The sequence below is a fragment of the Enorma burkinafasonensis genome, from assembly GCF_902150035.1.
In the GTDB taxonomy this organism is placed as follows: Bacteria; Actinomycetota; Coriobacteriia; order Coriobacteriales; family Coriobacteriaceae; genus Enorma; species Enorma burkinafasonensis.
In genome coordinates this window covers 1-40,491 of sequence record NZ_LR597513.1, presented here as the reverse complement: position 1 = coordinate 40,491, position 40,491 = coordinate 1, and the positions used below count along the sequence as shown (strand labels likewise).

Genomic DNA, 40,491 nt, shown 5'->3' with positions numbered 1-40,491 from the left:
CGCGCGGGCGCGCCAAACCTCCCGCCCGCCCCCGGGCGCATCCCCTCAGTACAGCGAGATGTCCACCACGCCGGTCCCGTCGAGCGCGTGCGAGGCGGCATCCTCGATGAGCGCGGTGAGCGTCCCGGCCTCCGCCGCGCGCCAGACGAGCGCGAGCCCGGTGACCACCGCGAGCAGCGCCAAGACGGTGAGCGCGTACTCGAGCGTCGCCTGCGCGGCGCCCTCGCGCGCGAGCCGGCGGACCCAGCGCCCGCAAACGGCATCCTCCATGTCACGATCCCTCCCCTCCGCGCGGAAGCATCCGGATGACGCGCGCCGTCGAGCTCGCCCCGTCCGGCGCCTCCGTCACGGTCACGACGTCGACCCAACCGCGCCCGTCCTCGATCACGGCGCCCCACACGTTGCCCTTGATGTCGATAAAGCCGCTGGTGGCGAGCCGCGCCGTCCCGCATGCCGCGTAGCGGTCGAGGATGTCTCCCGCGACCGGCGCGAGACCGCGCGGCTCCTCCCATGCGATGCCCACCTGGGGGTCGTCCGTGCGCGCCGCCGCCTCCTCGAGCTCCCCCATGAAGGTCGCGGAGGAGGCACCTCCCGCGGATGGGGTCTCCGGTGCGCCCTCCGGCGTCGAGCCGGAGCCCGCCTCCTGCGCGGCAGGCGGATCTCCTGGCGACTCCCCTTCCCGCGGCGGGCTCCCCTCCGGCTCCGGCCCGGCATCCGCATCGGCGGAGCCCGCCTGAGCCGCGAGCGACGAGCCTGCCGCGCTGCCTACAGAGCCGGCGCCTCCCGTCTGCGCCATGGGCACGAGCGAGCAGGCGGCGACCACGGTCGCGAGGCAGAGCGCGGGTGCCAGCAGCCTGAGCGCGCGCGTGGACAGGCGCTCGGGCTCCCCGCAGCCGTCCTGCACCCCCATGCGATGCCCTAGAGGCTGTTGATGCCGTCTGAGATCGCGGTCCACAGCTCGCTCACCCGGTCGCGGAAGGCTATGATCGCGATAATCGCGATCACAACCAGGACCCCGACCAGGATGGCGTACTCCGTCGTGCCCTGGGCGCGCTCCTCCTCGAGAAAGCTCGACACCTTGCCGATCGCGCGTGTGTTCCAGACCATAAGAACCTCCTTAGATCATGCCGCTCGCAGCGAGCAGCGGTCCCACGATGGAAAGCAGCAGGGCGGGCAGGATAAGCGTGCCCGTGGGGATGAGCAGCTTGACGGGAACCCGTTCGATCTCGCGCTCCACCTCGGCCCGGTGCGCCGAGCGGATCTCGCGCGTCTGCCCCTCGAGGGTCTCGGCGAGCGGGGCACCCAGGGCGAGCGCCTGCGCGACGGCGATGGCGAACGACTCGAGCGCCCGCACGCCCGTCGCGCGCGCCACCTCGGAAAGCGCCTCCTCGCGCGAGCAGACCCCCATCTGCCAGCAGAGCCGCGCGCGGCGCATGTGCCCGGCGAGCGCGCAGGCGCGCTGCTCGCTGTAGAGCTCGAGCGCCGCGTCGAACGAGAGCCCCGCGGTGAGACCCAGGCGCACCACGTCGATCATCTCGGAGACGTCGGCGAGACCCACCGCGCGTGCGGCCCCCTGCCGGGGCATGCGCTTTGCCAGGGACTCGGCGCATGCCCGCACGGCTGCCTCCGCACGGCGCCATCCCGCCGCGCAGAGGTCCCGGACCCACCTGCGGTCCGCCGCGGACGCCCCCAGGGCGAGCCATGCCGCGAGCGTGCCCGAGCACCCCAGGGCCCCGAGCAGCGGAAGATGCGCGCCCATCACACCTCGACCTCCATGATCCGCCTGATGATGAGCCAGGCGCAGACGTTGAGCGCGAGCGCCACGGCCACGCTCCCCATCCCCACCGGCTCGCCGAGCCCCGCGCGGAAGTCCGGCGACAGCAGCGTGAGCGCGCCGATCATCGCGATGGGCATGAGCGCGACCAACCGGGCCGACATGCGCGCCTGGGACGTCTTCACGTCGAGCTTGCGCACGAGCTCCATGCGCTCCGAGACCATGGCGGCCGCATCGGCCAGCAGGTCGCGCAGCGGCGCCCCGGTGCGCTGGGAGACCTTGAGGGCGAGCGATACCAGGCCGAGCCCCGGCGCGGGCAGGCGCGCGAGCAGGTCGTCGAGGGCGGATGCCGCCGGCACCCCGCAGTCGATGGAGCAGGCGACGCGCAGGAACTCGGTCCGTATGGGCTCCTCGGCATGCCCGCCCACGAAGCGCATGCCCTGGGCGAGCGTATGGCCCGACCCGAGCGAGATCGCCAGCGCCGAGAAGGCCTCGGGCATCGCCGCCTCGACGCGTCTTCTCTCGGCACGCTTGCGGCGCGCCCCGCGTGCCGCGAGCACGGCGGTGGGAAGGGCCGCCCCGACGGGCGCGCCCCAGGGCGAGGACGCGACGGCGGCCCCCGCGGCGGCTGCCGCGACCGTGATGCAGAGCCAGAGGCCCTGGATAAGCTCGCGGGCGGTGGCACCCGCCGCTGACCCGGGCCCGGCGCGCCGGCATGCGGCCGCCACGACGCGCTCGAGCTCGGAGAGGCAACCCCTCGACGCGAGGATCGACGAGAGGCGGCGCGGGAGCCGCGCCCCCAGGGCACGCACCCAACCCGATGCTGCCCTGAGCGCATCCCGCGACGCCGCATGCCACGCGCCCCCGGCGCAATCCGCCGATGGCTGCGGCCCGGCCGCGGCCGTGAGGGCCCATGCGCCCGCCGCCGCGGCGATGCCCGCCCCTAGGGGCAAGAACGCCTCCATTGCTCCACCTCCTCCTCAGTCAACCTGCCCGACGCGAGGCCCTCGTCGATGAACGGCGGCTCGCGCTCCAGGACCCAGGTCGCCGACGCGCTGTCGAACGACACGTAGCGCTCGAGCTCGACGCCGCCCGTCGCGGCGCGCCGCACGCCCGCGTAGCTCGAGACGAAGCGGCGCCCGTCGGCTCGGCGCTCGGACATCACGATCCCGTCGAGCGCCATGGCGATCTGCTCCTCGATGAGCTCCGACGGCAGGTTGATGCCGTAGCGGGCCAGAAGCGTCAGGCGCACGATCGCCTCCTCCTCGGTCCCGGCGTGCAGCGTCGTGAGCGATCCGTCGTGGCCCGTGTTCATGGCCTGCAGCATGTCGATGCACTCCGCGCCGCGCACCTCGCCCACCACGATGCGGTCGGGCCGCATGCGCAGGGCGTTCGTGACGAGGTCGCGGATGGTGACGGCGCCCTCCCCCTCGATGGAGGCCGGCCGCGCCTCGAGGCGCACCACGTGGGGGTGCCACGAGAACTTGAGCTCCGCGGAATCCTCGATGGTCACGATGCGCTCGCCCTCGGGGATCTCGCACGAGAGCGCGTTCAGAAGGGTCGTCTTGCCCGAGCCCGTGCCCCCGGCCACCGCCAAATCCTGCCTGAGCGACACCGCGCACGAGAGCAGGCCGGCGTACCAACCGGGCAGCGAGCCCAGATCGACCAGCTCCTTGAGGGAGCTGATGCGGTCCGAGAACTTGCGGATGGTGAGCACGGGGCCGTCCAGGGCGACCGGCGGGATCACGGCGTTCACGCGGTAGCCGAGGCTGAGCCGCGCGTTCACGATCGGGCTCCGCTCGTCGATGCGCCGGCCCAGAGGCGAGATGATGCGGTCGATGAGGATGCGGATCTGCTCGTCGTTCTCGAAGAGCGCGCCGAGCGGATGGAGCGTGCCCGCGCGCTCGAAGAACGCCGAGCCGCTCCCGTTCACCATGATCTCGCTCACCGTGTCATCCTCGATGAGCGCCTGGAGCGGGCCGAGCCCCACGATGTCGTCGAGCACCTCGGCGACGACCGCCTCGCGCTCCGCCGCCCCCAGCTCCTCGGTCTCGCGCGCGTTGAGGACCGCCTCGACCGCCGGGCGCAGCTCCTCGCGCGAGCGCGCCGCATCCGGCTCGGCGGCGATGCGCGCGACCTCGGAGAAGCCCACGCGGTCCATGACGTCGCGTTTCGCCGCGCGCGCCACCTCGCGGCGCTCGCGCGAAGGCGCACGGCGCGGCCCCGGGGCCGTCCCCGTCCGGCTGCGCGTCCTGCCCGCCCGCTCGACGCGGGCGAACACGCCCATCATGCACCGCCCGTCTTGGCCCACGGCAGGCGCAGCCGGGGCCGGGGCTCATCGCCCTCATCTGCGTCCAGGCGCGAGCGGTCGACCGGGCAGCCCAGCTCGAGGAGGAGCTTTCCGGTCGCCGCGCGCACGGAGCGCGGGAAGGGGCGGGGCGCCGCCATGAGCTGGTCCATGCGACCCGCGCGCAGGAGCTCGACCGTGTCGGGCCCGCCCTCGGCGATGCGCAGCGCCGAGCTCAACGACGCGGCGATCTCGAGCGCCGAGGCGCGCTCCTCGCTGAGGGCGCGGGCGCCCACGCGGTTCGCGACGCAGGTCATGCGCGTGCGCGGCACGCCGATCCGCTCCGCCAGCTTGATGACGCGCCGCAGAGCCTCGCGCGCTCCCACCGCCCCGTCGCAGACCATGAGGCACCGCTCGCTCAGCTCGACCGCCGCCGCCACGGCATCGCCCCATTGGGTCGCGGTGTCCACGAAGACCACGTCGGACTCCGCCCGCAGCGTGGCGAGCAGGAGCTCGACCGCAGGGCCCATGAGCTCCGCCTGCTCGGGCACGGCGAGCGGGCCCCACAGGGTGAAGCCCGGGGCGACGCGCATCGAGGCGCCCACGATGGCCTCCTCGTCGAGCGTGCCCGTGCGCGCGGGGGCGAGCAGGGCCCCGAGGTCACGCGGCGCGGTGACGCCCACAAGGCGGTAGAGGTTGCCGAACATGAGGTCCAGATCGACGGCGGCCGTGCGCAGGCCCAGCTGCGACGAGCACCAGGCCATCGCCGCGGCGAGCGTGGTCTTGCCGGCTCCCCCCTGGCCGGAGATAAGGCACACGACCGGGGCATGGCCCGGCGCGGGCTCCCGCCACCCTGCTGGCCGCCGGGCGGCTCCGCCTTGCACGCGCACACCGTCCGGCTCGTCCAGGCCGTCGGCGAGTTCCGCCGGAGCCTGGGCCCGGGCGGCAGCTCCGGGAAGCCGGGCGCCTTGTCCATCGGGTTGATCCTGGGGCGCGCGGACGTGTGCGGCTTCCGCTGCGTTCAAGGCAAGCCCGTCGGTCTCACGCGGCGCCCCAGGTTCAACGGCCATGTCCAGCGGAGAGCTCAGGAGATGCTCGGGATTTCCCTCTCCCGTGCCATGCCTACAAGTGCCCTCCGCGGTATGGGCGGCATGCGCATCGCGCGCGCCGTCGGCGGCGACCACCTCGGTCGCCCCGGCACGGAACAGCTGCGCGATGTGCGCGACATCGAGCTCGTCGAGGATGACCACGATGCGCATGCCGCCATGCGCGCCCTTCAGGCGGCCTACGGTGCCCTCAAGCTCCTCGCGGGTCGCGTGTCTGCTGTAGAGCACCGCTCCGCACGGGGGCTCGGCGAACGCCTGCGCGACGCGCTCGAGCGTCCCGGGGTCGTCGAGCCGCAGCACCTGGATCTCGGCGGCATCCATATCGATCTCGCGCTGGGCGCGGGGGTAGTCCCCGCTCGAGCAGCATACGAGCCATAGCGGCTTCATGACGTCTCCTCCCCTGCGTTGTCATCGGGCGTCGCGCCGACACCCGGTACGGTCAGGCTCACCGTGCCCTTCGCCGTCGCGGCGAGGAGCTCCTCGACGCGCTCCGGCTCGACCGCGAGCGTGACCCAGCTCAAATCGGCCCCGTCGGTCTCGCTCGCGCGCGCGCTCGTCTCCAAGATGCGCGCCCGGCAGAGCAGGTCGGCGACGCCCGCGTTCGAGACGTAGACGTCCACCTCGTCGCCCGGCGCGACCGACCCGCCGACGGCATGCGACGCGTCAGCCGTGACGGAGACCGCGACCATCCCCTCGGGGACCTCGAGCGCGCCACCGCGCTCCTCGAGGTAGGCGGGGCAGATCACGGCGCGCTCGGGAACCGTCGAGGTCGCCCGGCGGCCCACCAACTCCTCGAGGGAGGTCTCCGCCCCGGGCGGCAGCAGGCTCGCGACCCACTCCTCCGCCTGCACGTTCGACTCGTCGAGCTCCTCGCCGGGCTCGATAGCGCGCGAGGCCACGCAGACCGTGACAAGCTCTCCCCCATATGCCGCAAGCATCTCCTGTCTGGCCTGCTCGGCCTCGGCGCGAACGGAGGAGCCGTACGCGAAGACGAGCCCCATGGCGAGACATCCCGCAGCGACGCTCAGCACCAGTCTCGTCGTTCGTTTCATGCGTCGCCTCCCGTCTCGAGAGCCATCGCCGGCATCGGCTTCCTCCCTGATTCAATTGTGCGAGCGCATGGTGTCGCGGCAGGTAACAGACTGAATTCCTTGAACGCGACCTTACGAGACCCTTCCCCGAACCTTTCCGCCCGGACAGATTGGGGGAAGCTCCCCGTTAGATTCCCGTTTGATGCCGCACTGCCCCGGCACCGGGGAAACGGGCCGGTACGGCATGTGGTTCGCCTGGCTATTCATCTTGTGGTCAGCTGATGCCGCCCGCTATGCACAAACGGTGTGGCGCACGCATGCGCCGCGGGCACGCCGCCTGCCCCTACAGGTGAATGTCCGGGTCCAGGCTCTGGGCGCTCACGCGCATCTCGGACGCGAGGGCGCCGAACACCTCGAGGCGCATGGGGTCGATCTCGCCGGCCTCGACCGCCTCCCGCACGGCGCAGCCCGGCTCGTGCGTATGCGTGCAGTCGTTGAAGCGGCAGCCGCGCGCCGCCTCCACCACCTCGGGGAACGTGCGCGCGAGCCCGCGCTCGTGCCCCACGAGCGGCAGGCTCCGCAGCCCGGGCGCGTCGGCGATCACGCCGCAGTCGCCGGGCAGCTTCACCATGACGCGGGCGACCGTGGTGTGCCGCCCCATGTCGTCGCGCTCGCGGACCGCGCCCGTCTCGAGCGCCTCGTGGCCGAGCAGCATGTTGAGCAGCGTCGACTTGCCGGCGCCCGACTCGCCCAGAATCATCGCGCACGTACGCGGCGCCACGCAGGCGCGCACGCCGTCCATGCCGACCCCCGTCGCGGAGGACGTGACGACGACCTCGACCGCGGGCCCCACGAGCCGGCGCACGCGCTCGAGCTCGCGGGAGAGCTCCTCGTCATCGCAGCGGTCTGCCTTGGTGAGCACCACCACGGGCTCGGCGCCGCAATCCGCCGCCAGCACGAGCGAGCGCGCGATGCGGCCGAGCAGCACCTCGCCGGCGCCGAGCGCCTGGACGATCAAGATCGTGTCGACGTTGGCGCAAAGCACCTGGCGCTCGCCGCGGTTCTTGCCGCGCCAGCGCTCGAACGCCGTGCGCCGCGGCAGCACGCGCTCGATCACGCCCATGTCGTGCCCCGGCGCGATGCGGATCGCCACCCAGTCGCCCACCGCCGGGAAGAGCACCTGCCCGAGGTCCTTGTCCTGCTTGGCGAAGCCCACCGCGTGCTCGGCACGAAGCGTCGCCTGCTCGGTCACGACCAGCGGGAACCCGCGGTCGAGGCGGACGACGCAGCCCAGGTGCATCTCGTCTGGGCTCTCAGCCGCCCGGCAGAAGCCATCGAACGCGGCGCGCTGCGCGTCATCGCAGCTGAGGTCGCCGAACGCCGGCAGGTCGTGGAGGGCGTCGATCTTGGGCAGGGACGCCATCGCCTCGGCGGCATCGAGCTGCCTGGATGCGGCAGCGTCCTCCCGCGCCCGGCGCGTACCGCGCTTGCCCTTGGTCTTGGCCCGTTTCGCCATGCCCGCCCTCCGCTGCGGCCACGCCGCATCCGCTCGTCATCTTGCCGTTAGCTATGGTACCGCAAGGGCGCCCGGTCGCGGCGCTATCGCCGAGCCGCGGCCGCGGCATCGGACACGCCGCGAACCGCAGCGCCGTTCACGCCGCCGCGATTCGCAAGCAGAAAATCGACTGAAAAAGAGCCTCTGGAGGCACGAACAATCGATTTTCTGCTTGTGATTCTCACAGCGAGCCGGGCGGTGCGATGTTGCAGAGAACCACCCGGTACCCGAAGCGCCGCCGCGATCTGTGGGCACGATTTAGCAAGACGAGGGCTTAGCGAAGGGCACTTCCTGCTAAATCGTGCCCGCAGATTCAAAACGCGCGCATGGAAAGAGCCCGGCACACGTAGTGCCGGGCTCTTCTGGGACTGCCCAGGGCCGGTTTAGCGGCGGCGGCGCATGGCGCCCACGGCCAGCGCGGTTGCGCCCGCGGCGGCGAGGACACCCGCGATGGCGGCGGGGTCACCTGTGCTGGGGATGCCACCCTGGGCATCGCCTGAGGCCCCGCCGAGGGACCCGATGATTCCCGCGAGCGCGGACGCCGCGTCGACGCGGACCGTCACGGCCTCGGAGGGCTCGTGGTTGGCGTCGCCCTTCATGCGGACCTCGTAGGCTCCGGGCGCGAGCCCCTCTACCGTGCCGCCCTCGGGGGCGTCCGCCCACGTGCCGCCCTCGGGGCGCCACTCGGAGCCCGCGGGCAGGCCGGAGATCGTGCCGTCACCGGCATCCGGAGAGGTCTCCCCCGTCGACGTCACGCCCGAGGGGGCATCCTGGGGTGCCTTGGCGATCGTGAAGAGCGCGACGCCCGGCTCGGCGCTCGCGTTGTGGTTGTCGTCAGCCGCGACCGTTGCCTCGACCTTGTAGTCGCCGGCGTCCGCGGGCGCGCCCTCGATCTCGTTCCAGCCGCCCTGGCCGTTGGAGGCGAACCAGGTCACCGTGACCTCGCCCGTGCTGACCGTCCCAGCCTCGGCGGTGACAGCGACCTCGGGCTCGCCGACGGGCTCGCCGTCGTAGACCTTGCCCTCAAGCTCGACCGTCACGTCGACGTCGGCCGCGCGGATGGCAGCGCGGTTTAAGGGCCTCTCTCTTCGATGCCATCTGCCTCGACGCCATCGTCCAAGTCATACCACGCGCCATAGTCATCGCCGAGCGCTATACCCGACACCCGCACGGTATCCGTCCCCGGGTCGGCCGCGATCCACGCGGCGTCATCCCAGATGACGTAGGGCTCATCGTCGCCCACGACGCCCCTGAAGCTGAACTCGACGCCGGTGACCTCGGTCGTCCCGTCATAGGGCTTCTCATAGGCGGCCTCGAGCGAGATACCCAACGGGGCCCTCTCGAGCGTCAGAGAATCGGTTTCCTCAGCCGCCGGCATGCTGTCATCGCCTGCAAAGCTGAAGGTGATTTCGTTCACATCGACCGGCATCTGGCGCGAGGCGGTATCGTAGGTAAAGCGCATCGTGAACGACCCGTCGGTGCCCACGCTCACCTCCGAGCGCTCCCCTTCCAGCTCTTCTCCGTCCACGGTGAACGTGAATGTCGAAGCATCGGGTGCGTCCGGCGCATCGGAGTCCCCGGTCCGGGCCCCAGGCGCCCCAGCGGTCCCCGGCGTGACCACCGCTTCGAGCACGACGACGTCTCCGTAGACCGCGCTGTCGATCTCCTGCGTCCCCTCCTCGTTTAGGACACGGGGGGTAAGCGTCGACGATGCCGCCTGCAAGATCTCGTACTCGACCGTCGGGTTCGTGACTACGAAGTCGTCGGCATGGCCGCCTGCAAGCTCCACGGTTGCCGTATGTCTCCCGCCGAGCACAGCGTTACCACCGGTGACCGGGGAGATTACGTCGCCGTATAGTTGGTCTCCCCGGAAAATGTAATCATCGAAGTCCGCCCACACCGCCGAGGCGGTCCCGTCGTAGACACGGTCCTCCGTGCCTGACCATTCTGCAGTGATGCTCCTCTTCGCGACCTCGACGCTCGCGATGTCCCAGCCTGAGCTCTCGGGACAGATCGCTATCACGATCGCCGTTCCCGCACCGGCGCACTTGAGCGTGCCCTCGCCGGTCAGCGGGTCGTACGCGCGGATCTCCCCGTCGCCCGCCGCCACGACCTGATCGATGTGCATACCATCGGGTCCCGTGACGGTGAACGGGATCAGGTCGCCGTAGCAGGCGTCGCCGTCATCGTCGAGGGTAATCTCAACCGGATCCGAACCGACCTGCACCTCGAGCTCCAGCGTCGTCTCATAGTGCACGAAATCGTTCATGTCCAGGTCGGAGCCGCCCTCATAGAGGATGGCTGCCCGGATGACGACCTTGCCTGAGGCATACGGCGTGAACGTGGTCTGGAGGCTCCCATCGGAGGAGAACTCCCCGTAGGAGACCCCCTCGGCGCTCCAGAAGACCGTGGGGGCGCCGACCGTTCCATCCGCATCGAGCCAGAGCTCGGAGAGGCTCCCCTCGACATCCTCGCCATCGGCGCCCTTGAACACATAGCTATCGAGCGAGAGCGTGATGGGCTCGCCGACGCGCGGCACGTCCCCCTCGGTGCTCCAGCTGATGGGCGCCTCGGTGAACGTCGCCTTGTTGATGGGGAACCGCCAGGTGATCTGGGAGCCCACGATGATAGGCTCGGTGTCGCTGGGGTCCAGCAGCCGTCTGAGCACGTCCGCGCGGTCGGTCAGGCCGGTTGCATCGAAGGTGACCGTGCCCTCGGGGCAGTGGATGTTCTCGCCGTAGACGGGATCGCCCGTCGTGGAGACCGAGAGCTCCTCCTCGACGGCACCCGGCACGAGCTGCCCGTCGCGATCCGACTCTGCCGTGTACCTCGCGCTTGTGCCGAACTCTCCTTCCGGGCGAATCTGCCCGCCAGTGTAGGTGTAGGAGCCCTCCGCCCCGGATAGCGGCTCGTATGCGAGGTCCTCGGCCTCGTACACGAGACGAGGTTCGGTGGCTACACGGGCATCGGCACCGCTGCCGCCGCCCGATCCACACGCATAGCCGAGGCTCCCCTCATTCGAAAGCGTGTAGAGACCCGCCGTGCTCATCACGAGTGCCGGCTTGCCATCGCTGGATCCCCACTCCCGTGCGGCGACCGGACCGCCGCCGTACCCGCCGGACCCGCTCCAGATATCCGGATCGTGGATGGTATAGCCGGGAGCGTAAACTCTAATGCCCCCGAGCGCCTGATCAGTCGAGTCGATGCCACCTGCGCCAGCTCCACCTCTTCCAGGGTACCGATCCCAGCGTTCGCCTCTTTCAGAGATGATATATCCGCCGGCTCCGATGATGCCGTTGTCTTCACCGCCGGGACCACCATCGCCACCATAGCTGTCGGCATCAACTGCATATGCGTAAAAGTCGGCAGGGCCGCCACCGCCGCCGCCACCGCCGTTCGGCCAGCCGCCGCCACCGCCGCCACCACCCGGCGCCGTGTCCGGATGGTCTTGCGTCGTAGACATATTGTAGGCATCGTCTGAGGGTCCCGTTCCCCCGCCGCCGCCGCCGCTGCCGCCGGCGCCTCCGGCACCGATCGCGGCCGCGGCCGTACCGCCGCCACCGCCGCCGCCACCGCCGGCGCCGCCGTACAGCTCCCACGTCTTTCCGTCGCCGATTCCAATGCCGTCATCGTTGTCGTTGCCTCCGCCGTCACCGCTGCCACCGTGGCCGCCCGTCGCGTTCTCGCCGGAAGTCGACGCCGTGATGTTCAGGCGACCCAGCAGATACACAGAACCGCATCCTGCGCCCTGCTCGCCCGCCTCTGCGGTCTCACCATCGCGACCCATGGTCCCGTCGTTTCCCGAGCCTTCGATGGACGCGAGCTCGTCGTTCTTCCAACGCGCCCACCATTCGACACGCGGCTCGCCATCGCGGTTCATGCTTCCGGCAGTCCCGGCACCGCCCGCACCGCCGTCGCCGCCTCTACCGCCGATGGCTGCCGCGCCACCTCCGCCGCCAGCTCCCCCGTTGCCCGAAGTGGGAAGAAAATCTACGTTACCTTCTCCGTACCCGGCACTCCGCGCATCCTGGCCGTCCTCGCCAACAGCCGGGTCGCCGCCGGTGACGATGAGCGAGTCCTCGGGCGCCTCGTAGGTGCCGGCGAGCTCCTCGTCGTGCGCGCCGTACACGACGAGCGTCGCGGTCTCGGGGACCTCGATGGCGGGCGTGGCGCCCGTGCGGCCCTCGGCGTCGGCGCCGTTGAGCTCGACCGTGCCCTCGACGATGATGGTCGCCGTCGCGTTATCGGCGAGCGCGATGGGGCTCACGCCGGTCTCGGCGCTGTAGGTCACGTTCCTGATGGGGAGGACGTCGCCGTCATCCAGCGTGATCGGCAGCCCCGATGCGTCCTCGATCGTAATCGTGGGATCGGGGAGCCACTCCTCGCCGGCGCGCGCCGGGGACGGCTGCGCGCTCGCGAGGACGGGCGCCGTCGCGAGCAGGAGCGCGGCGACGGCCGGCAGGACGCCGAGCCACCTGAAACGGGATGAGCGATAGCCGCGGTGCGAAGCCATGCGGGACCACCTTACGTGCAAGCGGTGTACAGATTCCGCTTATGGTATCCCCCCGCCCCCGCGAGACGCCCCCTGATTACCCAATGGTCGTATATACGACCGAATGGTAGGTTGACTGACCGTTTGCCGGCAATTTCGACACATTTTCTCTGTGCATTCGCAAGCAGAAAATCTACCGTGAAGGGCTCCAGAAGGGTACCCTCCGTCGTTTTTCTGCTTGCGAATCCCAAAGCGGGACCGCGCCGCCGCGACGCCGGCACCGCTCCGCTCCCGAAGCGCCAACGCGATCTGCGGGCGCGATGTAGCAAGACGAGGGCCCTGCGAAAGCCGCTTCCTGCTAAAATCCGCCCAGAGATCCCAAACGCGCATCACAGCACCGCAGCGGCAGCTCCTGCGGCGGCGGGGCGGCCCCGCTGTAAGGCCGCGCCGCCGCCGGGACGCCGCCCGCGACCCGCTCGCTCGGCCCCGCACGCGAAACGGGCGCGCCCTGCGACCGCGAAGCGGCGAGGACGCGCCCGTCATCTCAGGGCACTATGTGCTGCGTGAAAGAAGCCTTACTGCTCCTTCTCCACGGCGCGCATGATGGCCTTGTAGATCTCCACGATCGGGATGATCAGGAAGCCGAGCGCGAGCGCGGTGACCATGCCCTTGGGCTCGAGGTGCTCCACGCCGAAGAAGATCATCGAGAGCGCGTCGACCTCGACCACGACGAGCGTGAGGATGAGCGCGAGGAACGCGGCGCCCCACAGCCACTTGTTCTGCTTCTTCATGTGGAAGATGGAGGCACGGCGGCTGCGCATGTTGAAGCAATGGAAGATCTCGACCATGTTGAGCGTGATGAACGCCATCATGACGCCCTCCTCGTCCGCCATGGAGGTGGCGAGCTGCGAGAGGTCAATCTCGCCCAGGTCGAAGTACACACCGCAGAAGAAGCTGATGAGCACGAGGATAGCGATGACGACACCCTGGACCACGGTGTCGAGGCCCATGTTGCCGGCGAACACGCCGTCGGTGGCGTTACGCGGCTTGCGCTTCATGACGTCGCCCTCGGCCTCCTCCATGCCCAGCGCGAGCGCGGGGAAGCAGTCGGTGACGAGGTTCACCCACAGCAGCTGGATGGGCTGGAACAGCGTGAAGCCCATGAGCGTGGCCGCGAAGACCGAGAACACCTCGGCGAGGTTCGCGGAGAGCAGGAACTGGATGACCTTGCGGATGTTGTCGTAGATGCGACGGCCCTCTTCGCACGCGTTGATGATCGTGGCGAAGTTGTCGTCGGCAAGCACCATGTCGGCGACGTTCTTGGTGACGTCGGTGCCGGTGATGCCCATGCCCACGCCGATGTTGGCGTGCTTGATGGACGGGGCGTCGTTCACGCCGTCGCCGGTCATGGCGACGACCTTGTCCTTGGACTTCCACGCCTCGACGATGCGGGTCTTGTGCTCGGGCTGGACGCGCGCGTAGACGCCGTACTTCTCGATCTGGGCGTCGAGCTCGTCGTCGGACATCTTGTCGATCTCGGCGCCGGTAATGGCCTCGTCGCGGCCCTCGACGATGCCGAGGTTCTTGGCGATGGCGACGCCGGTGTCGATGTGGTCGCCCGTGATCATGACGGTGCGGATGCCGGCGCCGTGCGCCTCGGCGATGGCCGGGGCCACCTCGGGGCGCTCGGGGTCGATCATGCCGGAGAGGCCGCAGAACACGAGGTCGTGCTCGAGCGTCTCGGCGCTGAAGTCGGCCGGCTTCTCGGCATAGCTGCGGGACGCGAGCGCGAGCACGCGGAGCGCCTCGTCGGCCATGGCCTTGTTGGCGGCGAGCAGCTGCTCGCGGCGCTCGTCGGTCATGGGGACGATCTCACCGTCCTGCCAGACCTGGGTGCACAGGCCCAGGATGACGTCGGGGGCGCCCTTGGTGTACTGCTCGAAGGAGCCGTCGGCCTCCTCGACCACGACGGACATCATCTTGCGGCCGGAGTCGAACGGCGCCTCGCCCACGCGCGGGTGCTCGACGTCGAGCCCGGTCATGCCGGCCTTGCCGGCGTCGTTCACGAGCGCGCACTCGGTGGGCTCGCCCACGGCCTGGCCGGCCTCATCGTCCCACTTGGCGTCGGAGCACAGCGCCATGCCGGCGAGGAGCTTCTCCTCGGAGGAGGCGAGCTCGTGCTTGACGACCGTCATCTTGTTCTGGGTGAGGGTGCCGGTCTTATCGGAGCAGATGACCTGCGTGCAGCCGAGCGTCTCGACCGCGGAGAGGTTGCGGATAATCGCCTGGCGCTTGGCCATCTTGGTCACGCCGATGGAGAGCACGATCGTCACGACGGCCACGAGGCCCTCGGGGATGGCGGCCACGGCGAGCGACACGGCGACCATGAAGGTGTCGAGCAGCATGTGCGGCTCGGCGGCGACGGTGCCGAGGCCCGTGCGCAGGATGTCGACCGCGAAGATGACCACGCAGATCACGATGACCATGATGGTCAGGATCTTCGAGAGCTCGGCGAGCTTCATCTGGAGCGGGGTGAGCTCCTCCTTGGCGTCGTTCAGGGCGCCGGCGATCTTGCCCATCTCGGTGTCCATGCCGGTGCCGCACACGACGGCGCGACCGCGGCCGTACACCACGGTGGAGCCCATGTAGCACATGTTCTTGCGGTCGCCGAGCGGCACGTCGTCGGTGCCCTCGGCGAGCTCGATGGCGTCCGTGTGCTTCTCGACGGGCACGGACTCGCCGGTGAGGGCGGCCTCCTCGATCTTCATCGAGGCGCTCTCGAGCACGCGGCAGTCCGCGGGCACGGCGTCGCCGGCCTCGAGCAGCACGATGTCGCCGGGGACGAGCTCAGAGGAGTGCAGCGCGATCTGCTTGCCGTCGCGGATGACCTTGGACTGGGCGGCGCTCATCTCCTGCAGCGCGGCGAGCGCCTCCTCGCTCTTGGCCTCCTGGATGACGCCGAGCGCGGAGTTGATGATGACGACCGTCATGATGATGATGACGTCGGCCCACTCAGACTCGCCCTGGATCATGCCGGTCACGGCCGAGATGACCGCAGCGACGATGAGCATGATGACCATGGGGTCGGCCATCTGCTGGAAGAAGCGGATCCACAGCGGGGTCTTCTCCTCCTCCTTGAGCTTGTTCGGGCCGAACTTCGCCGCGCGCGCCTGCGCCTCGGCGGAAGTCAGACCGGACTCCTCGCTCGTGGATTGCTCCGCGAGCACGTCCTCAGCGGAAGCTAGGTACTCCTTCAAATGTATCCCTCCCGATACATCGAAACGACGGGCGCTCTCGCGCCCCGGTACAACCATGGCCCCGTTAGTAATTCCAAGAAGGCAAGGGCTTGCCACGTAAACGTACATTTTAGCCGATTGGCGTTGGTCGAAACCTGTGATGCGGAACATTTCGCGCCGTCAATTTCGCACTGAGGCGACATGGTCGGTCGCTCACGGCGTGTTCCGGACCATCCGGATGCCGGGCCCCATCTCCCGTGATCCGGTCCCGGTGCTCCAGCCGATGCCGCGGCCGCGCCGCTCCGCACTACGTGCGCGCACCACGCAGCGAGCGATGGACGCAATGTCCCGAGCATGTAAAGAACTGTTTGCATTTCGTAAATTGTTCACCACAGTTTCTACATATGTTATCGGTAATCGGTATTTCTGGTCGGATAAATGGTTTCTTAACGGCGGCAATCACCCTATAATCTCTCACGACGAACCCTGTCGTATCGGCAGAACACTACCTTTGGAGGTCTGCATGTATAAACGCACCAAGATCGTCTGCACGATGGGTCCGGCCTGCGACAACGACGATACGCTCCGCGAGATGATGAAGGCGGGCATGAACGTCGCCCGCTTCAACTTCTCGCACGGCTCCTACGAGGAGCACCATGAGCGCATCGAGCGCGTGCGCCGCATCGCCGACGAGCTCGACATGACCATCGGCATCCTGCTCGACACCAAGGGCCCCGAGGTCCGCACCGGCCTGCTCAAGGACCACCAGAAGATCGCCGTCAAGACCGGTGACAAGATCGTGGTCACCGCCCAGCCCACCAGCGAGGACTGGCTCGGCGACAGCGGCCACATCAGCCTCGACTACGTCAACCTGCCCGCCGAGGTCGAGGAGGGCTCCCGCATCCTCATCGACGACGGCATCGTCGAGCTCGTGGTCGAGCGCGTCGACGGCCAGGACATGCACTGCGTCGTCAAGAACGACGGCGAGATCGGCGAGCGCAAGGGCGTGAACCTGCCCAACGTCGAGATCGGCCTGCCCGCCATCACCGAGCGCGACCGCGAGGACATCCTCTTCGGCCTCTCCGAGGGCATCGACTACATCGCCGCCTCCTTCATCCGCAGCGGCTCCGCCGTGCGCGAGATCCGTGAGCTGTGCAACGCCAATGGCGGCGAGCACGTGGGCGTCTTCTCCAAGATCGAGAGCGCGCAGGGCGTCAAGAACTTCGACGAGATCCTGAAGGCCTCCACCGGCATCATGATCGCCCGCGGCGACCTGGGCATCGAGATCGCGCCCGAGCTCGTGCCGCACCTGCAGAAGGAAATGATCAAGAAGTGCAACGCCGCCTATAAGCCGGTCATCACCGCCACGCAGATGCTCGACTCGATGATCCGCAACCCGCGCCCCACGCGCGCCGAGGTCGCCGACGTCGCGAACGCCATCTACGACGGCACCGACGCCGTGATGCTCTCCGGCGAGACCGCGGCGGGCAGCTACCCCGTCGAGGCCGTGCGCATGCAGGCCCAGATCGCCCATGAGACCGAGCAGCACCTCGCGCCGCATGCCGAGCTCAAGGTGCCCGAGGGCAGCCAGGGCGTGCGCGTGGTCAACAACGTCGTGGGCCTCTCGGCCGTGAACATGGCCACCACCGTGGGCGCCAAGTGCATCATCGCCCCCACCACCACCGGCCGCACCGCGCGCCTGATCTCGCACTTCCGCTCCAACACGCCGGTCGTCGCGTTCTCGCGCCACCAGTGGGCCGTGCAGAAGATGATCATGTACTGGGGCGTCGAGCCGCATCTGGCCGCCATCACCCAGGGCAGCGTCGACGACACCGTGGCCAAGGCCATCGACTCGGCCAAGGAGCGCGGCTACGTCGAGGCCGGCGACGTCACCGTCGTGACCGTCGGCGACCCCAAGACCTCCGTCAACTCCACGCTTGGCGACGGCAAGGTCAGCTCCACCAACGTTGTCTACGTCGCCGAGGTGCGCTAACCCGCGCGCTTCGCAGAGAACCCGAACCGCAAAACCCGGCATGCTCCATGGCATGCCGGGTTTTTCTTGCGCAACGGGCGACAACCGGCCGGCCTCCCCCAAACCCGAGCACTCACGACCGTTCTGCCAGATCTAGGGACGGCATCAAGGGGGCACGAGACCGGCGCGGGGACCTTCGGGCATCTTGGCGGTGGTCGATCGACCGTCCGCCAGGTAGACCTCAGAGACGCAAGCCGTGTACCTGCACATTCACGATAATCAACGCCCTCTGTACCCGGCGGTCCCTAACGCGACCACCGCCAAGAGCGATGAACTGCCGTGGAGAGCGCGTTGCCCTAGCCCAGCCGCTCGGCGAGCAGCCGGTCGGGCAGCTCGACCGACTCGGCGAAGACGTGCTCGAAGAAGTCTTCCGTGAGCAGGCGGTACGTCGGGTTCTCGTCCCCGTGGTTCGTGCGCACGATCTCGTGGGCCACGCCCACGGTGGAGCGCACCTCGCCCTCGGCGATGGGATACTGGGGAAAGGCCGCGGCGGCGGCAATGAGCCGGGGCGTCACCCGCGGCAGGGCATCGATGGGAAGCGCCTTCCCGAAGAGGTCGAAGTCCCCCTGCTTCTTGATGCGGAACTCCTCGCTCGGCTTGCCGCCGATCGCGTCCAGGAACTCGTTCACCCGCGTGTTCCAGATGTTGTCGGCCACGAGGTGCACCCACGCACCCAGCACGAGGTCGAAGACGGAGCGCTCGACCGCCTCCGCGTCCACGAGGGCGTCGGCGGCGCAGCCGGGCGCCGGCGGCTCGGGCGTGCCCTCATAGCGCTGCGGGTAGTGGACGCGGCTCACGCGGTCGGCCTCCGCACGCAGGGACGCGTACGGGATCGCGCCTCCGGGCGCGGGGCCTGCACCGGAGCCGTCGCTGCGGGCGCTGCCGGAGGCGCCGCCCGAAGCCGCGACGCGCTTCGCCGCGGGCGCCACGTACATGTCCCAGAACTCGTCCTCGCGCGGCTTGGGGATGTGCGCCGGCGCCGCGAAGTGCGTGATGCGATACGCGATGGGATGCTCGACGGCGGGCACCATGTAGCCCACGTAGATGTCGGGCACGAGGCAGCCGAACAGGAACGCGTTGCGGTCGCGCACGGCGCGCTCGAGGGGCCCTCGCCGCTCGAGGATCCGCTCCGCCTGCGCGATATGTATGTTCCAGCTGGGCATCGAGGCCTCCGCGTAACGAACGGTACCGAAAGAAGCGTAACAGACTCACGGGTACGTTACCCGTGAGCCTGTTATCGCTCAAGAGCATTGAAGTGTGGCGCCAACCGGTCGCCGGCAGGCCGGCGATAGCCGGCGGCAGCCCGCTACCGGCAGACGACAGCAGGCCGCGCTCCGGCGGCCGCCAGCGGCTCGTGCGCTACGAGCGGACCTCGCCGGCGACGGCCTTGCAGACCTTGGTCACCAGCTTGCCATGGACCTTCTCCACCTCGTCCGAGGTGAGCGTGTGGTCGTCGGCCCGGTAGGTGAGCGAGAACGCCATCGACTTCTTGCCCGCGCCGAGGCGCTCCTCGTCGCGGTAGACGTCGAACAGGCGCACGTCGCGCAGCAGCTTGCCGCCGGCGGAGGTGAGGCGCTGGACGAGCGTCTCGACCGTGACGTCCTCGTCGACCACGATGGCGAGGTCGACCTCGACCGCGGGATAGGTCGAGTAGCTGCGGTAGGCGGCCTGGTCGTGCGCCTCGCGCAGGACGGCGTCAAGGTTGAGCTCGAAGGCGGTCACCGGTGTCGAGATGTCGTAGGCGTCGCGCACCTCGGGGTGGATCTCGCCGACCCAGCCGAGCACCACGCCGCCCGCGAGCACCTCGGCGGCGCGGCCGGGCTGCAGGTGCCCGTAGCCGTCGCCCTCGGCCGGGCGGAAGCGCACCTTCTCGACGCGCAGCTGGGCGAGGAGCTCCTCCACGATGCCCTTGCCGTCGAAGAAGCGCAGTGGCTCGAAGCGGCGCGCCCAGGTGTCGTCGCCCCATGCACCCGTGAGCACCGCGGCGAGCGAGGTGCGCTCCTTGGGCAGGCTCGCGTTCTCGCGGCCGTGGAAGAGCGTGCCCACCTCGTAGAGGTGCACGTTCGCGGTGCCGTGCGCCTCGTTGTAGGCGACCGACTGCAGAAGGCCCGACAGAAGCGAGCGGCGCATCTCGGTCTGCTCGGCGACGAGCGGGTTCATGAGGACCACCGGCACGCCGCGGCCCTCGGCGCTCATGCGCGTCTTCTCAAGGTCGCCCGGCGCGGCGAAGGAGTAGGTCGTGGTCTCGTTCAAGCCGCAGGAGCGCAGGATGGCGCCCACGCGGCGCATCTGGCGCTGATCGTGCGTGAGGCCGCCGATGTGGTTCCTGGCGGCGGGGATGGTCGCCTCGACGCGGTCCATGCCCCACAGGCGCAGGACCTCCTCAATGAGGTCGATCTCGCGCTCGAGGTCGGGGCGGAACGTGGGCGGCACGACCTTGAAGACCGGCTCGCCGCCCTCGGCCGCGCGCTCGACCGTGCAGCCCAGGCGCGTGAGCGCGCGCTCCGTGAACGCGGGCTCGATCGCCGCGCCGCTGATGAGCTCGACGCGCTTCTGGCGCAGCTCGATATCCGCGCGCTCCTTGGGCGCGGGGTACAGGTCCACGTAGCCCGGGGCCACCTCGCCGCCCGCGAGCTCCTCGATGAGCGCGCAGGTGATGTTCGCGACGTCGATGCAGCCGGCCTCGTCGACCTGGCGCTCGAAGCGGATGGAGGCCTCGGAGATGAGCTGCAGGTCGCGGCTCGTGTGGGAGGTGCGGCCGGCGTCGAAGCAGGCGCTCTCGACGAGCACGTCGCGCGTCGTGTCCTCGATCTCGGAGTCCATGCCGCCCATCACGCCCGCGAGCGCGACGGGGCGCTCGCCGTCGGTGATGAGGCCCATGCCGGCGTCGAGCGTGCGCTCCTGGCCGTCGAGGGTCTGGAACACCTCGCCCTCGCGCGCGGCGCGCACGACCACGCGGCGTCGTCCGTCGCGCTCGGCGAAGGTGTCGAGGTCGAAGGCGTGCAGCGGCTGGCCGGTGAGCATCATCACGTAGTTCGTGATGTCGACGATGTTGTTGATGGAGCGCACGCCCGCAGCGGCGAGGCGCTCGACCATCCAGTCGGGCGAGGGGCCCACCTGGACGTTGCGCACGATGCGCGCGACGTAGCGGTCGCACAGGCCCGCGTCGGCGATCTCGAGCGAGACCTCGTCGGCGGTGGGGCGCCCCACCTCGCGCTTGATGGCGGGCAGCTCGATATGCGTGTCGCGGTCGAAAATGGCGCCGACCTCGCGCGCGATGCCCACCATCGAGAGGCAGTCGGGGCGGTTGGGCGTGATCTCGCAGTCGAGCACCACGTCGGAGGTGCCCAGGTAGTCGGCGAACGGAACGCCCACCGGCGCGTCCTCGGGCAGGATCATGATGCCCGAGTGGTCGCCCGAGAGCCCCAGCTCGCGCGCGGAGCAGTTCATGCCCCACGACACGACGCCGCGCAGCTTGCTCTTCTTGATCTTGATGTCGCCCGGGAGCTCGGCGCCCACGAGCGCGGTCACGATGTGGTCGCCCGCGTTGAAGTTCTGGGCGCCGCAGACGATCTGCAGCGGCTCGGGCTCGCCGTCCTCGCCGAGGTTGAAGCGGCCCACGTCGACCTTCGTGACCCACATGTGGTCCGAGTCGGGGTGGGGCTCCTTCTCGAGCACCTGGGCGGTCACGATGTTATCGAACGACTGCCCCACCTGATCGATTGCCTCGACCTCGGTGCCGGTGCGGATGAATTCACGGCTGAGCTCATCGGGCGTCTCGGGGACGTCGATCAGGTCCTTCAGCCAGCTATAGGAAACGCGCATGTCTCTCCCCCTTTAGAATTGAGCCAGGAAGCGCATGTCGCCCGTCATGAGCGTGCGCAGGTCGGGCAGGTCGTAGCGGAGCGCGGCGACGCGCTCGACGCCGATGCCGAAGGCGAAGCCCGTGTAGCGCTCGGGGTCGACACCGCAGTTGATGAGCACGTTGGGGTCGATCATGCCGCAGCCCAGGATCTCGATCCAGCCGCTGTGCTTGCAGAAGCTGCAGCCCTTGCCGCCGCAGACGTTGCACGACACGTCGAGCTCGCAGGAGGGCTCGGTGAAGGGGAAGAAGTGCGGGCGGTAGCGCGTCTTGCGGTCGGCGCCGAACATGCACTTGGCGAAGTAGTCGAGCGTGCCCTTGAGGTCGCCGAAGGTGATGCCCTCGTCCACCACGAGGCCCTCGACCTGGTTGAACTGCGGCAGGTGGCAGGCGTCGGCCGTGTCGGGGCGGTAGACCGTGCCCGGGACGATCGCGTAGATGGGCGGCTTCTGGTGCTCCATGATGTGGATCTGCACGCCCGAGGTCTGGGTGCGCAGCAGCACGTCGGACTCGCCGTGGGCGTGCGCCTCGGGATGGGGCACGGAGCCGGGGGCGTTGTCGACCACGTAGAACGTGTCGCGCGCCGAGCGGCTCGGGTGGTCCATCGGTGCGTTCAGCGCGGTGAAGTTGTACCAGCTCGTCTCGACCTGGGGACCCGACTCGACCGTGTAGCCGATCGCGCAGAAGACGTCCTCGATCTCCTCCTTGATCTGGTTGATGAGGTGCTGGTGGCCGATGGTGGGACGCACGCCGGGCAGCGTGATGTCCACGGCCTCGGCGGCCATGCGCCCGCTCATCTCGTGCCGCTTGATGTCGTCGGTCCGCTCGCGCAGGAGCTCCTCGGCCATGCGGCGCAGCTCGTTGGCGCGCTTGCCGAGCACCGGGCGCTCCTCGGGGGCGACCTTGCCCATCATGTGCATGAGGGCCGTGATCTCGCCCTTCTTGCCGAGCAGCGCCACGCGCGCGGCCTCGAGCCGCTCGGCGGAGTCGGCCTCGCCGATAAGCTCGCGGGCCTTGCGCTCGAGCGCATCCAGTTCGTCGATCAACGCCATGTGTCCATCCTCTCTAACAAAAAACCGTCCTCGGGCATCATTTGCCCAAGGACGGATTCGATCCGCGGTACCACCTTGCTTGGCTGCGGGCTGTCCGCCCCGCATGCCCCCTTTGGCCCGATGTCGCCCGGGCGGGCGGCTCTCCTACTGGCATCGGCGCGCGGCGCGAGCGGCGCAGGCGACCGACCGTTCAGGTCGCTGCTCGGGAGTGAACTCGGCGCCTCGTCGCAGCGGGTGGGCTCTCAGCCGGTGACCCTCCCTCTCTTCGCCGCGACATCCGAGGTGTCGACCTCTCCGTCAACGCGTTGGTCGAAATGATAGCACACGCAGCTGCAGGGTGCGACCCGCACGGCGCGGTGGTGGAGAAGCGAGCCGACGCAAGCCCTCCCGACCGTCTACCTCGCCGACGCCGCCTGGCGCAGGCGGTAGCCGTGCACCAGGTCGCTCACCGCGCTCCAGGGGAGCTGGCGGTCGACCCAGAACATGAGCTGCACGATGTAGCGCTCCAGCCCGCGCGCCAGGTCGCAGAAGGTCTCGGCGTCATCGACCTCGGCGAACAGCTCGGCGCACCGCGCGAGGACCGCCTCGGTGTCGACCATCTTGCCCGTGGTCTCGTACTGCCCGGCGTACCAGGTGCACAGGCGCTCCATGGTGCGGGCGAGCGTGGCGATGTCGCCCGGCTCCTCGCCGCGCGCGGCGCAGCCCGCCTGGTCGCGCAGGACGCTCGCGACGTCCGAGAGGTTCATGCAGTAGCCGATCGTGTACTCCCAGACGGAGAACTCGCGCCCGGTGTCGAGCTTGCGCTCGCGCAGGCGCGCGATGTCAGCGGGCTCGTGGGCGATCATGTGGTCCGCGCAGGCGCGCAGGGCGGCGGCCAACTCGCGGGCGGACAGGGTGGAAAGCGACTCGATCGCGGCCATGGTTACTCCCCCTCTTCCTCGACGTCGACGATCTCGTTGAAGACGACGGCGTCCGGCACGTCCCAGACGGCGCGGCAGGCGCGCGCGAAGCGCTCCCGATCGGGCTCGCAGACGCGCGCGAACATGTTGCACGTGCCGTAGGGCTCGCACTCGTCGAAGAAGATGCAGATGCACGACCACGCCCCGTACCACACGATGGCGCCCGCCGGCTCCTCGAACTTGGGGTTCTCCATGAGGTCGAGGTCGGCGATGTCACCGGGGACGGGATAGGTGACCTCGGCGTCACAGACGCGCGCAGAGAACACGCGCGACTCGAACGGGCACGACGCGACGAACGCCTCGCAGGTTCGCAGCGCCTCGTCCCAGAGCAGGTCGGCAAGGTAGGCCTCGCCTCCGAGGGTGATCTTGAGCTTTGCGGTCATGCTGCCTCCTCGATGGTCGCCCGACAGGACTCAGCGACCATGGTAGCGCTACTCCGCGAGGCTCACCTCGAAAACGTCCTCGTAATCCATGCCGACGGCGATGGTCGCGCCCGGCTCGTCGAGGTTGTACACCACCGACCACTGCGTCGCGCTCTCCTCGCCGCGGCTGTTGAGGTGCGGCTCCTGCGCGCAGGCGGCGAGCAGGTCCATGGCGGCCTCCTCGGTGAGCACGCCGTCCGCGGCGGTGAGCCCCTCCATCACGATAGCGTAGCGGTCCTGGCCGCCGCCGAAATCGTAGTCGCCGGGCGTGAGCAGGAAGTTCGTCGCCGCCATGTAGGTCCGGCCCTCGGCGGGCGCACCGGCGGTCGTCACGTCGTCGGCCTCGAGCACCGAGATCTCGTCGTCGATGTACTCGACCACGACCGAGGCGCCGCTCGCGTCGGCGATCTGGAAGTGGTAGCAGCTGTTGGCACTCGAGTGCATGTCGTAGCGGCCGAGCAGCTCGATTGCCTCGTCCACCGTGGCGCACTTGTCGAGCATGAGGCGGATGGCGGTCGTGGTGGTGATGTCCACGCGGTCGGTCTGCTGGTTCGTGGGGTCGGTATCGATGAGCAGCACGCCCACGGCGAGGCCGGCCTCGTTCACGCCGTCGAGCGGGGCGTACGGGGCGGCGAGCGCCGTGATGCTCGAGGTGGGCGAATCGGGCAGCTTGTCCTCTCCGTAGCCGAGGAAGCCCAGGTTCACCATGCTGATGCTCGCGTAGCCGTCATCGGGGTCGGTGCGCACGAGCATGCTCGGCGAGTAGGACAGATCGAAGTTGCGCCCGAAGATCGCCTCGCCCTCCGGCGTGGTGGCGTTGAAGGTCGAGCACGCGAGGTCGGGCAGCTCGATGGTGATCGGCAGGCCCTTCATGAGGTGCTGGACCACGAACTCGATGAGTTCGGCGTCGTTGGAGGCGCCTCCCTGCTCCAGGAACTCGTCGATACCGTAGTCGCCGTCGTAGTCCATGGTGTACATCGGGTAGTCGTTGACCTTCCGGATGGACGCGACGGTCGCGATCTCGTGCCGGAACATGAACGCCACGGCGCCCACGGCCACGATGACAAGCACCACGAGCGCGATCAGGACGCGCGCGACGATGCGCTTCGCGCCGCCGGGCTTCTTTACCGCCGACGCGGCCTCCGTCTTTGTCGTCTCCTCCACAGCTCCCCCTTTCTCAGACAACACAACGGCGCATCATGCTAGCAAAGATGAGGTGTTTTGTTGACGTTCTTTATATAAACGTCAAATCGAGCGGGTCGGGATCCATGGCAGGCTGGGCGATTCGTGGAGCGCGCCGCCCGTCGCGGCGCCATCCTGCCCGCGCGGAGCCCTCGAGTCCTCGAATTGAATCGATTGGAGCGGTTTTATGGCCGCCCAGTTCAGATATGAACGATTGCGCTGTCGGGATGGCGGGACCCCCATGGTCTCAGGCGAGTGAATCCTGGGCTTTTGTCGCGCGCGCCCGCGCGCCGCCGACCCGGAGCAGCGATATGGGGGGGCGACAGGCGCTCATGCGCCCGGCAAATCGTTCATATCTGAACTGGACTGCCAAAATTGGGCGGGCGAGCCGAAAAACCGGCCGCGAAGCCATGGGACACCTCCCTTCAGGCATAATCAACGGAGTAGGGCGCGCAACCGGTACGGCCACCGGGCGGAAGGAGACACCTATGAAGATCGAGGACTTCGGCGTCGAGCAGTGGATGAACGCCTGGGAGACCAAGTGCACGTACAACGTCGCCGAGACCTGCGTCTACTCGCTGAGCCTCAACGAGCTTTTCGAGCTCTGCGGCACCGACCCGCAGGAGTTCTACGGCGCGATCTCGAGCCGGCGCTTCACCTACGGCGACATCGAGGGCAGCCCCGCGTTCCTCGAGGGCGTGGCGAAGCTCTACCGCACGGTCGAGCCCGGGCACATCATCCCCACCCACGGCGCCACGGGCGCCAACTCGCTCGTGCTGACCACGCTCATCGCACCCGGCGACCACGTGGTCTCGATCATGCCCACCTACCAGCAGCTCTACTCCATCCCCGAGATGTGCGGCGCGAAGGTCGACATCATGCACCTCGACCCGGCGAAGCACTACCACGTGGACCCCGCCGAGCTCGAGGCGCTCGTGACCGACGACACCAAGGCCATCTGCATCAACAACCCCGACAACCCCACCGGCGCGCTGCTCACGGCCGAGGAGCTCGAGACCATCGTCGAGATCGCCCGCAAGCATGACGCCTGGCTCGTGTGCGACGAGGTCTACCGCCTGCTCACGCAGGACGACGTCTACCCCGAGTCCGCCATCGACCTCTACGACAAGGCCGTCGTGACCTCGTCGATGTCCAAGGTCTGGTCGCTCGCGGGCATCCGCCTGGGCTGGTGCATCACCAAGAGCGCCGAGCTCCGGCACGACCTGCTGTCGCACCGCGACTACAACCTCATCTCCTGCGGCATGTTCGACGAAGCGGTCGCGGCGCTCGCGCTCGCCAACGCCGACAAGATCCTCGAGCGCAGCCGCCGCATCGTGCGCCAGAACCTCGCCGCCCTCGAGGAGTGGGTGGCAAGCGAGCCGCACCTCTCGTTCGTGAAGCCCGAGGCCGGCACCACGGCGCTCGTCTACTACGACTACGACATCGACTCCTACACGTTCTGCATCGACATGATCAAGCGCTCCGGCGCGCTCGTCACCCCGGGTGACTGCTTCGAGGAGCCGAAGAGCATGCGCATCGGGTACGCCTACTCCGACAACGTCGAGGACCTCAAGCGCGGGCTCGCCGCAATCTCGAGCTACCTGCGCACGTTGGAATAGCGGGCCATCCGGCCGGGCCCGCCGCTGCGGCGGAACAGACAGCGAGCGGGGAGGCGGCATGCCGTCTCCCCGCTTTTCCATCGCGCATCGTAGACGGGAGCCGCCCCGGCGCCCCTACATCTCGGGCAGGTCCTGCACGGGGAACGTCACCGTGATGCAGGTCCCCATGCCGAGCTCGCTCGCCATGTCGATGGTCGCGCCGTGGAACACCGCGGCGTGCTTCACGATGGCGAGCCCCAGGCCCGTGCCTCCGCGCGCCTTGCTGCGGCTCTTGTCCACGCGGTAGAACCGCTCGAAGACCTTGCCCTGCTCCTCCGGCGCGATGCCGATGCCCGTGTCGATCACCTGGATGTAGGGGTGGTCCTCGGCATCCACGCCGCACTTGAGCGTGACCGTGCCCTGGGGCAGGTTGTAGCGGATGCCGTTGCTCGCCAGGTTGTAGGCCAGCTCGTCGAGCAGGCGCGGCACGCCGAGCACCATCGCGGGCTCGGCCTCGACCACAAGGGTCACCTCGCTGCGCGCGGCCATCTGCTCCAGGCGCTGCTGGATCGACTCGAGCATGCGCGGCAGGTCCACCGGCTCGACCGAGCCCAGGACCGACGCGGTGGCGTCGGCGCCGTCGATGTCCGAGCGCTCCGCCTCGTCGAGGTTGGAGAGCGTCAGGATGTCGTTCACGAGCGCGGTGAGCCGGCCGGCCTCCCGGTGGATGCGGCCGCCGAAATCGCGCAGGTCCGCCTCGTCGGCCACCATCCCGCCGGCGATGAGCTCGGCGTAGCCCGAGATCGTGGTGAGCGGCGTCTTGAGCTCGTGCGTGATGTTGGCGGTGAACTCGCGGCGCATGCGGTCGTTGTCGGCGAGCGCGCGCATCTGCTGCTTGAGCTCCTGGCGCTGGCTCTCGATGCGGTCGAGCATGGGCATCATCTCCGCGTAGACGGTGTCGTTGTTGCGACGCGGGTGGTCGAGGTCGACGTCGAGCAGGGGCGCGATGATGGCGCGCGCCGCGCGGCGGGCCGTGGCGAACGAGATCGCGAGCAGCACCGCGGCGAGCAGCACCAGCGGCACGGCGAGCGACACGAGCACGCTCAAAAAGCCGTCCTGCTCCTGCGCGAGGCGCACCACCATGCCGTCGTCGAGGCGGACCGCCTGGTAGAGCATCACTTCGCCCAAAGTCGAGCTCGCACGCTCGGAGGCGCCCTGGCCCTGCGCGAGGGCGGCGGCGACCTCGGGGCGGCCGGCGTGGTTCTCCATCTGGGCGGCGGGTTCCTCGCTGTCGTAGACGACGGTCCCGTCGGGGGCGATGAGCGTCACGCGCTTGCCCTGGAGCGAGAGGCTCTCGATCGTGGCGACGTCGTCCTCGGTCCGGTTCAGGGCGGAGGCCATGAACGCGGCCTCGTCGTGGAGCTCGGCGCGCGTCACGTCGGCGAGGTTGCGCTGCAGGTAGGCGGTGCCCGCCGCCGTGAGGACGACGACCACGACCACCGCCACGACGAAGATGGTCCCGAAAACGCGCCTGAAGAGCGAGCGTTTGCTGCCGATGGGGCTCATGGGGCCGGTCCGCCGCTACGCGCCCTGGTCGGCGGCGCGGTCCGCGAAGCGGTACCCCACGCCGCGCACCGTCTCGATGCAGCCCGAGCGGTCGCCGAGCTTCTGGCGCAGCGTCTGCACGTGCACGTCCACCGTGCGCGAGCCGCCGTCGAAGTCCCAGCCCCACACGCTCTGCAGCAGCGCCTCGCGGCTGAACACCACGCCGGGCTTGCGCATGAGGTACTCCAGGAGGTCGAACTCGCGCAGGGTGAGCTTGACGGGCTGGCCGTCGACGGTCACCTCGCGGTGGCTCGGCGAGAGCACGATGCCGCAGAAGGAGAGGATGTCGGTCGTCTTCTTGATCATGCCGCCGCGGCGCAGAAGCGCCCGGCAGCGGCTCGTGAGCTCCATCAGGCTGAACGGCTTGGTGAGGTAGTCGTCGGCGCCGCCGTCGAGCGCGACCACCTTGTCGAGCTCGGTGTCCTTGGCGGTAAGCATCATGATAGGCACCGTCGCGGTCTCCTGGTCGGTGCGCAGGCGGCGCAAGATCTCGAGGCCGTCGGTGTCGGGCAGCATGATGTCCAGCAGCACGGCATCGGGCACGCGGCGCGCCACGGCGGCCTTGAACTCGCTGTCGCACGAGAAGCCCTCGGCCTCGATACCCTGCTGGTGCAGGGCGTACAGCGTGAGGCCGCGGATGTTGTCGTCATCTTCGACGTAGTAGATCACAGCTCGCGTCACTCCAACCCGATGGCGGTGCCTTTGGGGGGCGCCCGTCGCGCGCGGGGCCGGATGCCCGGTCCCACGGGGCGGTGCGTGCCCTCTGGTTCCAATATGCCGAGTCTATACTACGCGTCAAGGTTCAATAAGGCGAAAGGGCAATGTCAAGAAACGGTAAAGTCGCTGGTCACCGGGTCACGTGGCACCCGGGCGCCGCATGGCCGCGGGCATGCTCTCACGCAGGCACCACGATGGTGAACACCGTGCGCTCCGGCGTCGAGTCGCACTCGATGGTGCCGCCGTGCGCGGTCACGATCTCCTTGGCGATGGCGAGCCCCAGCCCCGCCCCGCCGCGGTCCGTCGCGCGCGCCGCGTCGAGCCGGTAGAACTTCTCGAAGATCACCTGCAGCTTGGGCTTGGGGATGGGGTCGCCCTGGTTCTCGAACCTGATCTCGACCGTCTGGTCGCGCCGCTCGGCTGACACGCGGATGGTCGAGCCCTCGTAGCTGTAGGCGATGGCGTTCTTCATCACGTTGTTGAACACGCGCGCCATCTTGTCGCCGTCGATGAGCGCGGTGAGGCCCTCGGGCGCGTCGACGACCGCCCGCTTGCGCTGCTCCTCGAGCGCGGGGTAGAACTCGTCCACCACCTGCCCGAGCATGAAGCTCAAGTCGACGTAGCCGCGGGTGAGCACGATGTCGTGGAAGTCGAAGCGCGTGATGTCGAAGAACTCCTCGATGAGCGCGTCCAGACGGTGCGCCTTGTCGAGCGTGATGCCCACGAAGCGGGCGCGCTGCTCGGTCGGCAGGTCGGGAGCCTCGTCGAGCAGCGACAGGTAGCCCACCACGCTCGCGAGCGGGGTCTTGAGGTCGTGCGCGAGGTAGGTCACCAGGTCGTCCTTGCGGCGGGCCTCGTCGCGCAGGGCCTGCTCGGCCAGGCGCTGGCGCTCGCGCACGCGGTTGATGGCGCTCTCGACCTCGAGGTAGTCGCCGTCCAGGCCCTCCCAGTCGTCCGGGTGGTCGATGAGCCTGCCCACGATGTGCGCCGCGATGGCCCCGTCGGCCTCCTCCTGGCCGGCGGCGTAGCCGTGCCAGTACATCGCGCGCCCCGCGAAGAACGACGCGCAGATCGCGACCCCGAAGAGGAAGCCGCAGAACATGAAGAGGTAGTCGAGCTCCACGAACATGCGGCCGGGAACGCTGCGTTCGATGAACCTGCCCAGAAGGACGACGGCGAGCCACGAGACGCCGCCGAGCACCACGCAGCGGCGCACGGTCTCGAAGCGGTCGATGAGCAGAAAGCCGCCGAGGAGGAGCGCCAGGAACACCAGCAGGTTGCCCGTGCCCACGATGACGAGGAGCGCGAGCGCCAAGGCGACCATCGAGCACGTGCGGCTGCCGGCGATGGCGTCCAGGCGCTCGAGGAACTCTCCGCCTCCGGACCCATCGTCCCCAGGGGGCATGGGGCCGGGCGCACCCTGCGGCATGCCGGCGGGCGTCGCAGGCTGGCCGGGCACGCCGTCCGCACGCGGCTGCCCGCCTTGGGCGTCCTGCCCGCCTGCATGCGGCCGGCGGCCCGGATCGCTCGACATGCCCGCATACGGGTTCACCGGCGCATGCGGCTCGCGGTCCCCTACGATATCCCCGATCTTCACGTTCCGTCGTCTCCCCAGCGGTGGAACGGCGGGTTCGCGCAAACGGCCCTGCCCGCCTCAGTGAATGTCATCCTTACCGTTAATTAAGTATAGGTAACGATTCGCCGAGGGCAGTAGGGAAGAAACGCTTAAGATGCGATGAACGGCCTGCGTGCTCCGCGCGCCGCGGTGCCGGGGCGCCTACGCCTCGATGGTGTAGCCCACGCCCCAGATGTTCTTGATGAAGCGCGGGTTCTGCGCGTCGTCGCCGATCTTCTCGCGCAGGTGCCTGATGTGCACCATCACGGTGTTGTTGGAGCTCGACATGAACTCCTCCTTCCACACCGCGCGGAACAGGTCCTCCACCGGCACCACGCGCCCCTGGTTCTCGGCCAGGTAGAGCAAGATCGCGTACTCGAGCGGCGTGCAGCGCACCGGCTTGCCGTCGACCGTCACCGCATGGGCGTCGGGGTTGATCTCGAGCCCATTGATGGAGATGATCGCGGGCCCGTCGGCCTTCTCGCGGTTCCCATAGCTCGTGTAGCGGCGCAGCTGCGCCTTCACGCGGGCGACGAGCTCGAGCGGGCGGAAGGGCTTCACCACGTAGTCGTCGGCGCCCAGGCTCAGGCCCTCGATCTTGTCGGTCTGCGAGTCGCGCGCGGTGAGCATGATCACCGGGTAGGTGTGCTCGGCGCGGATGGTACGCAAAAGCTCGAACCCGTCGATGTCGGGCAGCATGATGTCCAGGACCGCGAGGTCGAATTCCCGTGCGAGGATCGCGCGGGCGGCGTCTGCGCCGTTGTAGGCGAGCGTCACGTCGTAGCCTTCGTTGCGAAGGTAGATGCCGACGAGATCGGTTATGGTCTTCTCGTCATCGACGACGAGGATACGAGGTTCCACATGTGCTCCTTTCCCCGTCACATTATGCCCAAGCGAAACCGTCCCGTTACCTGTTCAGAAGGGATTAAGGGAGTCTTCACTAATGGATGGCGGCGCGGGTGCGCACGGGCGTGCGGAGCGCCTCAACCGGGCGGGGACGGGCATGCGGCCGCGCGCTGCCGGTATAATCTGCTTGCGGGCCCCGCCCGCCCAGACGCACCCCAAACGCACCCGGAGGTCCCCGTGACCGAATCTGTCACCACCCGTCGCCATCGCCATCTGCCCGCCGCCGCGCTGCGCGCGCTCGCGGCCGCCCTCGCCCTCGCGCTCCCGACCGCCGCATGGGCCGAGACCCGCGGCAGCGACATCGTCTGCGGCGAGACCGCCGACGAGCGCTCGCTTGCCGCCGCGGACCTGCCCGACATCTCCGCGCGCAACGCCATCGTCGTGCGCAGCGACGGCGAGGTCTACTTCGAGCGCGACGCCGACGCGCAGGTCAAGATCGCCTCGACCACCAAGGTCATGACCGCCATCGTCGCCCTCGAGCACGCCGCGCTCGACGACACCGTCACCGTCGACCACGCGGCCGCGACCGTGGGCGAGTCGACCGCGCACCTGTGCGAGGGCGACACCATGACGCTCGGCACCGCCCTGAAGGCGCTGCTCATGCCCTCGGGCAACGACGCGGCGATGGCTATCGCGCGCTCGGTGGGCGCGATGATCGACCCCGCGAGCCCCGACCCGTACGCGACCTTCATCCGGGCGATGAACGACAAGGCGGCGGAGCTCGGCATGGAGGCCGTCTTCACCAACCCCCACGGCCTCGATTTCGGGGTGTGGGAGGATGATGCGATGCACGCCTCGGCGCGCGACGTCGCCATCATGTTCGCGCACGCCATGCGAAACGAGGACTTCCGCGCAATCTCGGCCAGCACGGACAACGTCATCACCGTCACGGGCGCCGACGGCGCCGAGCGCCAGATCGAGCTTCTCGAGCGCAACGAGATCTTGGGCCAGCAGGGCAACATCGGCGGCAAGACCGGCGGCACCTACGAGGCGCTCTCGTGCTTCGTGGGGGCGTTCTCGCGCGACGGGGACGAGATCTACACCGTGGTGCTCGGCTGCGAGGATGGCGACATCCGCTGGGCCGACACGTTCGCGCTCGCCAACTGGTACTATGCCCACGCGCACACGGTGCCCGTCGTGAACGGCACGCGCACCACGCCCGAGGGCGAGACGCTGGTCGCGCGCGCCGGCGCCTCCGACTGGGCCGACAAGACGATCGACATCGTCGCCGCGGACCCCACGGCGACCGTGCGCTTCTTCGACCTCGAGGGGGAGCTCGAGCTCGAGGTCGACCTCGCGACCTTCAGCGGGGACGTCGAGCGCGGGGCCGATGCGGGGACGCTCACGCTCATGCAGGGCGACGAAACGCTCGCGGAGGTCGATCTCGTCACCGCCGAGGGCGTCACCGCGCCGAGCCCGCTCGAGTGGGCGCTCATCCAGCTCGACCGGTTCGTGCGCTTCTTCACCGGCGAGCCCGCCACCGCACCGGACGAGGTGCTCGCCACGGTACCCGCGGTGTGATTACAGGGGGCGGCGCACGCCCGCGGCGTCCGGCCCGGCACGGCGCGCGTCCCGGCGGGGCGACCCCGCTCGGGCGCCTCGCTAGCCCAGCCGCTCCTCCGCTAAGAACAGCTCCTCCACGCGCTCGCCTGCCTCGCCCGGCATGATGAAGCTCGTGCCCATCGCCGGCGAGTCGCCGTACTTGCCATGGTAGTCGCTGCCTCCGGTCACGAAGAGGCCGTAGCGCTCGGCGAGCTCGAACGCATGCACCGTATCCTTGGAATCGTGGTCGGGATGGAAGGCCTCGATACCCATGAGACCGGCCTTCACGAGCTCGGGCACGACGCCCCACGAGTCCATCTGGCCGGGATGGGCGAGCACGGGCACGCCGCCCTGCTCGCGCACCGCGCGCACGGCGTCCACCGCCGCCGGCGAGGCGATGTCGCGCGCCGCGATGCCGTCGCCCTTGAAGAGGCAGCGATAGCAGAAGCGGTAGTCCAGGTCGGTCTGCGGCCGGCGCGTGAGCGCCTCCATGACATGCTGCTTGTAGACGCCCTTGCTCTCCCCCGCCACGGCGACGACCTCGTCGAGCGAGACGGTGTGCCCCGAGAACTCGGCACCGGCGCGGCGGAGCACCCAGGCCTGCCAGAGCGTGTTCGCCGTGCGGTCGAACAGCGTCTGCGCGACCAGGCGCTCGAGCGGGCCCGACGCGTCGGGGGTCGCCTCGAGGCCGAACGCCAGGATGTGGACCTTGCGGCCCGTCGCGGGGTCGTGCGCCGAGACCTCGGTGCCCGCGAGCACGGGGAAGCCGAGCTCGCGCGAGCGCTCGCGCACGTAGGAGAGCTGCGCGAGGGTGTCGTGGTCGGTGATGGCGATGCGGGCGAGGCCGGCGGCGCGGGCTTCGGCCACGAGCTCGTCGACGGTCTTGGAGCCATCGGAGAACACGGAGTGGTTGTGCAGGTCCCAGGCGCCCTCGGCGGAGCGCGGCTCCTGGATGCGCAGCGTCGCGTCCGCCGACGCCCGCGCGCACTGGACGAGCTTCGTCGCGGCGTCCTCGGCAGCGCGCTTGCGGGCCTTCGCCGCCTTGCGCTCCGCCTTGCGGCGCACCTTCTCCGCCGCCTCGGCGCGGGCGCGCGCCTCCTTCTTGCTCCGCTTGATGCGGGCCTCGTCCTCGCGGGCCCCGTTCTTGTCCTTCTTCGCCATGGCGCCTCCCCGGTACGTATGCCCCCATGGTAGCAGCAGGCGCCGCTGGCGAAAACGGGCAGCGCGTCCGCAATCGCCCCGCGCGGCGGCGGGCGGCTTGGCCGGCAGCGGGACGCGCCCTTTGCGGCGAGCGGCCTACCCGAACAGCCTGAGCGCGTTCCCCCAGGCGGCGCGGGCGATATCCAAAGGCTCCTCGCCCGTGCGCGCGGCGCGGTCGCGGCAGAGTGCGTCCACGGTGAACGCGATCATGGCCGGCTCGCACTCGAGCCCGCGGATGGGGTCGGGCGCCATGTAGGGGCAGTCGGTCTCGAAGAGGATCCGGTCGAGCGGGCACGCGGCGAACGCCTCGCGGATCGCCTCGTTGCGCTTGAAGGTGGCCGCGCCACCGAAGGCGATAGAGCAGCCGAGGCCCACGAAGCGCTCCATCGTGGGTCGGTCCTCCGTGAAGCAGTGGAGCACGCAACCCGCCTCGGGAACGCCCTGGTCGGCGAGGACGCGGTAGGCGTCCGCATGCGCGGCGCGGCCCTCGTCGCCGTCATCGTTGCGCAGGTGCAGCTCCACCGGGAGCCCGCTCTCGCGCGCGAACGCGAGCTGCCGCTCCATGCAGGCGATCTGGATATCATGCGGCGCGGCCTCGATCCCATCGTCCGCGTCGAAGTGGTAGTCCAGACCGATCTCGCCGATACCGATGCAGCGCGGGTCGCTCAGCGCCTCGGCGAGCCGCGCATGCACCGCGTCGTCGTAGTCCGGGGCGCCGTACGGGTGCACGCCCACCAGGTAGCGCACGCGGCCGGGCAGCTCCAGGGCGTTCGCCGCACCGGCCGGCCGCCCACTCGGCGCCGCATCCGCCGGCGCACCGTCCGCCGCCGCGCACGCGAGCAGCTCGCCTGCGCGCTCGAGCACCGCGTCCAGCTGCACTCGGAACCCCTGCGGGTCGACGCCGTCCGCGACCGGGTCGTAGAGCGTCACGAGCCGCCCGACGCCCGCGAGCGCCGCGCGGGCGACGACCTCGGCGGGATCCTTGCTCCAGAAGCAGGTGAGATGCGCATGCGTGTCGGCTACAGGAACCGGCACCCGGGGCGGGGCATAGACCTGCACCTTGGATTTCTTCTTTTTCCTGAACTCGAGCGCAAGGGCGCCCGCCCGCGTGGTCGGAGCGGCGCCCCGATCGTCCGTTTCCTGCTCCGCCAGCGTCTTCGATTCGCGTACCGGCATGCCAACCACCCGCTCTCGCGCAACTCAATCAAGAATACTGTGCCTTATTCCCAAACCGGCGACCACACCGTCGAAACAAACGTCAAAACCGCAGGTGGCACTTCTCTCGCCTGAGGGTCTCAGCGGCATGGCGCAGATTACCCACAGTATTCTTGCTCGAACCTCAGCCGATCCCCCGCTTCAGCCCGCGAGCTCCCCCGCGAGCCGGATGAACTCCTCGACGGAGAGCGTCTCGGCGCGCGACGTGGGCGCGATCCCCGTCGCCGCGAAGGCCCGGTCGAGCTCCCCCTTGCTAAACCCGTTCGACGACATGGAGTTGCGGATGGTCTTGCGCCGCTGCGCGAACGCGGCCTCGACCACGCGGGCGACCTCGTCGCTCGCGGCCAGCGGCTCGCTCCGACGGTCGATGCGTACCACGGCCGAGTCGACGTGCGGCGCGGGCATGAAGCAGCGCGGCGGCACCTCGAAGCGCCCGGTGACCTGCCCGTGCAGCGCGAGCTTCACCGTGTAGGCGCCGTACGCCTTGGTGCCCGGCACGGCCGCGATGCGGTCCGCGACCTCCTTCTGCACCATGACGACGGCGCGCCGAATCGACGGCATCCGCTCGAAGAACGCGAGGATAATCGTCGCGGCAACGTTGTAGGGCAGGTTCGCGACGAGCAGCTCGGGCTCGCCGCCCATCGCCTCGACGATGCGCTCGAGGGGCACCTTGAGCGCGTCACCCATCAGGTAGGCGAAGTTCGCGTGCTCGGCGGCGTGCTCGGCGAGCACCGGCTCGAGCTCGGCGTCCATCTCGATCGACACGACGCGCGCCGCCTCCTGCACGAGCGCGAGCGTGAGCGTGCCGATACCCGGCCCCACCTCGAGCACGCGTTCCGAACCGGTGAGCTCGGCCAGTGCGCAGATGCGCTCGATGACGTGGTTGTCCACGAGGAAGTTCTGGCCCAGGCGGTGCTTGGTCGCCAGCCCGAACTCATCGAGCAGCGCGCGCGTCGCGCCGAGGTTGGCTAGGGGCGATGTGGTCATGGGGCGCTACTCGTCGGTCAGGCGCGGGAAGAGCGGCTGGCCCTTCTCGACCGGCGCGCCGCCCGCGAGGCCGCCCCAGGCGCACGCAGCGGCCAGGTCGGCCGTCGGCGCGGGGTCGAGCGACAGGCGGCGGCGCACCTCGGCGGAGATACTCGGCATGAAGGGGTCGTAGAGCTCGGAGGCGATACGGATCACCTCGAGCAGGCTCCAGATCACGTACGCGAGCTCGTCGGCGCGCTCGGGGTCCTTCGCGAGCGCCCAGGGCGCCATGTCCTCGATGTAGTGGTTCGCCGCGGAGACGATGCCGAGCACCTCGCTCGCCGCCCCGCCGAAGTCCATGGCCTCCATGCGCTCGGCATAACGCTCGAACACGCCCGCGCACGCGTCGTGCAGCGCCGAGGCGCGGTCGAAGTCCGCCGGGCGCTCGGGCGCCCGTCCGTCGAAGTACTTCGCGCTCATGTTGAGCGTGCGCGAGACGAGGTTGCCCCAGCTGTTGGCGAGGTCGGCGTTGTACACCTGGCGCATGCGGCCCCACGAGATGGGCGAGTCCGCGCCGTGCACCACGTCGGTCATGAAGTAGTAGCGGTACGCGTCCACGCCGACCAGGTCCACGACCTCCTGCGGGGCGATCACGTTGCCGCGGCTCTTGCTCATCTTCTCGATCTTGCCGGTCTCCTCGTTGCGCACGGTGAGGAAGCCGTGCACGAAGACCTTCTCGGGCAGCGGCAGGCCCGCGGCCATGAGCAGCGCCGGCCAGATCACGCAGTGGAAGCGGATGATGTCCTTGCCCACCACGTGCACCTGCGCGGGCCAGCGGAAGGCGAGCGTCTGGGCCGCGTCGTCGCCCTCGGCGCCGTAGCCCACGGCCGAGAGGTAGTTGATGAGGGCGTCGACCCACACGTAGGCGACGTGCTTGCCGTCGAACGGGAACGGCACGCCCCAATCGAAGGTCGAGCGGCTGATGGAGAGGTCCTTGAGGCCGCCCTTCACGAACGAGAGCACCTCGTTGCGGCGGGTCTCGGGCTGGATGAAGTCGGGATGCGCCTCATAGAAGTCGAGCAGCGGCTGCTGGAACGCGGAGAGCTTGAAGAACCAGCTCTCCTCCTTGATGCGCTCGAGCGGGCGGTCGCAGTCGGGGCAGAGCGGGTGCTCCGGGTCGGCTGGGGCCTCGCCGGCGGCGACGCGCTCCTCCTCGTGGTGGCGCACCTGAGTCTCGGTGAAGTAGGTCTCGTCCGGGCGGCAGTACCAGCCGTCGTAGGCGTCCTTGTAGATGTAGCCGCGGTCGAGCAGGACCTCGAGGAACCGCTGCACGCCGGCGATGTGGCGCGGCTGCGTGGTGCGAATGAAGTCGTCGTTCGAGATCTCGAGCTCGCCCCACAGGTCGCGGAAGGCCGGCTCCATGGAGTCGCACCACGCCTGCGGCGAGTCGAAACCGTTCTTCTCGGCGGCCTCGGCGACCTTCTCGCCGTGCTCGTCCATACCGGTGAGGAACTTGACGTCGTAGCCGCACGAGCGACGGAACCGCGCCTGCACGTCGGCGAGGACCGTGCAGTACGCCGTCCCCAGATGCGGCTTGGCGTTCACGTAGTAGATGGGCGTGGTGATGTAGTACGAAGGCTTGGTGTGCTCCATGCTTGGATCCCCTCCGGTGGTCGCTGCATTCGACCTCCCATTCTATCGCATGCGCGCCGATTCCATGCCTGCGCCTGCCATCGAGTGTTCGGACGGTAAAATGCAGTTTGTAAACTACGTTTTCGCTTCTGGCTGCCCGATCGCAGTTTGTAAACTACATTCTTGGATCCGCTTCGGCGAAAATGCCCTCCCGGACTACCCTATCGAAGGCCGAGAGCGCCATGTAAAGCGTCACTCGCCCTGCTGATCGACCACCATGGCGTAGACCTCGCGGCGGCGGCGCGAGTAGCGCTGCGAGAGGCGTTTGGCTATCGCCGAGGGCGCCTCGCCCTCCGCGAGCGCGCGCTCGATGTCCGCCCGGAGCGCCCCGTCCGGGTCAGGGGCCCCTGCGCCCGCCGCATCCGCGCCGCCTGCGGAGCGCGCCGCGATCCCCGCGAGCTCGTCGGCGGTCGGCGGCGCCACCACGAGCACGATCTCGCCGCGCACCTCGCCGCGGGCCTGCAGCTCCTCGAGCACCTCGGAGGCCGTTCCGCGCAGCACCTCCTCATGCAGCTTGGTGAGCTCGCGGCAGAGCGCGACCTCGCGGGCGGGAAACGCCTCGGCGAGCGACGCGACCGTCGCCGCCACGCGGTGCGGGGACTCGTAGAACAGCAGCGCCCCCGGCACGGCGGCGAGCTCGGCCAGGCGCCGCGCGCGCTCGCCCGCCTTGCGCGGCAGGAACCCCTCGAAGAAGAAGTGCTCGCATGGGATGCCCGATGCCACGAGCGCGGTGACGCACGCCGTGGGCCCCGGCACGACCTCGACGGCCACGCCCGCCGCGCGCGCCGCGTCGACGAGCACCTGCCCGGGGTCCGAGACGCCCGGCATGCCCGCATCGGACGCGAACGCGAGCGTGTCGCCGGCCTCCATGCGCTCCACCAGGCCCGCCGCCCTGCCCGCGATCACGTTCTCGTCGCAGCGCACGAGCGGCCGCGATACGCCGGCGTGCGCGAGCAGCTTGGCCGTCACGCGCGTGTCCTCGCAGCACACGGCGTCGGCGCGGCGGAACGCCTCGACGGCGCGCGGCGAGAGGTCGCCCAGGTTGCCGATCGGCGTGCCGACCACGATGAGGCGGCCGGCCGCCTGCGCCTGCGTACCCATGGCGCTAGTCGAGCATCGCGCGCTCGAGCGTGCCCAGCGCGGCGCGCGCGTCCCAGGCGGCGATGCGCTTCTCGGTCTTCCAGGTCTGGAAGAACCAGCCGCGCGCCTCGGCGAACGACGCCATCTGGTTGGAGATGAACACGCGCTCGTAGGCCGAGCGGCCCTCGGGCGTGATCGAGACGTTCGTGAACACGGCCGCGCCCGACCACTCGCCCACGATCACGGGGAAGCCCGCCTGACGCGCCTCGTGGATGAGGCGGCGGTTGCGCGCGAGCGCCGCCGAGAGCCCGTGCGGCATGGTGATGTCGAGCGCCATCTCGTCGCGGTAGTGGTAGAGGTGCACGTCCATGCACACGTTCCGGTAGCGGGAGCTGCTCATGAAGCGCTTCCACGCCTTGGGGTGGCCCGACGCCGAGAACACGACCATCTTGTCCTCGCCCATGTGCATGCGCACCAGGCCGTAGGCGTCGCGGTAGAAGTTCCTGAGGTAATGGCTGGGGATGCCCTCGGTCACCGTCATAAGGTTCTTGCGCACGCTCATGATGGGCGAGTCGAGCAGCTCGATGCCCATGAGGTTGGGGTTCGTGCCGTAGCGCGCGGCGAGGCGCTCGAGCACGTTCAGGGCGATATGCCGCCCGTTCGTGGAGGAGTGCCAGTCGACCGTCGACTCGGGCGTGCTGCGGGAGTCGTTCGAGTCGCCCTGGCCGCCGGGGACCGTCGCCAGGTCGAGTAGCACACGCATGTCGTACTTGCGCGCCCACTCGAAGGCGCGGTCGACGTAGTCGACGACGGGGATGTGGACCTCGGACTCCTGCTGGGCGCCGAAGGTGTACCACGGTACCGGCAGGCGCACCGCGTTGAGGCCGATAGCCGACATGCGGCGGAAGTCGTCCTCGGTGATGAATGTCTCGTAATGCTGGCGGATGCGATCGCTGTACGCGGCGGTGCCGAGCGCGACCTGGAGCTCGGCCTCGTTCGAGGCGCCCGTCGCCGCGAACAGCGACGGCGTGACCCACGGCTCGGGGATGAACCACCCGGACAGGTTGACGCCGAGGATCCGGTCCGCCGCGCCCCTCGTTCGCTCTGCCTTGCCGTCCCTGTTCATGCTCGCACGCTCCAAATCGCTCGCCCGATGGGTACCATAGCTCGCTCGATGGTTACCTGAGTATAGGCCATGTACCCTACTATATCCGCCGCGCTGCGAAAGATTCGGGGGACCTTGATTATCAACTTTATCCGAACACCTCCCACATTCATCCGCACATGTGCGGATGAATGTGGGAACCCGATACCCTGAGGGCCGGATCGGCCGGCCCCGGGAGATCGGAGGACGGCATGTCCGGA

General features: G+C 69.3%; 31 protein-coding genes. 3 read left to right on the top strand and 28 right to left on the bottom strand.

Annotation, left to right across the window (positions count from 1 at the left end):
* Positions 1-45 precede the first annotated feature (45 nt).
* From FS885_RS07750 to FS885_RS07690, 12 genes are all read right to left on the bottom strand, one after another.
* Positions 46-270: a hypothetical protein gene (locus FS885_RS07750; RefSeq protein ID WP_144744486.1), complete on the bottom strand. Its 225-nt coding sequence runs from the start codon at positions 268-270 to the stop codon at positions 46-48.
* A gap of 1 nt (position 271) precedes the next feature.
* Entirely contained in the window at positions 272-910 is a 639-nt protein-coding gene (locus tag FS885_RS07745) for a hypothetical protein (RefSeq protein WP_144744485.1), read from the bottom strand.
* 8 nt (positions 911-918) lie between these two features.
* Complete coding sequence (locus FS885_RS07740; protein WP_144744484.1) at positions 919-1,107, bottom strand: class III signal peptide-containing protein; 189 nt, start codon at positions 1,105-1,107, stop codon at positions 919-921.
* 10 nt (positions 1,108-1,117) lie between these two features.
* The gene (locus FS885_RS07735) at positions 1,118-1,759 is read right to left on the bottom strand and encodes a type II secretion system F family protein (protein WP_144744483.1); all 642 of its coding nucleotides are present in this window, start codon (positions 1,757-1,759) and stop codon (positions 1,118-1,120) included.
* The gene (locus FS885_RS07730) at positions 1,759-2,739 is read right to left on the bottom strand and encodes a type II secretion system F family protein (RefSeq protein ID WP_144744482.1); all 981 of its coding nucleotides are present in this window, start codon (positions 2,737-2,739) and stop codon (positions 1,759-1,761) included. The genes FS885_RS07735 and FS885_RS07730 overlap by 1 nt, the downstream gene beginning before the upstream one ends.
* Positions 2,718-4,061: a TadA family conjugal transfer-associated ATPase gene (locus FS885_RS07725; protein WP_144744489.1), complete on the bottom strand. Its 1,344-nt coding sequence runs from the start codon at positions 4,059-4,061 to the stop codon at positions 2,718-2,720. Before FS885_RS07725 ends, FS885_RS07730 begins: the two co-directional genes overlap by 22 nt.
* Positions 4,061-5,554, bottom strand: a complete 1,494-nt coding sequence (locus tag FS885_RS07720; protein WP_144744481.1) for a CpaE/TadZ family protein — start codon at positions 5,552-5,554, stop codon at positions 4,061-4,063. Before FS885_RS07720 ends, FS885_RS07725 begins: the two co-directional genes overlap by 1 nt.
* A complete protein-coding gene (gene cpaB, locus FS885_RS07715) occupies positions 5,551-6,219 on the bottom strand; it encodes a Flp pilus assembly protein CpaB (RefSeq protein ID WP_144744480.1) in 669 nt (222 codons plus the stop codon). Before cpaB ends, FS885_RS07720 begins: the two co-directional genes overlap by 4 nt.
* Before the next feature lie 322 nt (positions 6,220-6,541).
* Positions 6,542-7,714 carry a ribosome small subunit-dependent GTPase A gene (gene rsgA / locus FS885_RS07710; RefSeq protein ID WP_144744479.1) on the bottom strand — a complete coding sequence of 391 codons (1,173 nt, stop codon included), beginning with the start codon at positions 7,712-7,714 and terminating at the stop codon, positions 6,542-6,544.
* Between the two features lie 422 nt (positions 7,715-8,136).
* On the bottom strand, positions 8,137-8,793 hold the full coding sequence (locus FS885_RS07705; RefSeq protein WP_144744478.1) for a hypothetical protein: 657 nt from the start codon (positions 8,791-8,793) through the stop codon (positions 8,137-8,139).
* 32 nt (positions 8,794-8,825) lie between these two features.
* Positions 8,826-12,266 (bottom strand): hypothetical protein, encoded by a 3,441-nt coding sequence (locus tag FS885_RS09955; RefSeq protein ID WP_186365822.1) that lies wholly within the window; start codon positions 12,264-12,266, stop codon positions 8,826-8,828.
* A gap of 554 nt (positions 12,267-12,820) precedes the next feature.
* Positions 12,821-15,502 carry a cation-translocating P-type ATPase gene (locus FS885_RS07690; protein ID WP_144744477.1) on the bottom strand — a complete coding sequence of 894 codons (2,682 nt, stop codon included), beginning with the start codon at positions 15,500-15,502 and terminating at the stop codon, positions 12,821-12,823.
* 502 nt (positions 15,503-16,004) lie between these two features.
* Here FS885_RS07690 and pyk point away from each other — a divergent pair.
* A complete protein-coding gene (pyk, locus tag FS885_RS07685; RefSeq protein WP_144744476.1) occupies positions 16,005-17,474 on the top strand; it encodes a pyruvate kinase in 1,470 nt (489 codons plus the stop codon).
* A gap of 335 nt (positions 17,475-17,809) precedes the next feature.
* Here pyk and FS885_RS07680 read toward each other — a convergent pair whose 3' ends face one another.
* From FS885_RS07680 to FS885_RS07655, 6 genes are all read right to left on the bottom strand, one after another.
* Entirely contained in the window at positions 17,810-18,676 is an 867-nt protein-coding gene (locus tag FS885_RS07680; protein WP_144744475.1) for a hypothetical protein, read from the bottom strand.
* Positions 18,677-18,872: 196 nt separating this feature from the next.
* Positions 18,873-21,338, bottom strand: a complete 2,466-nt coding sequence (gene pheT, locus FS885_RS07675; protein ID WP_144744474.1) for a phenylalanine--tRNA ligase subunit beta — start codon at positions 21,336-21,338, stop codon at positions 18,873-18,875.
* Between the two features lie 12 nt (positions 21,339-21,350).
* A complete protein-coding gene (pheS, locus tag FS885_RS07670; RefSeq protein WP_144744473.1) occupies positions 21,351-22,427 on the bottom strand; it encodes a phenylalanine--tRNA ligase subunit alpha in 1,077 nt (358 codons plus the stop codon).
* 395 nt (positions 22,428-22,822) lie between these two features.
* Positions 22,823-23,347: a hypothetical protein gene (locus FS885_RS07665; protein ID WP_144744472.1), complete on the bottom strand. Its 525-nt coding sequence runs from the start codon at positions 23,345-23,347 to the stop codon at positions 22,823-22,825.
* Positions 23,348-23,349: 2 nt separating this feature from the next.
* Positions 23,350-23,769 carry a DUF3830 family protein gene (locus tag FS885_RS07660; RefSeq protein ID WP_144744471.1) on the bottom strand — a complete coding sequence of 140 codons (420 nt, stop codon included), beginning with the start codon at positions 23,767-23,769 and terminating at the stop codon, positions 23,350-23,352.
* A 48-nt stretch (positions 23,770-23,817) separates the two neighbouring features.
* Entirely contained in the window at positions 23,818-24,972 is a 1,155-nt protein-coding gene (locus tag FS885_RS07655) for a C45 family autoproteolytic acyltransferase/hydrolase (RefSeq protein ID WP_144744470.1), read from the bottom strand.
* Between the two features lie 506 nt (positions 24,973-25,478).
* On the opposite strand from FS885_RS07655, the gene FS885_RS07650 reads away from it, so the two are divergent.
* On the top strand, positions 25,479-26,609 hold the full coding sequence (locus FS885_RS07650; protein WP_144744469.1) for an aminotransferase: 1,131 nt from the start codon (positions 25,479-25,481) through the stop codon (positions 26,607-26,609).
* Between the two features lie 114 nt (positions 26,610-26,723).
* Here the strand turns inward: FS885_RS07650 and FS885_RS07645 are convergent, their stop codons facing one another.
* From FS885_RS07645 to FS885_RS07630, 4 genes are all read right to left on the bottom strand, one after another.
* The gene (locus FS885_RS07645) at positions 26,724-28,154 is read right to left on the bottom strand and encodes a sensor histidine kinase (protein WP_144744468.1); all 1,431 of its coding nucleotides are present in this window, start codon (positions 28,152-28,154) and stop codon (positions 26,724-26,726) included.
* A 15-nt stretch (positions 28,155-28,169) separates the two neighbouring features.
* On the bottom strand, positions 28,170-28,862 hold the full coding sequence (locus tag FS885_RS07640) for a response regulator transcription factor (RefSeq protein ID WP_144744467.1): 693 nt from the start codon (positions 28,860-28,862) through the stop codon (positions 28,170-28,172).
* 226 nt (positions 28,863-29,088) lie between these two features.
* Positions 29,089-30,507: a sensor histidine kinase gene (locus FS885_RS07635; protein ID WP_246060865.1), complete on the bottom strand. Its 1,419-nt coding sequence runs from the start codon at positions 30,505-30,507 to the stop codon at positions 29,089-29,091.
* Positions 30,508-30,687: 180 nt separating this feature from the next.
* The gene (locus tag FS885_RS07630) at positions 30,688-31,386 is read right to left on the bottom strand and encodes a response regulator transcription factor (protein ID WP_144744466.1); all 699 of its coding nucleotides are present in this window, start codon (positions 31,384-31,386) and stop codon (positions 30,688-30,690) included.
* Positions 31,387-31,608: 222 nt separating this feature from the next.
* Here FS885_RS07630 and FS885_RS07625 point away from each other — a divergent pair, with 222 nt between their 5' ends.
* On the top strand, positions 31,609-32,952 hold the full coding sequence (locus FS885_RS07625; protein WP_246060863.1) for a D-alanyl-D-alanine carboxypeptidase family protein: 1,344 nt from the start codon (positions 31,609-31,611) through the stop codon (positions 32,950-32,952).
* An 81-nt stretch (positions 32,953-33,033) separates the two neighbouring features.
* Here FS885_RS07625 and FS885_RS07620 read toward each other — a convergent pair whose 3' ends face one another.
* From FS885_RS07620 to FS885_RS07595, 6 genes are all read right to left on the bottom strand, one after another.
* Entirely contained in the window at positions 33,034-34,134 is a 1,101-nt protein-coding gene (locus FS885_RS07620; protein WP_144744465.1) for a PHP domain-containing protein, read from the bottom strand.
* Between the two features lie 135 nt (positions 34,135-34,269).
* A complete protein-coding gene (locus tag FS885_RS07615) occupies positions 34,270-35,349 on the bottom strand; it encodes a TatD family hydrolase (RefSeq protein ID WP_144744464.1) in 1,080 nt (359 codons plus the stop codon).
* A 180-nt stretch (positions 35,350-35,529) separates the two neighbouring features.
* Complete coding sequence (gene rsmA / locus FS885_RS07610) at positions 35,530-36,375, bottom strand: 16S rRNA (adenine(1518)-N(6)/adenine(1519)-N(6))-dimethyltransferase RsmA (protein WP_144744463.1); 846 nt, start codon at positions 36,373-36,375, stop codon at positions 35,530-35,532.
* 6 nt (positions 36,376-36,381) lie between these two features.
* A complete protein-coding gene (gene metG, locus FS885_RS07605) occupies positions 36,382-38,007 on the bottom strand; it encodes a methionine--tRNA ligase (RefSeq protein ID WP_144744462.1) in 1,626 nt (541 codons plus the stop codon).
* A gap of 231 nt (positions 38,008-38,238) precedes the next feature.
* On the bottom strand, positions 38,239-39,147 hold the full coding sequence (gene rsmI, locus FS885_RS07600; RefSeq protein WP_144744461.1) for a 16S rRNA (cytidine(1402)-2'-O)-methyltransferase: 909 nt from the start codon (positions 39,145-39,147) through the stop codon (positions 38,239-38,241).
* Positions 39,148-39,151: 4 nt separating this feature from the next.
* On the bottom strand, positions 39,152-40,252 hold the full coding sequence (locus FS885_RS07595; protein ID WP_144744460.1) for a glycoside hydrolase family 5 protein: 1,101 nt from the start codon (positions 40,250-40,252) through the stop codon (positions 39,152-39,154).
* Positions 40,253-40,491 lie beyond the last annotated feature (239 nt).

Excerpts from the sequence above, each read along its gene's own strand:
- FS885_RS07750 (WP_144744486.1), bottom strand. The coding sequence starts at position 270 with ATGGAGGATGCCGTTTGCGGGCGCTGGGTCCGCCGGCTCGCGCGCGAG.
- FS885_RS07745 (WP_144744485.1), bottom strand. The coding sequence starts at position 910 with ATGGGGGTGCAGGACGGCTGCGGGGAGCCCGAGCGCCTGTCCACGCGC.
- FS885_RS07740 (WP_144744484.1), bottom strand. The coding sequence starts at position 1,107 with ATGGTCTGGAACACACGCGCGATCGGCAAGGTGTCGAGCTTTCTCGAG.
- FS885_RS07735 (WP_144744483.1), bottom strand. The coding sequence starts at position 1,759 with ATGGGCGCGCATCTTCCGCTGCTCGGGGCCCTGGGGTGCTCGGGCACG.
- FS885_RS07730 (WP_144744482.1), bottom strand. The coding sequence starts at position 2,739 with ATGGAGGCGTTCTTGCCCCTAGGGGCGGGCATCGCCGCGGCGGCGGGC.
- FS885_RS07725 (WP_144744489.1), bottom strand. The coding sequence starts at position 4,061 with ATGGGCGTGTTCGCCCGCGTCGAGCGGGCGGGCAGGACGCGCAGCCGG.
- FS885_RS07720 (WP_144744481.1), bottom strand. The coding sequence starts at position 5,554 with ATGAAGCCGCTATGGCTCGTATGCTGCTCGAGCGGGGACTACCCCCGC.
- cpaB (WP_144744480.1), bottom strand. The coding sequence starts at position 6,219 with ATGAAACGAACGACGAGACTGGTGCTGAGCGTCGCTGCGGGATGTCTC.
- rsgA (WP_144744479.1), bottom strand. The coding sequence starts at position 7,714 with ATGGCGAAACGGGCCAAGACCAAGGGCAAGCGCGGTACGCGCCGGGCG.
- FS885_RS09955 (WP_186365822.1), bottom strand. The coding sequence starts at position 12,266 with ATGGCTTCGCACCGCGGCTATCGCTCATCCCGTTTCAGGTGGCTCGGC.
- pyk (WP_144744476.1), top strand. The coding sequence starts at position 16,005 with ATGTATAAACGCACCAAGATCGTCTGCACGATGGGTCCGGCCTGCGAC.
- FS885_RS07680 (WP_144744475.1), bottom strand. The coding sequence starts at position 18,676 with ATGCCCAGCTGGAACATACATATCGCGCAGGCGGAGCGGATCCTCGAG.
- pheT (WP_144744474.1), bottom strand. The coding sequence starts at position 21,338 with ATGCGCGTTTCCTATAGCTGGCTGAAGGACCTGATCGACGTCCCCGAG.
- pheS (WP_144744473.1), bottom strand. The coding sequence starts at position 22,427 with ATGGCGTTGATCGACGAACTGGATGCGCTCGAGCGCAAGGCCCGCGAG.
- FS885_RS07665 (WP_144744472.1), bottom strand. The coding sequence starts at position 23,347 with ATGGCCGCGATCGAGTCGCTTTCCACCCTGTCCGCCCGCGAGTTGGCC.
- FS885_RS07660 (WP_144744471.1), bottom strand. The coding sequence starts at position 23,769 with ATGACCGCAAAGCTCAAGATCACCCTCGGAGGCGAGGCCTACCTTGCC.
- FS885_RS07650 (WP_144744469.1), top strand. The coding sequence starts at position 25,479 with ATGAAGATCGAGGACTTCGGCGTCGAGCAGTGGATGAACGCCTGGGAG.
- FS885_RS07645 (WP_144744468.1), bottom strand. The coding sequence starts at position 28,154 with ATGAGCCCCATCGGCAGCAAACGCTCGCTCTTCAGGCGCGTTTTCGGG.
- FS885_RS07620 (WP_144744465.1), bottom strand. The coding sequence starts at position 34,134 with ATGGCGAAGAAGGACAAGAACGGGGCCCGCGAGGACGAGGCCCGCATC.
- FS885_RS07615 (WP_144744464.1), bottom strand. The coding sequence starts at position 35,349 with ATGCCGGTACGCGAATCGAAGACGCTGGCGGAGCAGGAAACGGACGAT.
- rsmA (WP_144744463.1), bottom strand. The coding sequence starts at position 36,375 with ATGACCACATCGCCCCTAGCCAACCTCGGCGCGACGCGCGCGCTGCTC.
- metG (WP_144744462.1), bottom strand. The coding sequence starts at position 38,007 with ATGGAGCACACCAAGCCTTCGTACTACATCACCACGCCCATCTACTAC.
- rsmI (WP_144744461.1), bottom strand. The coding sequence starts at position 39,147 with ATGGGTACGCAGGCGCAGGCGGCCGGCCGCCTCATCGTGGTCGGCACG.
- FS885_RS07595 (WP_144744460.1), bottom strand. The coding sequence starts at position 40,252 with ATGAACAGGGACGGCAAGGCAGAGCGAACGAGGGGCGCGGCGGACCGG.